Consider the following 46272-nt stretch of genomic DNA (forward strand, 5'->3'; position numbering starts at 1 on the left):
GCCGGCAAGCAAATCGTGTGTGCTGCCATGCGTAAGCTCCTGCACCTCGCCTACGGCGTCCTCAAATCGGGCACCGCGTTCGACCCGAAAAGGGCCCTTGCCTGCTAGGGGGTAAGACGGTATCTACGGGACACTTCCCTTGCTCTCAGCCGCACCCTGTAGCCACGCTCGCGGCAGCGCGGCATGCGCTCTAGATAAAAGCCTGCGCCATGCACTAAGCACGCACGCCGCAGGAAGCGGCCTGTGTCGGCGAGGCCGCCCAGCGGCTCAGTAGCGCTGCTGCAGGAACCAGTTGGCCGCGCCGATCACGCCGAGCTGGCCATGTTCGACCAGTTTCACCGGGATCTGCTCCAGCGCCGGACGCATCGCGCCCTTGTTCAAGTAGCGCTCGACGAAGCTGCTGGCGGACAGGAACGCGCCGATCTGCGGCAGGAAGCCGCCAGCCAGGTAGATGCCGCCCTGCACGCCATACAGCAGCGCCATGTCGCCGACCACGCTGCCAAGCAGGCCGCAGAACGCGGACAGCGCTTCGTGCGCCAGCGGATCGCCACCGGCCAAGGCAGCCGCGGTGACGTCACCCGGCGCGGCATGCGCGGGCGTGGCGCCACGCAGTTCGCACAGCGCGCGATACAGATTGAGCAGGCCCGGACCGGACAGGAAATGTTCGGCCGGCACGTAAGGACGATCGCGCAACAGGCGCTGCGCCAGCATCAGTTCCAGGTCGTTGCCGACCGGCAGCGCGGCATGGCCGGCTTCGGTGGCCAGCACCACGGCGCCGCCATGGGTCGGAATCCACACCGCTGCGCCGAGGCCGGTGCCCGGACCGATCACCAACGCCGGCCCGCGCTGCGCCTTGCGCGGCCCGGTCAGATGCAGCACTTCGCTGGCGTCCATCGACGCCGCCGCATACGCCACCGCCTCGAAATCGTTGACCAGATGCAGCGCCTTCAGGCCCAGACGTTCGCGAATCTCCGGCGGCGACAGCGTCCACGGCAGATTGGTGGTGATGACGCGTCCATCTTCGAGCGCGTAACCGGCGCTGGCGATCACCCCGCGGGTCGGCTTCGGCCCCTGCACCTGGCCCAGGAACTCGCCGATGATCTCGGCCAGGCCGGGATAGTCGGCGCAGCGGTACTTGCGATAGTCGAGTACATCGACAGACGGCGCCGGGCCGGCACCGGCAGCAGGCGCGACCAGGCCGATCCGGACATGGGTTCCGCCGACATCGGCAGCAATGAAGGGCTCGGCGCGCGGCACGGCCGCTGCCACGGATGAACTGCTTGCGGACACGTCTTCTCCCGTTGCGCCAGAGCAGGCGCACGCCGATTCGGCAGATTGATCGATCGAGTGTCCGACCACCTTGACAACGTTGTCAAGATGAATTTCACCAGCGGGTCGTTTTGTCTTCATCGCGTCGACTTGATGGGATGGATCGACTTGGCATGCGGGAGGCCGCCGTCGCTGCGCGTTGCATGGGTGAACATCCGTCGCAAAATTTCGCCGCATCGCACAAATTTTTGCCGCGCAGCCTGCAAGCCGGCAGGCCTTGCTGCAGCTGGGGCGACTGGTCGATACACCCCTGTCGCCACCATCGTCGGCCATGTTTTCTTTTGTAGACAAGGACCTAGGCCGGGCCGCGGACGCCTTGCCAAAGCCGCAGGAAAGATGCCGCGGCAAGCCTTGCTTGCAATCGTCAAAACCGCGTGAAACGGGTGTTGACAACGCTGTCAGCGCTACGACAGACTCGGCTCACACAAGTTTTACAACTTCAAGACATGCCACGTTCAGGGGATTCAGAAACAGCGACGCATCGCCGCTCCTCCCGCGCCAAGTGGCAGGACCCGCGCTGACGCTGCGACCGGCATCCCCCGAACCGACGAAACCACGCCCGATGCCGGGCACGGACGCAGCGCGCCCGGACCAGGCAGCAGGTGCACTGCTTTATTGCTGGACTTGGTTGTTACCTGCAGGAACACAGGAAGAACCGGCGCCCTCGATGCCGCCGGTTGGCTACTTCCGCGTCAGCGACCGGACGACGCGCATCGAGATGCGATCCGCGCAGCGCCACCAGGCGCGGCGCCATCCACAAGGCCGGGCAGCGGCCAGCACGCCGGAACATCGGTTGGCACCTCATGCCCAAGTACTCACCCAGAGGTTTAGCCAATGAATAGCCGCACCACTACCTTAGCCCTCAGCATCATGGCCGCGCTGTACCTGTCCGGTAACGCCGCCGCGCAGGAAGCGCCCGCTTCCGCCAACGCGGATTCCAAGAACGTCCAGCAGCTGGATGCCATCACTGTCACCGGCTACCGCGCCTCGCTGGAGAAGAGCCAGTCGGTGAAGCGCTCGGCCAACTCCATCGTCGACGCGATCAGCGCCGAGGACATCGGCAAGTTCCCGGACACCAATGCCGCCGAGTCGCTGGCGCACCTGCCGGGCATCAGCGTGGACCGCCAGTTCGGCGAGGGCGAGAAGGTCAGCATCAACGGCACCGATCCGGCGCTGAACCGCGTGCTGCTCAATGGCCAGACCATCGCCTCGGGCGACTGGGGCGGCAACCCGACCGACACCAGCGGCCGCACCTTCAACTACACCCTGCTGTCGCCGGAAATCATCGGCCTGATGGAGGTCTACAAGACCCCGGAAGCCCGCATCGACGAAGGCTCGATCGGCGGCACCGTGATCGTGCACACCCGCAAGCCGCTGGACCTGCCGAAGAACACCATCCGCGGCTCGGTCGGCTACAACTACAACGACCGTTCGGAAGAAGGCAATCCGCGCGGCTCGGCGCTGTGGAGCTGGAAGAACGACGACGAGACCTTTGGTGCGTTGATCTCGGCCACCCACGACAAGCAGGACCTGTCGCGCGCCGGCATCGAGTTCTTCGGCTACAACACCGGCGCCGGCATCCCGCCGACCGCGCGCATCTCCGGCGACGGTGGTAACGTCGCGACCGCCAAGATCCCGGTGGGCATCAACAGCGCCTTCTTCCAGCAGACCCGCGAGCGCAACGGCCTGCAGGGCGCGCTGCAGTGGAAGCCGAACGATCAGAACGAGTTCAACCTGACCGGCATCTACATCAAGGGCAAGTACAACAACTTCAGCGAATCGCGCTACGTCTGCCCGGGCTGCGGCGACCAGGACAAGATCACCAGCGCGACCGTGCAGAACGGCTACGTCACCCAGGCCACGGTCACCGATGGCGCCGGCAACGGCAAGCAGCCGTACGCGCAGTTGGACACCAACTACCGCGAAAGCACCGTCACCACCAAGAGCCTGAACCTGCGCCACGACTTCTACGGCGACAAGTGGGTGTTCACCTCGCAGGTCGGCACCACCGAGGCCACCGGCGGCAAGAACCCCGAGTACCTGATGAAGTTCCTGCTGAAGGACGGCGGCTACAACTTCGGTTACGACGGCAGCCACACCGACGTCAACTACGACAACGCCAGCGCCGCCAACTGGGGGCTGGTCGGCTCGCCGGCCGGTCTGCCCGCCGGCTCCACCGCCGCCTCGGCGATGCAGGCCGGCGGCATCTACTACGCCAAGAGCACGGACAAGGAGAAGTACTTCCAGTTCGATGCCGCCCGCGATCTGGATTGGGGCCCGCTGAACAAGCTGCAGCTCGGCTACAAGTACATCAACCACGACAATGGCGTCGATGCCCGCGGCAACCGCATCAACACCACCAATGCGATTTCGCTGACCGACTTCAGCCCCGGCACCACCCCGAGCGGCCTGTACGACGGCCTGGGCGCCAGCGGCGACCTGACCAACTGGCCGACCGCCAACCTCAACTCGGTGATCAACTACCTGCGCGGCCAGCCGCAGGGTCCGTACAACCGGGACTACGGCTCTTCGTTCGACGTCAAGGAAATCACCAGCGACCTCTACGCGCAGCTGAACTTCGAGTCCGGCGCGTGGCGCGGCAACCTCGGCGTGCGCTACGTGGACACCAAGGACAAGTCGCTGTACTGGCAGAGCGCCGATGGCGGCGCCACCTACAACCAGACGCAGGTGAGCAAGCAGTACTACAAGCCGCTGCCGAGCTTCAACCTGGCCTACGATCTGGACACCGACAAGGTGCTGCGCTTCTCCGTGGCCAAGGTGATGGCACGTCCCCGCTACGGCGACCTGGCCGGCTCGTTCACCATCAACAGCAGCAACGGCAATTTGACCGCCAGCGGCGGCAACCCGGACCTGAAGCCCTACGAGTCGACCAACTACGATCTGGCCGCCGAGTGGTACTTCGCCCCGTCCAGCATGCTGTCGGCGGAACTGTTCTATCGCGACATCAGCTCGTACATCGTCACCACCACCTCGCAGCAGCAGCTGACCGATGCGGTGAGCGGCGTAAGCGGCCTGTTCACGGTGACTTCGCCGATCAACGCTTCCGACGCCAAGGTCAAGGGCGCCTCGCTGAACTACCAGCAGGCGTTCGGCTACGGCTTCGGTCTGCAGGCGAACTACACCTACGCCACCGCCGACGCCAGCACCGGCCTGAACCTGCCGTACCTGTCGAAGAACACCTACAACGTGATCCCCTACTGGGAAAACGGTCCGTGGATGGTGCGCCTGAACTACAGCTACCGCTCCAAGTACTTCACCCAGGTCGGCCGCCTGAACTCGCAGGTGTTCACCGACGAGTACAAGCAGCTGGATCTGACCGCCTCGTACGAGATCAACGACTGGATGAGCGTGAGCTTCAGCGCGACCAACCTGCTCGACTCGACGTACTACTGGTACAACGAGGTCAAGTACGCGCCGATCGGCATGTACAAGAACGGCCGCGGCTACCAGGCGCAGCTGAACTTCAAGTTCTGATGTAGCACCGGCGCGCCACCGTCCCTCCACGGTGGCGCGCTTTTTCGTGTCCGGCGCGGCGGCGCCGGCATCGTTCCCTGCAACAAAGGAGTGCCGCTCCATGACGACCGAGACCCGCCCCCGTGCGGACCGATCCCGCCACGCCGGAGCCGCACGCCAGACCCTGGCCAGCGCGCTGGCCCTCATTCTTGCGCTGACGGCGCTGCCCGCCGGCGCCGCGGACGCGCCGTCGCCGACGGCGCCCACCGCCACCACCCTCAGTCCGGAACAGATCGACCAGCAGTGGCTGCAGGCCACCGCCAAGTACGCGCCCGAACGCGCGCGCCTGGTGCGCGAGGCCAACGCTGGCGCGCGCGGCGGACCGTTCCGGCCCGACTGGACCTCGCTCAAGCAGTACCGCTCGCCGTCCTGGTACGACAACGCCAAGTTCGGCATCTTCATCCACTGGGGCGTGTTCTCGGTGCCGGCCTTCGGCAACGAGTGGTACTCGCGCAACATGTATCAGCAGGGCAGCAAGGACTACCTGCACCATCGCGAGACCTACGGTCCGCAGTCGCGCTTCGGCTACAAGGACCTGATCCCGCTGTTCACCGCGCCCAAGTTCGATCCGCAGGCCTGGGCCACGCTGTTCCGCGACGCCGGCGCCCGCTACGTGGTGCCGGTGGCCGAACACCACGACGGCTTCGCGATGTACGACTCGCAGCTGTCGGACTGGACCGCGGTGAAGATGGGCCCCAAGCGCGACGTGATCGGCGAGCTGTCCAAGGCGATCCGCGCGCAGGGCCTGCATTTCGGCCTGTCCTCGCACCGCGCCGAGCACGACTGGTTCTTCGACGGCGGCCGCCAGTTCGACTCCGACGTCAACGACCCGCGCTACGCCGGCCTGTACGGCCCGGCGCAGGTCCGCCTGCCGGGCAAGGACGACGCCGACGTCACCAACGACTGGACCCCGGTGTCGCAGGCCTGGCTGGACGACTGGCTGGCCCGCACCACCGAGCTGATCGATCGCTACGATCCGGATCTGATCTATTTCGACTGGTGGATCGCGCACCCGACCTTCCGCGGCACGCTGCCGACCATGCTGTCGTACTACTACAACCACGGCGCGGCCAAGGGCGGGGTGGTGGTGAACTACAAGCTCGGCGCCTTCCCCGAAGGCGCCGGCACCCTGGACATCGAGCGCGGCCAGCTCACCGGCATCCATCCCACGCACTGGCAGACCGACACCTCGGTCAGCAACGCCTCGTGGGGCTATGTCGAGAACGACACCTACAAGACGCCGACCTTCATCATCCACATGCTGGTTGACGTGGTCAGCAAGAACGGCAACCTGATGCTCAACATCGGCCCGCGCGCCGACGGCTCGATCCCGGAGACCGAGCGCGCGATCCTGCTGTCGATCGGCAAGTGGCTGAAGACCAACGGCGAGGCGATCTACGACAGCACGCCGTGGCGCACCTACGGCGAAGGCCCGACCGAGGTGGTCGGCGGCACCTTCCAGGACACCAAGACCAAGCCATACACGCCCGAGGATTTCCGCTTCACCACCGGCCACGGCGCGCTGTACGCGATCGAGCTGGGCTGGCCGGCCGACGGCAAGGCCGTGATCCGCTCGCTGACGCCGGCCGACGGCGTGCGCGGCGTCACCCTGCTCGCCAGCGGCAAGCCGGTGCCGTTCGAGCAGCGCGCCGACGGCCTGCACCTGCGCCTGCCGGCCAAGCCGGTGGGCGAACACGCCTACGTGTTCCGCATCGACCTGACCTCCCCCACCCCGCCAACGGATCCCTCCCGATGATGAAGCGTTTCGCAGGGCTGCTGTTCGCCCTCGCCCTGGTCTGCGCCCCAGCCATGGCCAAGAACCCGACCGCGCTGTTCTATCTGATGAACACGCAGAAATCGACCAATTCGTTCCTGGCGCACCTCGACAAGATCGACGTGGTGGTGCCGACCTGGTACGGCGTGGACCAGAGCGGCCTGGTCAACGGCACCCCGAACCTGTACCTGTACGAGATCGCCAAGCAGCACAAGCTGCGGGTGATGCCGATCCTGTCGATGACCGCCGGACGCGACGGCTTCCACAAGCTGCTGCACGACGAGGACGCCAAGCAGCGCATGATCGCGGCGCTGTTGATCCACGGCCGCAAGCACGGCTACTACGGCTTCCAGTTCGATTTCGAGAGCATCGCCTGGACCGACCGCGACGCCTACTCGCTGATGGTCAAGCAGACCGCCGAGGCGCTGCACAAGGCCGGCTTCAAGCTGTCGGTGGCGGTGGTGCCGAACGCGCCCGGCTATGCCGAAGGCGGCGCGTTCGCCAAGTGGATGTGGGAGTACTGGCGCGGCGCCTACGACCTCAAGGCGCTGAGCGCCTCGGCCGACCTGATCAGCCTGATGACCTACGACCAGCACACCCGCTGGACCACGCCCGGCCCGGTGGACGGCATGGTGTGGATGAAGAAGCACCTGGACTATGCACTGACCCAGGTGCCGAAGGACAAGCTGTCGCTGGGCATCGCCACCTACGGCTACCGCTGGTACACCGGCAACCCGGTCAAGCCCGACGGCACCGAGGCCTCGAACATCACCGCCGACTACATCGACGCCGACGAGTCGTTCCCGCTGGCGGAAGAGCAGCACGCCACCGTGCAATGGGACCCCGTGGAGCAGGAGTCGTGGTTCTATTTCTACCGCGACGACATGCGCGAGTGGGTGTTCCGCCCGGACGCGCGCAGCTTCCGCGCGCGCTATGAATTGACCAAGCAATACGGCCTGGAAGGCTTCAGCTGCTGGGTGCTGGGCGCCGAAGACCCCAAGGTCTGGGACGAACTGCCGACCGCAACGCGCTGAGCGGCCGCCACGATCGACATGCGACGGGATGCACGCGGCGCGCAGCGAACGCGCCGCGCTCACCCCAGGCTACCCCACAGCCTCTACGATACGCATCTCGATCGCTTGAGGTAGACCGATGACTGCAGTGGGTGCACACCCCCGATTGCCGCACCGCCCGATGCCCGCCGCCGCGCGCATCGCGGCGGCCTCCCGCAACGCCTGGCTGGGGTTGTCCCTGCTCGCCTGTGGCAGCCTGCTCGGCGGCTGCGACCGCGCTCCGCCGCCGGCACCGACACCGGCGGCCAAGCCCGCCGCGGCGCCGCCGCCGGCCCCGAAACACGATGACGACGACGACAAGACCCCGCTGCCGCTGATCCCGGCGCCGGCCAAGGCCGAGCGCGACGGCGGCACCCTGACCATCGGCACCGGCGCCGTGCTGTCGGTACCTCTCGACGACCCCGGCGCACAGCGCGTGGCCGAGCAACTGTCGCAGTTGCTGGAAAAGACCCGCGGCCTGGCGCTGCAGGTGCGTGCGGAGACCATCCCCGCCGACGGCAGCATCCGCCTGCAGCTCAATCCCAATACCGAGGTCGCGCAGGCCGAGGGCTACACGCTGGACGTGGACCCGCGCACCATGCTGATCCAGGCGCGCGAGGAACGCGGCCTGTTCTACGGCGCGATCAGCGCCTGGCAGCTGATGACGCCCGACGCCGGCAAGGGCGAGGTGGACGTGCCGCAGGTGCACATCCGCGACTGGCCGCGCTTCGGCTGGCGCGGCGTGCTGCTCGACGTGGCGCGGCACTTCCACGGCCCGGATACGGTCAAGCGCCTGCTCGACGCGATGGCCCAGCACAAGCTCAACGTGCTGCACCTGCATCTGACCGACGACCAGGGCTGGCGCATCGAGATCAAGCGCTATCCCAAGCTCACCGAGATCGGCGCCTGGCGCACCCCGCCCGGCGCCGGAACCCACGGCCTGCCCGATCGCTACGGCGGCTTCTACACCCAGGACCAGATCCGCGACCTGGTGGCCTACGCCGCCGAACGCCACATCACCATCGTGCCGGAGCTGGACATGCCCGGCCATGCCCAGTCGGCGGTGGCGTCCTACCCGGAACTGGTCGGGGTGACCCGGCAACGGCCCAAGGTGTCGGTGGACTGGGGCGTCAATCCGTACCTGTTCAACACCAACGACAAGAGCATGACCTTCATCCGGGGCGTGCTCGACGAAGTGCTGCAACTGTTCCCCTCGCCGTACATCCACATCGGCGGCGACGAGGCGGTCAAGGATCAGTGGGAACGCTCGCCGGCGGTGCGCGCGCAGATGCGCAAGCTCGGCATCAAGGATGCGCATGCGCTGCAGGGCTGGTTCAACCAGCAGCTGGCCGACTACCTGACCCAGCACCAGCGGCGCCTGATCGGCTGGGACGAGATCCTGGAAGGCGGGCTGCCGGCCAGCGCGTCGGTGATGTCCTGGCGCGGCGTCGACGGCGCGGTCGCCGCCGCCAAGCAGGGCCACGACGTGGTGCTGGCGCCGGCCGGCTGGATGTACCTGGACAACCTGCAGAGCGCGCGCAACGACGAACCCAATGGCCGCCTGGCGACGCTGCCGCTGCAGAAGGTCTATGGCTTCGACCCGGTGCCGGCCGCGCTCAGCGCCGAGGAGAGCAAGCACGTGCTCGGCGTGCAGGCGGCGCTGTGGAGCGAATACATCCCCTCCGCCTGGCATATCGACCATGCGCTGTTCCCGCGGCTGAGCGCGGTGGCCGAGGCCGGCTGGTCGCCGATGGCCGCGCGCGACTGGAACGGCTTCCTGCAGCGCCTGCCGGCGCAGCTGGATCGCTACCGCAGCCAGGGCATCGCCTACGGCGACGGCGCCTTCGCCGCGGACATCGCCATACAGGGCGGCGACAATGCCGCGCTGGACAGCGGCCAGGCCACCGTGGTGCTGGGCAACCAGGCCACCTTCGGCAGCTTCCGCTACACCACCGACGGCAGCGAACCCAAGGCCGACTCGCCGCGCTACACGGCGCCGTTCGCGGTGACCCTGCCGGTCACCGTGCGCGCGGCCACCTTCGCCGACGAAGGCCGCCTGCTGGCCGCCCCGCGCAGCCGCATCCTCGACCGCGCCAACCTGCTCAGCCGCGACACCCAGGGCCTGGCCTCGTGCGAAGGCGGCGAGTTGGGCCTGCGTGTGCCGCTGCTGCCGGACCTGGCCGACCAGGACACCCCGGTGTTCAACATCGACCTGTTCACCAGTTGCTGGCGCTACGCCGACGCGCGCCTGGACGGCATCGACCGCATCCGCATCGACGCCGCACGCCTGGCGCGCAACTACGGGCTGGCGCACGACCAGGCCAAGGTCAAGCGCTACCCGGCGCACAGCCCGCGTGGCGAGTTCGAAGTGCGGCTGGGCGATTGCAAGGGCAAGCTGCTGGCGCGGCTGCCGCTGCCGGCCGGCAAGACCCTGGGCGACCAGTTCGCACTGGAAGCGCGGCTACCCAAGCAGCGCGGCGTGCACGACCTGTGCCTGCGCTCCACCGCGCCCATCGCCGGCCCGTACTACGCCATCGGCGCCGTCCATCTGATCGACACCGCGGCGCAGGCGCCCCCCGCCGCCGCGCACTGACCACGGAGACCCTCGCATGATCCAGCCGCCCCGCCGCCCCCGTTCCGCGTCGCACACGCGCCTTCCTGCCCGCCTCGGGCTGCTGCTGGCGCTGGCCTTGCCGGCGTTGGGACAGGCGGCGGCGCCGGCGACGCTGTCGCTGCAACAGGGCTGGCAGGTGCGGCTGGCGCCGGGCGATGCCAACGCCAAGGCGCATCCGAAGGCGGCGCAGTGGCTGCCGGCGCAGGTGCCGGGCACGGTGCAGACCGACCTGATCGCCGCAGGCGTGGTGCCGGATCCGTTCTATCGCGACAACGAAGCGCAGATCCAGTGGGCCGGGCTCAGCGACTGGCAGTACCAGACCCATTTCCAGGTCGACGCGGCCTTGCTGGCGCGCCCGCACCTGGAACTGGTGTTCGACGGCCTGGACACCTTTGCCGAGGTCTACCTCAACGGCAAGAAACTGCTGGCCGCCGACAACATGTTCCGGCAGTGGCGCATCGACGCCAAACCGCTGCTCAAGCGCGGCGACAACCTGCTGGAAGTACGCATCGCCTCGCCGATCAAGAAGATCCAGCCGTGGCTGTCCAAGCAGCCGTATGCCCTGCCCGGCGCCTACGATTCGGCATTCGGCGACGAGCCGGTGGCGCGGCACAGTTCCACCTATGTGCGCAAGGCGCCGTACAACTTCGGCTGGGACTGGGGCCCGCGCATCGTCACCGCCGGCATCTGGCAGGGCGTGCGCCTGGAAGCCTGGGACGCGCTGCGCGTGGACGGCCTGCGCATCGCCCAGCAGCGCGTCGACGCCGACGCAGCGCAACTGCTGGCGCAACTGCAGGTGCAGGCCGGCCGCAGCGGCGAAGTGCAGTTGGATCTGGAGGTGCTCGGCCCCGACGGCCAACGCGTCGGCCAGTTCAGCCAGCGCGCGGTGGTCGATCCGGGCGCCAACACCCTGACCGTGCCGGTGCGCATCGCCAAGCCGCAGCGCTGGTTCCCGGCCGGCTACGGCCGCCAGGACCTGTACACGTTCAAGGCGCAACTGCGCGATGCGGCGGGCGAACGGTTGGACGTGCAGCGCGTCACCGGCCTGCGCAGCGTCGAACTGCGCCGCGAGAAGGACCAGTGGGGCAAGAGCTTCGCCCTGGTGGTCAACGGCATCCCGGTGTTCGCCAAGGGCGCCAACCTGATCCCGTTCGACAGCTTCCCCACCCGCGTCGACGCCGCGCGCATGCGCGGCTTCCTGCAGTCCGCGCGCGACGCCAACATGAACATGCTGCGCATGTGGGGCGGCGGTCATTACCAGCCGGACAGCTTCTACGAGGACGCCGACCGCCTGGGCATCATGATCTGGCAGGACTTCATGTTCGGCGGCGCCATCCCGCCGTACGACGTCGCGTTCCGCGAGAACACCCGTGCCGAGGCCGAGGAGCAGGTCCGGCGCCTGGGCGATCACCCCAGCATCGTCATCTGGTGCGGCAACAACGAAGTGCAGACCGGATGGGAGAACTGGGGCGACCGGGTCAAGTTCAAGCAGTCGATCGACCCGGAAGAGCGCGAGCGCATCGTCCGCGGCATGACCACGCTGTTCGGCACGGTGCTGCGCGAAGCGGTGCAGAAGTACGACAGCGACACCCCGTACTGGGCGACCTCGCCGGGCACCGATTTCGACGGCGCCGCCGACCAGCCCGACGACGGCGACATGCACTACTGGAAGGTCTGGGGCGGCCCGGCGCTGCCGGTCACCGAGTACCTCAACGTGACCCCGCGCTTCATGTCCGAATACGGGCTGCAGTCGTTCCCGGAGATGCGCACCATCCGCGCCTTCGCCGAACCCGGCGACCTGCAGCCGGAATCGGCGGTGATGCGCGCGCACCAGAAGTTCGACAAGGGCAACGGCAACCAGCGCCTGCTGCTGTACATCCGCCGTGCGTTCGGCGAGCCCAAGGATTTCGCCAGCTTCGTCTACCTGAGCCAGATCATGCAGGCCGAGGGCATCACCCTGGCCGCCGAGCACCTGCGCGCCTCGCGGCCGCAATCGATGGGCTCGCTGTACTGGCAGCTCAACGACGTGTGGCCCGGCGCGTCGTGGTCGAGCCTGGACTACTTCGGCCGCTGGAAGGCGCTGCAGTACCACGCGCGCCGCTTCTACGCGCCGGAACTGATCGCCGCACTGCGCAACGACAAGGGCCAGACCGAGGTGTCGCTGGTCTCCGACCGCACTACCCCGCTGGCCGCGCGCTGGCGCATGCGGGTCATGGACCTGTCCGGCAAGGTGCTGAGCAAGACCGAGAAGCCGGTGACGCTGGCGCCGCTGTCCAGCGTGCGCGTGGGCAGCTTCAGCGATGCGCAGCTGCTGCGCCGCGCCGATCCGCGCCGTAGCGTGGCGGTGTTCGAGCTGCTCGACGGCGAGCGCGTGCTGTCGCGCAACCTGGTGTACTTCGACGCGGCCAAGCGCCTGCAGTGGCCGCAGGCCGACATCCGCAGCGAGCTGCACGCAGACGGCGACGGCTACGCGCTGACCCTGAGCAGCGCCACCCTCGCCGCGCAGGTGTGGCTGAGCTTCGGCGACCTCGACGTGACCCTGTCCGACAACGCCTTCGACCTGCTGCCGGGCGAGCCGCTGACCGTGCGCGTGCACAGCAGCGCCACCCTGGAGCAGCTGCGCGCGGCGCTGCAGGTGCGTGACCTCGGCGGGACCATGGCGGGCGCCCCGGCCGAGCCGGCGGAGGTGAAGTGATGCGCGGGGAGATGTGCGATTCGAAGGGAACAGTGTGGGAGGGACTTCAGTCCCGACGTGGCGTTACCGGTAAAGCGTCGGGACTGAAGTCCCTCCCACAAAGGCGCATCTCCCTGGCGCTGTGCGCACTCGGCCTGCTCGCCGCCCCGCTCGCCCACGCCGACGAGGCCGAGGACCGCGCCGCCGCGCTGGTGGCGAAGATGACCCGCGCCGAGAAGATCGCGCAGGCGATGAACGCTGCGCCGGCGATCCCGCGCCTGGGCGTGCCGGCCTACGAGTGGTGGAGCGAGGGCCTGCACGGCATCGCCCGCAACGGCGAGGCCACGGTATTCCCGCAGGCGATCGGCCTGGCCGCGACCTGGAATCCCGACCTGCTGCACGACGTCGGCACCGTCACCTCCACCGAGGCGCGGGCCAAGTTCAACCTCGCCGGCGGCCCCGGCAAGGACCATCCGCGCTACGCCGGGCTGACCATCTGGTCGCCCAACATCAACATCTTCCGCGACCCGCGCTGGGGCCGCGGCATGGAGACCTACGGCGAGGATCCCTACCTCACCGGGCGGCTCGCGGTCGGCTTCATCCACGGCCTGCAGGGCGACGATCCGGCGCACCCGCGCACCATCGCCACGCCCAAGCACCTGGCCGTGCACAGCGGGCCGGAACCGGGCCGCCACGGCTTCGACGTGGACGTGTCGCCGCACGATTTCGAGGCCACCTACTCGCCGGCGTTCCGCGCCGCCATCGTCGACGGCCAGGCCGGCTCGGTGATGTGCGCGTACAACTCCCTGCACGGCACGCCCGCCTGCGCCGCCGACTGGCTGATCGACGGCCGCGTGCGCGGCGACTGGGGCTTCAAGGGCTTCGTCGTGTCCGATTGCGATGCGATCGACGACATGACCCAGTTCCACTACTACCGCGCCGACAATGCAGGCTCTTCCGCCGCGGCGCTCAAGGCCGGGCACGACCTGAATTGCGGCTACGCCTACCGCGACCTCGGCATCGCCTTCGACCGTGGCGAGGCAGACGAGGCGCTGCTCGACCGCTCGCTGGTGCGCCTGTTCGCCGCGCGCTACCGGCTTGGCGAGCTGCAGCCGTCGCGCCGCGATCCGTATGCACGGCTGGGCACCAAGGACATCGACAGTGCCGCGCACCGCGCGCTGGCGCTGCAGGCCGCACAGCAATCGCTGGTGCTGCTGAAGAACGCCAACGCCACCCTGCCGCTGCGCCCGGGCCTGCGCCTGGCCGTGCTCGGCCCCAATGCCGATGCGCTGGCCGCGCTGGAAGCCAACTACCAGGGCACTTCGGTGCAGCCGGTGACGCCGCTGCAAGGGCTGCGCACGCGCTTCGGCGCCACCCAGATCACCTATGCACAGGGCGCGCCGCTGGCCGCCGGCGTGCCCGGCATGATCCCCGAGACCGCGCTGCGCAGCGACGGCAAGCCCGGGCTGCGCGGCGAGTACTTCGACAACCTGGACCTGGCCGGTACGCCGCGCGCGCAGCGCCAGGACCGCGTGGTCGGCTTCAACTGGGACCACGTGGCCCCGGCCAAGGGCGTGGACAAGGACCGCTATTCGGTGCGCTGGAGCGGCGAACTGCTGCCGCCCGGCCCCGGCGACTACACCCTGGCGGTGCGGGTGGCGCGCTGCTTCGATTGCGCCGGCCACGACCCGGTGCGCCTGTACATCGACGACCAGTTGGTGATCGCCGGCAACGCCGAGGACAAGCACCTGCCGGCCGGCATGCACAACGCCGACGGCCGCAACGTCGAGGCAGTGCTGCATTTCGACGACGCGACACCGCGGCGCATCCGCCTGGAGCTGGAACACCGCGGCCAGGACCAGGGCCTGCGCCTGGAGTGGCTGGCGCCGCCGGCGCTGCAACTGGCCGAGGCCGAACGCGCAGTGGCGCAGGCCGACGCGGTGGTGGCCTTCGTCGGCCTGTCGCCGGACGTGGAAGGCGAGGAACTGCGCATCGACGTGCCGGGCTTCGACGGCGGCGACCGCAACGACCTGGCCCTGCCGGCGGCGCAGCAGGCGCTGCTGGAACGGGCCAAGGCCAGCGGCAAACCACTGGTCGTGGTGCTGATGAGCGGCAGCGCGGTGGCGTTGAACTGGGCCAAGCAACACGCCGACGCGATCATCGCCGCGTGGTATCCGGGCCAGTCCGGCGGCACCGCCATCGCCCAGGCACTGGCCGGCGACATCAACCCCGGCGGCCGCCTGCCGGTGACCTTCTACCGCTCGACCAAGGACCTGCCGCCCTACGTCAGCTACGACATGAAGGGCCGCACCTACCGCTACTTCAAGGGCGAGCCGCTGTTCCCGTTCGGCTACGGCCTCAGCTACACCCAATTCGCCTATGACGCACCGCAGCTGTCGGCCGCGACCCTGCAGGACGGCCAGCCGCTGCAGGTGAGCACCACGGTGCGCAACACCGGCGCACGCGCCGGCGACGAGGTGGTGCAGGTGTACCTGCAATACCCGCAGCGCGCGCAGTCGCCGCTGCGCAGCCTGGTCGGCTTCCAGCGCGTGCACCTGCAACCGGGCGAGGCGCGCACGCTGCGCTTCGCGCTGGATGCGCGCCAGCTCAGCGACGTCGATCGTAGCGGCCAGCGCGCGGTGGAGGCCGGCGACTATCGCGTGTTCGTCGGCGGCGGCCAGCCCGGCACCGGCGCGCCCGGCGAGGACGCGGCGTTCTCGATCAGTGGCCGGGTGGCCCTGCCGAAGTGAGCGAGGGGCCGCCGACGGCCCCTGTCTACGAAATGCGCCAGCGCATGCGGCGGTGCAGCGTAACTGTCCGCCGCGCTCCCGCCGCCGGGCGCCATCACCCCATGTTTCAGCGTCCTGCTAATTTATTTTTCACGACCTATTGACAGTTCTCCGGGACAGAGGTATCGATAACACGTCGGTGCCACGCGCCGACGATGCCAGACGCGCCGAACGCCGCAGCACCTGCGGCGTTTTCCAGGGCAGTTCCAGGGGTGATGTGCCATGTCATGCAGTCGTCGCAGCCAGGATCGATGCCTCGCCGGAGTTCCGGCGCCCTGCCTGTCGTCCGCGCCCCGCGCGGGCGCGCACGGGAGCCGCTGCGCATGACCCGTCGCTACAAGCTGAGCGCGCTGCGTTCGCGCTCCAAGTGCATCGCCGGCTACTCGCCGCCACGCCACTGATCGCCGTTTAACGGTCCGCCCAGCCGGCAGACGCCTCGCGTCGGTCGCCGTTCGCTTTGTCCTGCTTGCACGCCGCCCGGCGTGCGGTCCGAGCGCGCGCGCCTTCCGCCCACCGTGTCTGCCATCCAGGAACGCAGCGGCGCGTCGCCTTCGGCGCGTGCCCGCACCGATCACGATCAGCGAGGTGTCACGTGGCAACCCATCCCTATTGCAAGCGCAAGGCGCTGTGCGCCGCCATTCTGGCCATCACCGGCCTCGCCGCCACCGCACCCGCGCTGGCCGGCACCGTACAGGGCGAACTCAAGGAGCGCAGCAGCGGCAAGCCCGCCGCGCACGCCAAGGTCGCCATCGCCGGCACCGCGCTCAGCGCCGCCACCGACGCACAAGGCCGCTTCGCCATCGCCGACGTGCCGGCCGGGCAGTACGCGCTGCAACTGGACTACCCCGGCTTCAGCGCGCCGGAAACCACCGTGCAGGTCGCCGACAGCGGCGCCGCCACGGTGTCCATCGCGCTGGACGAGGCCAAGCAGTTGCAGACCATCAGCGTGGCGGCCAATCGCTACGACGCCAGCACGCTGAAGATGAATTCCTCGAACACGGTGGACGTACTCTCGGCCAACGATCTTGAGCACACCGCCGTGCACAACGTCGCCGAGGCGCTGGGCCTGATCGCCGGCATCAACATCACCTACAGCGGCTCGGGCTACTTCGGCGGCGTCGACGGCGCCGCGCGCGGCGAAGGCATGTTCGCCTCGGTGCGCGGCCTGCCCTCCGAATACAACGTCAACCTGATCGACGGCGTCACCGTCGCCCAGGGCATGCCGTACAGCCGCAGCGTGCAGTTGAGCCTGCTGCCGCCCTCGGGCCTGCAGACCATCGTCGCCAACAAGACCTCCACCGCCGACATGGACGGCGATGCGATCGGCGGCACCCTGGATTTCCGCACACCCACCGCCTACGACTACAAGGACGCCACCAGCGGCAGCGTCACCGTCAGCGGCCGCGTGGAGAGCCGCGCGCGCGACTACGGCGGCGACGGCCTCGGCGGCGGCCTGGCCGGCGAGTTCCAGCACAAGTTTGGCGACGAGCAGCAGTTCGGCTTCTACGCCAGTGCCTACTACGACTACCGCACCTCCACCAACAGCGAGGTGGCTGCGGCCACCAGCGCGCTCAACGACGGTTCCTGGAAATTCCTGCACGCCAACGCCGACGGCAGCAACGCCGCCGGCTACGCGCCGCAGGACAACCTGACCAGCACCGGCATGAACGTCGGCGTGGTCGCCGGCTGGGAGCGCCGCTACGGCGGCAACGCGGCCTTCGACTGGAACGTGGACGAGACCCTGTCGGTGTACGCGCGCGCCACCTACGCCTACGCCAAGACCGACCAAGGCACCACCTTCGTGCAGTTGCTGCCGCAGGACGTCAGCTTCGTGCCGACCGCCACGCCCGGTGTGTATTCGCCCAACATCAACCGCATCGCCGCGCGCTTCTGGTACGAGACCAACCCGGAAATCGCCGACCTGGCCACGTTCCAGGTGGGCGCGCGCAAGACCGCCGGCAACTGGACGCTGTCGCCGAACCTGTTCTACAGCTTCGGCGACAACGACCGCCCCGACCACATCGAGATCGACGGGCGCGAGGACAAGTTCAGCCAGGCCAACTTCGCCTACTCCGGCAGCAGCCTGATGCGCTACGGCAGCGGCGCGTTCCCCTACCCGCAGCTGACCCCGGCGCTGCTGGCGCAGGTCAACAACATCCCCTCGCTGTACGCCAGCAGCTACGGCGAATCGACCAAGATCTACTCCGGGCAGAAGAAGGGCGGCGCCAAGTTCGACGCGCGCTACGACTTCAGCGACGGCGCGCTGACCGCGTTGCAGTTCGGCGTGAAGTACAGCAAGAGCAGCCGCCACTACAGCAACCGGGACTGGTGGACCGGCCCGGTGCCCGATGCCAGCACGCTGGGCGATCTGGGCATCTTCAACGGCGGCTACGCGGCGATTTTCCCCGGCAAGTACCACTGGGCCACGCCGCGGGTCAGCGAAGGCGCGGTGGCGCAGGTCATCGCCAACCACCTCACCGACGACGACCTGGACACCTGCGGCAGCGCGTTCTACGTCAACAACTACAACTGCAACACGATGCGCGGCACCGAGGCGGTCAGCGCCGCCTACGCGATGGCCACCTTCAACGTCGGCAGCCTGGAAGTGGTGCCCGGCGTGCGCTTCGAGCACACCAGCATCCACAACACCTTCTGGACCACGCCCACCGACAACAACGGCAACCAGCAGGTCGGCTACTTCGCCGCCAACAGCACGCACTACGACCAGCCGCTGCCGAGCGTGTTCCTGACCTGGCGTCCGGATAGCGCCAGCACCTACCGCGCGGCACTGTGGACCAGCTATACGCGGCCGGCGTTCGTGCAATTGGGCGGCGGCACCCAGATCAACATCTCCAACGGCATCACCACCATCACCCAGGGCAACCCGGACCTGAAGGCGATCACCTCGACCAACCTGGACCTGTCCGGCGAATGGGCGACCGACCATGGCGGATTCTTCTCGGTGGCCGGCTTCTACAAGCGCCTGCACCACTACATCTACGACGCCGGTTCCGGCCAGGCCAACTCGGGCACCAGCGGCAGCGGCACGGTGTTCTACCAGATGCCGACCAACGGCGGCGACGGCCGCGTGTACGGTGTGGAGGTCAGCGCGCGGCAGCGCTTCCAGGACCTGCCGGCGCCGTTCGACGGGCTGGGCGTCAGCGCCAATGCCACGCGCCAGCATGCGCATGCCGATCTGGGCATGGCCGGTTTCGAAGACGAGCAGATGCAGTCGGCGCCGAATGCGATGGCCAACCTGGAGCTGTTCTACGAGCGCTCGAAGTTCTCGGTGAACCTGAGCTACCACTTCAGCAGTTCCTATCTGCTGAACTACGACTTCCTGCACCAGAACGCGCCGTGGGACGACCTGTGGGCGCGGCCGACGCGGCGGGTGGATCTACATGCGGGGTATCGGTTCGACAATGGAGTGAATGTGGATCTGTCGATCTCCAATCTCACCAAGGAATACAGTTACTGGGGCCATGTGGGCCGGCACAATCTGGCGGTGTCGGACATCGTGGATGCCGGCATGATGACGCTGTTGACCGTCAAGTACGCGTTCTAGGGCGCGGCGTGCGCACGGGGATGCCATCGCGGAGCGTTGCCACGCTTCTTGTGGGAGGGACATCAGTCCCGACGGGCGTTGCCGATGCGGCCTGGATCAGGTTGCATCGGGAGCCCACTCAAGCAGCGCGCGCCTGGGTTGTCGTGGCACACGCCGTCACTCTTGTAGGAGCGGCTTCAGCCGCGACAGGCCTTACCGACTTCGCCTGGATCAGGCCTTTTGTGGGAGGGACTTCAGTCCCGACGGGCTTTCCCGGTCCGGCCCGGATCAGGCTGCATCAGCAGCTCGCTCGAGCAGCACGCGCCTCGGCTGTCGTAGGAGCGGCTTCAGCCGCGACAGGCTCTACCGACTCGACTGGAACAACGCCTTTTGTGGGAGGGACTTCAGTCCCGACGGGCTTTACTGAGGATGCTGGAAAGCGAAGGCAAAAGCTTTCGCCTGACGGCGAGTCACTTTTCTTTGCTTGTGCAAAGAAAAGTAACCAAAAGAAAGCACACCCCGCCTTCGCGCCCGCTACGCGGGTTCGCTCCGCCGACGGGATTTTCGGACGGGGCATCCTGCCCCGACCGAAAACGGCGCACATCCCTGTGCGCCGCCCCCCTGCGGGGGGTTTTGCCCGCCAGCTCCGCCGCTGCGGAGGGGACCCGGGAAGAGCAAAAGCTGAAGAGCAACAGCAACAGCGGCAGCGGCAGCGGCAGCGGCAATACGAAGTTACTTCGTGGATCGACACCATCGATGCAGTTGGTGCCACTACGCCCCGCCTTGTTTCCTGCATCCAATACCCCTCCCCTTCTTTCGGGATTTCGGCCACAGCTGAGGTGCGCCGATCTTCCTGGAGCCTGCAATGAAACGCCGCGCCTTCTGCCGATTTGGGTTGCTGGCGCCGTTGGGATTGGCGGCGATGCCGATGCTGCGCGCGGCGGTGCCGGCATCAGCGCCGGTGCCGGACGGACGGCCACACACGTTTGGCTTCGCGCAAGGAAGCTTCACCTTGGACGGGCAGCCGTGGCAGATCCGCAGTGGCGAACTGCATCCGCTGCGGATCGCGAAGGCGGATTGGTTGCATCGGATTCGCATGGCCAAGGCGATGGGGTTGAACACCATCGCGCTGTACCTGATGTGGAATGCGCTGGAAACGGCGCCTGGGCAGTTCGATCTGGACAGCGGCGAGCGCGACTTCGTCGGGTTCATCCGCCTGTGCCAGCAGGAGGGGCTGTGGGTGTACCTGCGACCGGGGCCGTATGTCTGCGCGGAGTGGACGCTGGGCGGGTTGCCACCGTATCTGCTGCGCGACGCGAACATCCGCCTGCGCGATCGCCACGATGCGCGCTACATGGCGGCGGTGGAACGCTACATCGGGGCGATCGCGCCGCGCATCGCGCCGTTGATGGCCAGTGCCGGCGGGCCGGTGCTGATGCTGCAGATCGAGAACGAGTATTCAATGCACGGCAGCGACGTCGGCTACCTGCAGGCGCTGGCCGCACTGTGGCGTGCGCATGGCGTCGAGGGGCCGTTCTCGCTGGCCGAAGGGCTCAAGGATCTGCGTCGGCGCCAGGCCATGCTGCCCGGTGCCGCGCTGGGACTGGATGGTCCCGACCTGCACGATCTGCGGGCGGCCACGGCCTTCGCCGGGCAGGCGCCGGTGTGGGTGTCCGAGGGCTACCCCGGCTGGCTCACGCACTGGGGCGAGCCGCAGTTCGCGCGCCGCGACTATGCGCCGCTGCTGCGCCGCATCGCCGCCGCCGGCTATTCGTTCAATCTGTACGTGGTGCACGGTGGCACCAACTTCGGCCTCAGCGCCGGAGCCAATGCCGAGGACGACGGCTCGCAGTTCCAGCCGGCGCTCACCAGCTACGACTACGGCGCGCCGATCGACGAAGCCGGCCGCGCCACGCCGGCGTACTTTGCGTTACGCCAGATCATCACTGCGCAGGCCGACACGCCGGCGCCGCCGGTACCGGCCGCACCGCGCCGCGCGCACTTCGAAGCGGTGCAGGCCACGCCCGTGGCCGCGCTATGGGACAACCTCGGCCCCGCGCTGCAGACCGACACCCCCATCGACAACCAGCGCCTGCTCGGCCAGGACCAGGGGCTGGTGCTGTATCGGCGGCGGATCGGCCCCGGCCAGGCGCTGCACCTGGGACAGGTGCACGACTACGCGGTGGCGCATGTGGACGGGCGCGAGCTGGACCACGTGTCGCGGGTGCGGCATCCGCGCCTGCACAGCGCACTGCAGCTGCGCTTGCCCGATGCAGCAAAGGACACGCGCGATCTGGAGGTGCTGGTCGACAGCTTCGGCCACATCAACTTCGGCCCGGCGCTGGGCGATCGCAAGGGCCTGCTCGGTCCGGTACGGCTCGATGGACAGGAGCTGCATGGTTGGGAGGTACGCGGGCTGGCGCTGGACGCGGACCCGATGCCATCGCTGCGCCCGCTACAGGCGCCGCCGCAGCGCCCAGGCCTGTTCTTCGCCACCGAGTTCACCCTCGACCAGCCGGGCGACGTGCACCTGGACATGCGCGACTGGCGCAAGGGCTATCTGTGGGTCAACGGGCGCCTGCTCGGCCGCTACTGGGACATCGGCCCGCAGCAATGCCTCTATTGCCCCGGTGCCTGGCTGCGCGCCGGCGCCAACCAAGTGTTGATCCTCGATCTGCACCGCCTGCAGCCGGGCCAGGTGCACTGCGCCGATGGCCTGGTGCCCGCGCAGCCAACGCAGGCCATCGCTCCCCTCTCCTCCCCGCAGGATCGCGCATGCACATGACGTCGCTCGCCGCCCCCGTCGCGTCCTCCGCCGAGGATCAGGGCGCGCCACCACGCACACTGGGATTCTGGAGCGCGCTGTCGGCCAACCTGCTCAACATGATCGGGATCGGCCCGTTCATCACCATTCCGCTGGCGCTGTCGGCGCTGGCCGGGCCGGCAGTCTTGCTGGGCTGGGTGGTCGGCGCGCTGCTGTGCCTGTGCGACGGCCTGGTGTGGGCCGAACTGGGCTCGGCGATCCCGCGCTCGGGCGGGCCGTACCACTACCTGCGCGAGGCCTATGGCCGCGACCGCGCCGGGCGCCTGTTCGGTTTCCTGTACCTGTGGCAGACGCTGCTGACCGCGCCGCTGTCGGTGGCCGCGGCCGCGGTCGGCTGCGCACAGTACCTGGCCTACCTGATGCCCGGGCTGAGCCACGCCGCGCTCACCGGCATCGCCATGGCGCTATGCCTGTTCAACACCGCGCTGCTGTACCGGCAGGTGCGCTCGGTGCAGGTGCTGTCGCTGCTGGTCAGCGCGGTAGTGATCGCCGCGTGCGTGTGGATCGTGCTCAGCGGCGCGCTGCATTTCGACATGGCGCTGGCGCGCGAGTTCCTGCAGGCGCGGCCCGCTTCGCCGCACGGCTTCTGGCTGGGCTTCGGCGCGGTGGCGCTGATCGCGGTGTACGACTACGGCGGCTACAACAACGTGTGCATGCTCGGCGGCGAGATCCGCAAGCCGCGCCGCACGATTCCGCGCGCGGTGCTGTGGTCGATCCCGATCGTGGCGGTGCTATACCTGGGCTTGAACGTGACCCTGCTCGGCGTGCTGCCGTGGCAGCAGGCGGCGCAGTCCAAGGCGGTGGTCGCCGATTTCATGCAGGCCATCTATGGCCCGGTGGGCAGCACCGTGGCGGTGGCGCTGATCGTGCTCGCCAGTTGGGGCTCGGCGTTGGTGGTGCTGCTGGGCTATTCGCGGGTGCCGTATGCGGCGGCGGCATCCGGCCAGTTCTTCGGCGTGTTCGCGCGGCTGCATCCGCGCGGGCGCTTTCCCACCGTGTCGCTGCTGTTCGTCGGCATTACATCGGCGCTGGCCTGTCCGCTGTCGCTGGACGACCTGATCGCCACGCTGATGATCATCCAGATCCTGTTCCAGTTCCTGGCGCAATGCCTGGCGGTGGTGCTGCTGCGGCGGCAGCCGCGGCGCCGCGCCCGCTTCGCCATGCCGCTGTATCCGTGGCCGCTGCTGATCAGCGTCTGCGGCTGGCTGGCGCTGCTGGCCACCAGTCCGCTGCCGCGGTTGCTGGCGGCGATGCTGGCGCTGTGCGCGGGCACCGCGCTCTATCTCATCCAGGCCAAACGCGAGGCAGCATGGCCCTTCCAGCAATGAAAACCCACGACGTCGCGGTGGTCGGCGAGGTCTATCTCGACCACATCTTCAGCGGCTTCAGCACCTGGCCCGGGCCGGGCGAGGAAGCGATGGCGCGGCACTACCACCTCGATCTCGGCGGCGGCACCGTCAACACCGCCTGCGGGCTGGCGCGGCTCGGACGCACGGTCACGCTGATCGGCGCGATCGGCGCCGGCGACCGTGACTGGTTCGCGCAGCGCCTGGGCGAATTTGGCGTCGGCACCGAGGGCCTGATCGACCACCCCGCCGGTACCGGCGTCACCGCCAGCGTGTCGCTGCAAGACGATCGTTCGTTCTTCACCTACCCCGGCGCCAATGCCGAGTTGGAACCACTGCTGGGCAGCGCCGCCGCGCTGGAGGCGATGTGCGCCGCGCGCCATGTGCACTTCGCCCTGCCGCTGCCGGCGACGCTGGCGCGCACGCTGCTGCCGGCGTTGCGCGCGGCCGGCTGCAGCACCTCGCTGGACGTGGGCTTCAACCCGGCTTGGCTGGCCGATCCGGACAACCACGCCACCTGCCGCGCGGTCGATCACTTCCTGCCCAACCAGAAGGAGGCGGCACTGGCCGGTTGCGCCGGCGACGACACTGCGTCCTGCGGCGCCTGGGCGCAGGCGCTGGGCCTGGCGCAGGTGACGATCAAGCTCGGCGGTGCCGGCGCCTGCGTGGTCGATGCGGCCGGCGCGCGGCGAGTCGCCGCCCCCGTGGTTGCAGTGCAGGACACCACCGGCGCTGGCGACGCCTTCGATGCCGGCTTCATCGACGCGCTGCTGGACCACCTTTCCCTCGATGCCTGCGCGCAGCGCGGCTGCCTGTGCGGCGCCGCCTGCTGCACCGCGCTCGGCGCGCTCGACGGCCTTCCCGATCCCCCACGTCTCAGGAGTCTCCATGAGCAGTTCCTTTCCCAACCGTAAACTCGCCCTGATCGGCGGCGGTGGCGTGCGTGCGCCGCTGGTGGTGTACGGCGTCAACGATGCCGCCGAAGCGCTCGGTGCGCGCGAGATCGTGCTCTACGATCCGGACCAGGAGCGGCTGGCGCTGATGGTCGCGCTGGGCCGCGCGGTGGTCGCCGAGTTCGGTGGCGAGCTGCAGGTCAACGCGGCCAGTTCGGCGGAAGCGGCGATCGACGGCGCGCACTTCGTGCTCAACAGCATCCGCATCGGCGGCATCCACCAGCGCGCCACCGACGAGCACACCATCATCCGCCATGGCTACGCCGGGCAGGAGACCACCGGCCCCGGCGGCGTCGCCAAGGCGCTGCGCACGGTGCCGGTGGCGATCGAGCAGGCGCGCATGGTGGAGCGGCTCAGCCCCGACGCCTGGCTGGTCAGCTTCACCAACCCGGCCGGGCTGATTACCCAGGCCATCAGCCGCCACACCCGCGCGCGCGTGGTCGGCATCTGCGACACGCCGGTGGAGCTGTTCCACAACATCGCCCGCGCGCTCGGCGAGCCGCCGGCGGACGTGGACTGCGAGTACGTCGGCCTCAACCACCTGGGCTGGATCCGCGCGGTGCGCGTGCGCGGCGAGGATGTGCTCGACCGCATCCTCGCCGACGACGCGATCCTGCGCCAGCTGTACCTGGCACCGTTGTTCGACTTCGACATGCTGCGCACGCTGCGGCTGATCCCCACCGAATACCTGTACTTCTACTACGAGCGCAGCCGCGCCCTGGAGAACCAGCGCGCCAGCGGCGCCAGCCGCGCCAGCGAGATCGAACGGCTCAACCACACCCTGATCGCCGACCTGCGCAGCCGCCTCAACGCCGGCGACGGCAGCGGCGCGGTGCAGACCTACGCCGCCTACCTGCAGCAGCGCTCCGGCTCGTACATGCGGCTGGAGGCCGAGGCCGGCTCGGCCTTCGCCGACGATCTCGCGCCGCAGCCGGATCCGTTCCGCGCCAGTACCGGCTACCACCGCATCGCCGTGGACGTGATGAGCGCACTGACCGGCGCGCTCCCCGGGCGGCACGTGGTCAACGTGCGCAACCAGGGCTGCATGCCGGAACTGGCCGACGACGACATCGTGGAGATCTCCTCCACCATCGAGCGCGACCGCATCACCCCGCTGCCGGCACGGCCGCTACCCGAGGCGATCCAGGGCCTGGTGCGCACGGTCAAGGCCTACGAGCACGCCGCCATCGACGCCGCACTCAGCGGCAGCCACCTGGAAGCGTGCAAGGCGATGCTGATCCACCCGGCCATCGGCGAATGGAGCCCGTCGCGGCGGCTGCTGGAAGCCTTGTTCGGCCATGCCGGCAACGGCGACGACGACGGCGAGTGCGTGTGCTCCGGACCGATGCACTGGCATGGCGCGCATCACCCCCACTGAGCCGGCCGGTTGTGCGGTCGCAGGATGCATCGGACGGCCACACGTTGTAAGGTCGTCGCAAATTGGTCCGTTATAGGTACCATCAACCTGCTCTCCCGGCCGCGGCCGGCGCCTTCCCCCGGTGCCGGCCCGCGCTGGGAGCGTTCGTCGATTCCACGGAGCGTTCCAGGCCATGCCCACCCGCCGCGACATCCTCCACTTCCTCGGCGCCAGCGCCGGCGCCGCGCTGCTGAGCGGGGCGCTGCCGGCCGCCGCCGCGGCATCGGCCTCCGCCGCCCTGCCCAGCAAGCGGCCGCCGCCGGGCAAGCGCCGCTTCGTCAGCGCCGCGGTCGAGCGTCAGTTGCGCACGGTCAAGGCCGGCATCGGCGATCCGCGCCTGGCCTGGCTGTTCGAGAACTGCTACCCCAACACCCTCGACACCACGGTCGAGACCGGTACCCGCAACGGCAAGCCGGACACCTTCGTCATCACCGGCGACATCGAGGCGATGTGGCTGCGCGATTCTTCCGCGCAGGTGCATCCCTACGTGCCGCTGGCCAAGCGCGACCCGGCGCTGCGGCGCATGTTCCATGGGTTGATCCAGCGCCAGGCCGCCTGCATCCGCCTGGATCCCTACGCCAACGCGTTCCTGCCCGACGGCACCAGCCAGCGCCTGAAGTGGTCGGTGGCCGACATCACCGAGATGAAGCCCGGCGTCGGCGAGCGCAAATGGGAAGTGGACTCGCTGTGCTACCCGATCCGCCTGGCGCACGAGTACTGGCGCGCCAGCGGCGATGCCGCGCCGTTCGACGACGACTGGCGCGAGGCGATGCACGTGGTGGTGCGTACCTTCCGCGAACAGCAGCGTCTGCACGGCCGCGGCCCGTACAGTTTCCAGCGGCCCTCGCCGCTGGCCACCGAGACCCTGGTGCTGGACGGCTACGGGCAGCCGACCCGGCCCAACGGCATGATCCACTCGATGTTCCGCCCGTCCGACGACGCCTGCCTGTATCCGCTGTTCGTCCCCGCCAACCTGTTCGCGGTGACCTCGCTGCGGCAACTGGCGGCGATGAGCGAGGCGCTGCACCACGACACCGCCTTCGCCGGCGAGTGCCGCGCCCTGGCCGACGAGGTCGAGACGGCCACCCGAACGTTCGGGCAGATGCGCGACGCCGACGGCCAGCCGTTCTGGGCCTACGAGGTGGACGGCTACGGCAACCAGTTGTTCATCGACGACGCCAACGCCCCCGGCCTGCTGAGCCTGGCCTACCTGGGCTGCTGCGACCGCCGCGATCCGGTGTTCCTGCGCACCCGGCAACTGGCCTGGAGCGAGCGCAACCCGTACTTCTCCCGCGGCCGCGCCGCCGAAGGCGTGGGCAGCCCGCACAGCGGCCTGGGCACGATCTGGCCGATGTCGCTGATGCAGTACGCCCTGGCCAGCGACGACGACGCGCAGATCCGCCAGTGCCTGCAGTGGCTCAAGACCACCGACGCCGGCAGCGGCTTCATGCACGAAGCCTTCGACAAAGACAACCCGAACACCTTCACCCGCGACTGGTTCGCCTGGGCCAACACCCTGTTCGGCGAACTGATCATCGACCTGCACCAGCGCAAGCCGCACCTGCTGAAGGCCTGACGCGATCACTGCATGTGTGGGAGGGACTTCAGTCCCGACGGGCCTTACAGACAAAGCGTCGGGACTGAAGTCCCTCCCGCAACAGCAAACACCCCCACCGCACCGCCGCACACCCCGAGGACAGCACCATGGCCACACGACGCGGTTTCCTGCAGGGCGCCATCGCCCTGGCCCTGTTCGGCAGCAGCGGCATCGCGCGGCTGGCGCAGGCACGCGCCGGCAGCTACGCGCTGCCGGCCGATGCACGCGCCAAGGCCGAGCTCACCCGCAACGTCGACGTGTTCATCGGCACCGGCGGCCACGGCCACACCTTCCCCGGCGCCACGCTGCCGTTCGGCATGGTGCAACTGAGCCCGGACACCTACAACGCCGATTGGGACGCCTGCTCCGGCTACCACGCCGACGACAGCTCGATCATGGGCTTCTCGCACACCCACCTGTCCGGCACCGGCGTCGGCGACATGCTCGATTTCCTGGTGGTGCCGGCCACCGGCCCGGTGAAGCTGCAGCCCGGCACGCGCGAGAACCCCGACGCCGGCTACCGCTCGCGCTACGACCACGCCGACGAAGCCGCCTCGCCCGGCTACTACCGCGTGCGCCTGAAGGACAGCGGCGTGCATGCCGAACTCACCGCCACCGCGCGCGCCGGCCTGCACCGCTACCACTTCCCCAAGGGCAAGCCGGCACACCTGCTGCTGGACCTGTGCCATGGCATGCAGGACAAGCCCGAGATCCCCACCCGCGTCGAGGACGCCAGCCTGCGCCTGGTCGACGCGCAGACCGTCACCGGCGGCCGCCGCGTCTACCAGTGGGCCAAGGGCCGCTACATCTACTTCGCCATGCGCCTGTCGCGGCCGTTCGCCAGCGCGCAACTGTATGCCGACGACCAGCCGCTGGCCGCGACTGCGCGCAGTGCCGACGGCACGCGCCTGAAACTGGCCCTGCACTATCCCGATGCCGCCGAGGCGCCGCTGCTGGTCAAGGTCGGCCTCTCCGCGGTCAGCGCCGACAACGCACTGGCCAACCTCGACGCGGAACTGCCCGACTTCGACTTCGCCCGCGTGCACGCCGCCGCCGTGGCCGAATGGGAGAAGGAACTGGGGCGGGTGCGCATCGACAGCGACGACGAGGCGCAGCGCCGCATCTTCTACACCGCGCTGTACCACAGCCTGATCGCGCCGACCCTGTTCAGCGACACCGACGGCCGCTACCGCGGCATGGACCTGCAGGTGCACCAGGCGCCGGCCGGCTACCACAACTACAGCACCTACTCGCTGTGGGACACCTACCGCGCCCTGCATCCCTTGCTGACCCTGGTGCAGCCCGAGCGCGTGCCCGATCTGGTGCAGTGCCTGGTGCGCGGCGCCCACGAATCGCCGCAGGGCGTCGCCATCTGGCCGCTGCAGGGCGTGGAGACCGACTGCATGATCGGCTACCACTCCGCCGTGGTGCTGGCCGAGGCGCATGCCAAGGGCTTCACCGGCATCGACTGGAAGGCCGCCTACCCGGCCTGGCGCAAGCGCGCGATGGACGACGACGTGCACGGCCTGGCGCTGTACCGGCAGATGGGCTACATCCCCTGCGACAAGGTCGACGAATCGGTCAGCCGCACCCTGGAATTCGCCTACGACGACTGGGCGGTGGCGCACCTGGCGCAGGCGGTCGGCGCCGACGACGACGCCAAGCACCTGCGCGAACGCTCGCGCCAGTACCGCAACGTGTTCAACCGCGAAAGCACCTTCGTGCAGCCGCGCCTGAGCGACGGCCAGTGGGCCACCCCGTTCGATCCGCGCGCGATGGGCCACAGCGCGCAGTGGCGCGACTTCACCGAGTCCAACGCCTGGCAGGCCACCTTCCTCAACCAGCACGACCTGTACGGCTACATGGACCTGTTCGGCGGCCGCGATGCGTTCGTCGCCAAGCTCGACGAACTGTTCACCACCAGCTCCGAGCTGCCGGCGGACGCACCGCCGGACATCGACGGCATGGTTGGCCAGTACGCGCACGGCAACGAACCCAGCCACCACGTCGCCTACCTCTACGCCTACGCCGGGCAGCCGTACAAGACCCAGGCGATGGTGCGGCGGCTGCTGCGCGAGCAGTACCACGACGCGCGCAACGGCCTGTCCGGCAACGAGGACTGCGGGCAGATGAGCGCCTGGTTCGTGCTCAGCGCGCTGGGCCTGTACGCGGTGGACCCGGTCAGCGCCAACTACGTGCTGGGCAGCCCGCTGTTCAAGCGCGCGCAACTGGACGTGGGCAACGGCCGCACCCTGCGCATCGTCGCCCACGGCAACAGCGCGACCAACGTCTATATCCAAGGTGCACGCTGGAACGGCAAGCCCTACACCCGCAGCTGGCTGCGCCATGCCGACCTCGCCGCCGGCGGTACGCTGGAACTGGAGATGGGTCCGAAGCCCAACACCGCGTTCGGTGCGGGCAAGGACGATCTGCCACCGTCCTTTAGCTGATCCTCGCGTCTCGTAGGAGCGGCTTCAGCCGCGACCGGACCTTCCCGGGAACCCGGTCGCGGCTGAAGCCGCTCCTACAGGTAAAGCCCGACCTCGCTACCGGAAGAAACCCCACATGCTGCGTCGCACCCTGTCCGCCCTTGCCCTGTCGCTCCTGCTGTCGCTCCCGGCAGCCGCGCAGCCGACACACACCACCGCCTGGCCCGCCTTCGCCACCCAGGGCGATCACTTCATCCGCGACGGCAAGCCGTACCAGGTCATCTCCGGCGCCATCCACTTCCAGCGCATCCCGCGCGCCTACTGGAAAGACCGCCTGCAGAAGGCGCGCGCGATGGGCCTGAACACGGTGGAGACCTACGTGTTCTGGAACCTGGTGGAACCGCGGCCGGGCCAGTTCGACTTCACCGGCAACAACGACATCGCCGCCTTCGTCGACGAAGCCGCCGCGCAGGGCCTCAACGTGATCCTGCGCCCCGGCCCGTACGTGTGCGCCGAGTGGGAAGCCGGCGGCTATCCCGCGTGGCTGTTCGCCGAACCCGGCATGCGCGTGCGCAGCCAGGACCCGCGCTTCCTCGCCGCCAGCCAGGCCTACCTCGACGCCCTCGCCGCCCAGGTCAAGCCGCGGCTCAACGGCAACGGCGGCCCGATCGTCGCCGTGCAGGTGGAGAACGAATACGGCTCCTACGGCGACGACCACGCCTATATGCGCCGCAACCGCGCCATGTTCGTCCAGGCCGGCTTCGACAAGGCCCTGCTGTTCACCGCCGACGGCCCCGACGTGCTCGCCAACGGCACCCTGCCGGATACGCTGGCCGTGGTGAACTTCGCCCCGGGCGACGCCAAGAACGCCTTCGAGACCCTGGCCAAGTTCCGCCCCGGGCAACCGCAGATGGTCGGCGAATACTGGGCCGGCTGGTTCGACCAATGGGGCGAGAAGCACGCGGCCACCGATGCCGCCAAGCAGGCCAGCGAATTCGAATGGATCCTGCGCCAGGGCCACTCCGCCAACCTCTACATGTTCGTCGGCGGCACCAGCTTCGGCTTCATGAATGGCGCCAACTTCCAGAAGAACCCCAGCGACCACTACGCCCCGCAGACCACCAGCTACGACTACGACGCCGTGCTCGACGAAGCCGGCCGCCCCACCCCCAAGTTCACCCTGTTCCGCGACGCCATCCAGCGCGTCACCGGCATCGCCCCGCCGGCGCTACCCAAGCCGATCCGCTTCGCCGAGTTGCCGGCCACGCCGCTGCGCGAATCCGCCTCGCTCTGGGACAACCTGCCCGCCCCGGCCGCCACCACCGACACCCCGCAGCCGATGGAGCGCTACGGCCAGGCCTACGGCTACATCCTTTACCGCACCACCGTCACCGGCCCGCGCAAGGGCAGCCTGTACCTGGGCGAGGTGCGCGACTACGCCCGCGTCTACGTCGATCGCACCCTGGCCGGCAGCGCGGAGCGCCGCCTGCAGCAAGTGGCGGTGGACGTGGACATCCCCGCCGGCCCCCACACCCTCGACGTGCTGGTGGAGAACACCGGCCGCATCAACTACGGCGCCCACCTGCCCGACGGCCAAGCCGGCCTGGTCGACCCCGTGCTACTCGACGGCAAGCCCCTCACCGGCTGGCAGACCTTCCCCCTGCCGATGGACGACCCGAGCAAGCTCACTGGCTGGACCACCACCAAGGTCGACGGCCCCGCCTTCCACCGCGGCACGTTGAAGATCGGCACGCCTGCCGATACGTTCCTGGACATGCAGGCCTTCGGCAAAGGCTTCGCCTGGGCCAATGGCCATAACCTGGGAAGGCACTGGAATATCGGGCCGCAGCGGGCGTTGTATTTTCCAGCGCCGTGGCAGCGGAAGGGGAGGAATAGCGTGATTGTGTTTGATTTGGATGGTGTGGCGGAGGCGAGTGTGCGTGGGGTTAAGGGGCAGGTTTGGAGTACGCCCAGTAACTGACTTCTCCGCGGAGCGTGCCGCCCGGTAAATCCGGATGGCGCGGGGTCAAACAACTTGTCTACAAATTAAGGCCGCCGGCGGTTTCGCCGAGCGGCCTTTAACTTGTGACGTTCGTCAACAAGTGATAGCGTCGACCTATACGGGAATGCACTGGGGAACGGCGGCGGGGTTGGACGCAGGGTTATGCGACGGCGGGACTGGCTAAAGATAGAATCTCGAACACATGCTGCTCAAAAGGCAGCGATATCAGCGCCCTATGCGACTGAGTTACACGCTACTTTTTGCCGGATGGCAGTTAACTGGAAGAAGAACTAGGTGAACCTCGTGAGAAGAGCATGGGATTGGCTTACGTCCGCTGGCACAGCCAATCGCCCCAAAAAGAATGCGATGCAAAAGCTACAAATGGGTGTGCGCGTGACGGCGAAGTGTCGCTTCAACGCTTCAGAGCGCCTTCAACGTCAAGGACGCTTTGCATTCTTCACAAATACCTTTCTATCGGTCGCCCTCATACTCATCCCGCTACTGCAGAACGCAAACATTGCATTGAGGTTCTCAGGAACAGTGCTAAATATGATGCAGATATTTTTTGCTGTTTGCGTACTGGTATACTCGATAGTCATAGGGACCGCTCGGTACGAACTACGAGGCGAGAATCTTACTGAGTGCGGAGATAAGCTAAAGGAACTATCCCGAGACATAGACAAAGCTCAAATGAACAACCAAGAGATCACTCAGGAGCAGTATGATCGCTTCAATGAGAAGTACTCATTAATAATCTCCGATACGGAAAATCACACCCGAGGAGATTATGAGCTGGCGCGATTAGAGATGAGTAGTGAGTATCATGTCAGCGGCTTCCCTCGATTCATGATTTGGCTAAGAGCTCGATCCGAGCGAATGATGCCATTCGCCATCCCAGTGCTCATGAACATTTTAGTGCTCGTATTTATCACCGATATGTTAGGCATTACTCAAGTCATCAGTCCGCACCTGAAGTCGGCCGCCCTTGCTGCCAGCTAACAGTTAGTTCAGGCCAGCGCGCAACAAGCTAAACCGAAACTGGCGAAATAGAGACCAAGGTGTACTTTATCATCTACCATACTTACCTTGAGCGACCACTCTATTCGCACTACAGAAAATAGGAGTCGGCGCTAAAATAGCGCACAGAGAATAGGAACGGGGTGAGGCAGACTTTCTAATTGAACCTGACCCGCTATACCGTCCAATCTTGAACTAAAGGCTCGCGTCTTCGCGCAAAAACGTGGATACCTCAGCCTCTGACCGCTCGCTGGTTTTGCTTGCTTGCCTTTATCTCGCTCAACTCGAAATCAGGTGAGAAATGAAGATTCGTGACTTTCTTTACGTTGATACAGACAAAGCCATTTCTGTATATAGCCAGCTAACTGGTGGAGTCGTAGATGTCCGAGAGCACACTAGCAGCAGGACCAGCAATTTTGACAACAAGCGTCATTACGATTTCAGGATTTTCAAGCACGACGCAGGCGGGTCGTCTACACGCGGAGACTCACAAAAAGCTATAGTAAAACCGCATCATGCTCTTCTAGCAGAGCTTGAGGACGAGCTAAGAGAAGCGGGCCATCTTCTTGATCTAACAGAGCACAAAACCACCAAGAATTTATCAGATCCCGAGTTCAGGACTCACCTCAAGAATTCTTTTTGCATAAAGGCAACAGGACGCGCAGTCATTGAGGACTACAAGCGCATAAAGAAAATCTCTGAAACCTTCCCTCAAATCACGGCATTCATAAATCGCTGCATAGTAGAAAACTCCGAAATAAACCACATAAAGCAGCAAATCATCGAGTCAGAAAAAAGCATCGCGTTGATTTCAGACAGAAATCTACGCGCAGCAAAAAATGCAGAAATTAGGAACCTTAAAGAGTCATTCAAGAACGCGCTGATAGCAAATCAAGTCGGGAAGGTTGATCAATGGCTTCTAGATGGAGTGAGCACCTGGATTGAAACATATCTTCCAGAAATAATTAACATTAGAATATATCCATCCCTCAATAATACAGCCGAACATGTATTCGGAAGCCTCAAACGACATTGCGTCGAGGTTGGAGATCTTGATTACTTCCACTATGCGTACGGTTCACTGCCAACAGAGCAACTGACGATAATGGGCATTGTAACATCTGTCCCTGACCCCAACGGGGAAACTTTTGACCCATTAGCCGAGTTTGACAAGATTGAACAAAAAGAGTCAGAGGTCTTTGAGGCCGGATTTAGGAGGTTATTCAGAGGCTTTGATGGACTGGAGGCCATGATCCGCACAGCCCATTACCCTAGAATCCTGGTCTACCCTATTGTTGTCTACCGCGAAGTTTCACCTAATAATCAGTTAAAGGAAAAGGGATAGGCAATTAGTGTACGACAGTTCCACGCAGCAGCCTAAAAGCTATGACACCGAAACATAGCAACGTGTCCTTTGTAGCGCACCTGATTCTCAGCAGACCAAAGAGTTCGTCCAAGGCTTCTGGGCCGCGATCGGGTTTCTGGCGTTAGCGTTCTTCAACTTCAACAAGAATGCGCCCCTGAAACGTCGGATCCTCATTGTTGGCAGCATCGCGACGAACGTGATGCTACTGGTCTTCTTCTGGGTGATTGGTGCCCCGCCCCTGTTTCTCGTCGCTGCCGTCGGCGTCATGTGCTACGGACTATGGCAGACCATTCACTTGATGCGCTTCTGCCACGTCTGCAATGCGCTCAACGCGCCACAAGACCATCGACAAGCCCGAACGGAATGCAGGAATTGCGAAGCTGCACTGGCGGAACCTTGATGAGGTAAGGCGCCAATTCAATGACGACCCTGAAAGCCGTCATCTGCTTCGCTCTATCGCCCTGATGGGCCTCTGGCAGGCGCACAAAATCCAAAGCAACTCCTCCAAGAAGGCGAGCGTGGAGATTTTCCCGGCTTTCCTCAGCAAGGTTTCTTACTTAAAACGCCCAGCCCTCAGCTTGAGCACTAGCGCAGAAAATACGGCGCTTTTCATACTCTCTGAATTGCTGTGTTTCCGCTTGGATTTCTCACCGGTGCGGCAGGCGCGATGTGATATATGAAAAACGGCCACCACCTGTTCAGTGGCAGCCGCCGAGTCGAAAACGCCCCAGGTAAATCAACTAATTATTCTTAATGGGAATAGAAGGTCCGACAGTCACGCTACCGCCTCCTCCTACGCTGCCACCGCCTCCGGCGCCACTACCACCCCCGCCTCCAGCGCCACCGCCCTCACCACCACCGGGACTATCTTTTAAACTGCCAGGAATGGGCTGTACACAAGGAGTACCATTTTGGCAAACAATGGTCGCCTTTTCACGAGAACCGTCACTCCAAATTACCGTAACAACGGAGCCATTAGGCAGCGACGTAATGCCTTTGGTCACACGGTACATGCCGACCAACGCCAGCATGCCAGCTTGACGCACTTCCGGAATATCACTTTCACCGACATTTTGGGCGGCTCCCACAGAGTTGTAAGGAGCATTCCTTGAATCGATTGTCACAACTGCAGCAATCGCCACGAAACTCAGCAACAATAGAAGTGCAAGAATCCAACGAGATTTCGAAGTAAGCACACCAAGCTCCTTGTGGTTTCTATTTACGCCCGATCATGGAATTTATATACTCTATTTTTTTATTCAACCTCTCACCTTCTCCTTTTGGCAACAAGTTGTTCCGAACCAATTGCTCGTAATTCGAGGCGCAGGCACCATTCAAGCAGTACCCATCGACCACTGCAGATCCAGCACCGCAATCCGCACCCATCTGACACGCAACGACCCCCCAGGCATACGCGGAGGCTTCATCGCCGGCAACGGCTTCGAACGGGCCAAAATTTGCTTCAGGCGACTGAGTCGCCAGTAAATCCGTAAGTTCAAATATCGCCTCGGGATCTTTCTTATCAACAGCCGCTTTCACCAAATCGGAAACGCTCTCCTTTGCCTCATCTGGATATCTCACTTGAAGCCTGATTTTTGCAGCCAGATTTCCTGAAGCGGCAGATGCTGCCAGCCATTCCTTTTGCGCATCAAGTGGGATCGGAGAACCGCCTTCTACCAAGGCACAGTCATCTGCAATGCGTTTGGCGGTTGCTTTCATGGCCGCCGCTGCCTCACCCGCTTGAGCAGCCATTGCATCAATACTGGATAGATATTTCTCGCGCGAGATGCTGACCGGGAAACAGCGATCATACATTCGCGACAGTTCCAACTGAGCCGCAGGATCTCCCCGCAATGCTTTATTTTTCACACCCTCGAATCTGAGTAGATATTCCGCCGACCGTGATCTAGCAGCGCTAGATTCAGCACCACCACTTCTTGCCCCTCCCTTTAATTCAACACCAGATGAAGCTAACTCCTTTTTCTCAGTCAGATCAATAAATCCCCTGCCTTTCTGGAAGGAACCAGACAACACCAGCCCCGCCATCAGGGCAGCAACGACCACAATTATAAAATAATACTTTTTCACGTTATCCCCAGATGTAGAACAACATGACGAGAGCGGCTTAAATAAAAAAGCCAAAAATAGCACATCTTATAAAGCCCGCCACCTCACGCGAAACACTACAAATACATCGCGCGAATCACAGAATCACCAGCGCAGGACACTAGGCCACAGACTGGATCAATGTCAATGGAAATTTTACAAGTCAGGAAGTAAATGCTCGATGGCCTGCTTTCCAGCTTGAGGAAGAAAGTCCCTGCGACGCCTACGCCTTACGTTTTCAAGTCATTTTGGTGACAGCAGATGCTGCTCTGGGAGAAATTTCCAACGACGCCTTAAAACGCCATTGATAGAACGAAATCCCACGGAAACTCACGCGACACAGCCGCTTTGCATCCCAACCGCAGCGATGCAGCGCATTCATCGCGGGCGGCCAGAATGAGGCCGAGCTTGGTGGCTTGGTCGAAGGCGCGTTGCCCTACGCCGCCCATCAGGGACAGACGCGTATTTCTGCTGCGAGCGGCCCCACCAGGCACCTCGAGATGCACGTTTGTGCCCGCGGTTGAAGGCGAGGTATATGGCTATCTAGGCGCGCTGGTCGCAGGTAGCTTTCCGAACCTCTCCACCTAGGAGCGTTGACACCACTCCATTCAATGCGCCATCGCGCAGGGGGGCGTACCACGCACCGCTGTCTCAGACTGTCGCGTGACGACTGGCGGCAGCGGTACGGAAACTCAGACCACAGGCCAAGTCACCCTAGTCAGCAACCAAGGTGCGCTATCAGACAGCAACCAGGTCCGTGCGACAGCGCTGACTGCTGTCTTCTGTGGCCGCGATTTCAGATCGACAAGCACAGCTTCCCGAAATGCTTCCCCGCCGCCTGATGCGCAAACGCATCGGCGATGTTTTCCAGTGGGAAGGCCTGGTCGACCACCGGCTTGATGCCGGTTGCGTCAAGGGCGCGGACCATGTCGCGCTGGTGGCTGCGGCTGCCGACGATCAGCCCTTGCAGGGTTTGGTGGCGTTGCATCAGCGCCACCGTCGGCACCTGGCCGGCAATGCCGGTCAGCACGCCGATCAAGGCGATGTGGCCGCCGATGCGGCAGGCCTGGATGGATTGCCCCAGGGTGTCGGGGCCGCCCACTTCGATCACGACGTCGACGCCGCGGCCGTTGGTGTAGTCGAGCACCTTGGCTGCCCAGTCGGTGTGGCGGCGGTAGTTGATGGTGAAATCGGCGCCCAACGCCTGCGCACGCGCGAGCTTCTCGTCGGAGGACGAGGTGGCGATCACGCTGGCGCCCATGTGCTTGGCGAACTGCAGGGCGAAGATCGACACGCCGCCGGTGCCGAGCACCAGCACGGTGTCGCCGGCCTTTAGCCGCGCGTCCACCACCAGCGCCCGCCATGCGGTGAGCCCAGCCGTCGTCAGCGTCGCCGCTTCAGCGTGGCTGTAGCCGCGCGGTGCATGCGTGAACCAATGCGCGGGGCGCACCACGGTCTCGCGTGCGTAGCCGTCGACGCCGTCGCCGGGGACGGTGGCGAAATCGGCGATGGTCGGGCCGCCATCCAGCCAGGTCGGGAAGAAGGTGGAGACGACCGCATCGCCCACGGCGAACTCGTCCACGCCCTCGCCCACCGCCTCCACCACGCCGGCGCCGTCGGACATCGGGATGCGGCCGTCGGCGCTGGGCATGCGGCCGGTCACCACACCCAGGTCGTGGAAGTTGAGAGAGCTGGCATGCACGCGCACGCGGAGCTCGCCGGCGCCCGGCTGGCCGGGATCGGGCAGATCGACGAGGCGCAGGTTCTCGAGGCCAGCGGGCTGGCGCAAGGTGATGGCTTTCATGGGCACGACATCCTTGGGGGAAAGGTGGCGGAGGGGCAGCGCTACATCGATTGCAGCGCGACCGTGTTGCAGGCATTGTCGGGATGCACTTCCTGCATCGCAAGAACGTACAATTTTCGCAGGTACTATCAATTTTGTAGGTACAAAGACCATGCGTCTGAAACGTCAGGATGGCAAGAGTGGCTGCGCGGTCGAAGTCACGCTTTCGGTGATCGGCGGGGTGTGGAAGCCGGTGATCCTGTTCCACCTGCTCTCCGGCAAGAAGCGCTTCATGGAACTGACGCGCCTGGTTCCCAATGCCACGCAGCGCATGCTGACGTTGCAGTTGCGGGAGCTCGAGGAGGACGGCGTGATCGTGCGGCACGTCTATCCGCAGGTGCCGCCCAAGGTCGAATATGCGCTGACGCCGCTTGGCCACTCCCTCGCGCCGGTGCTGATCAGCCTGCGCGAATGGGGCGAGTCGTATCGCACCAAGGAGATGTCGCGCGCGGCGCACGATGCCCCCGATTTCGTGCGTGGCGAAACAATGGCGACCTGATGGTCGCGCAAGCGCTCCCCCAAGGAAGGGTCGAGCACTCGTGTTTAAGCCTTTTGCATCTCGTGACCGAAAGGCACTGAAGTCGGCCACTCCATACGCGCCTTGCACCCTGCGGCTATCCAGACACTACCTGCGCGGGTCAGGACAGCATTGCGATCCCAGCAATCGCGTGCGGCGGACGATCGGCAGGCGCAAGCACGCGGCACTCCGTGCTCACGCACCTCATTCGGTGCGACGATCCGTCCAAGAGGGGCAGGCAGCACGCGCCAGCGTGCCCTCGCCTGGCGACGCCGACATCGCCGTAGCGCCCTGCAGATTGGCCTTGGCATACAGCGCGCCGAGGTCATGGACGCGCAACAGGTGGCGGCGACGGCTGACCAGGCCACTGCGCACCCAGCGCTGCAGTTGCACATTGAGTTTGGAGCGGCTGGCGTTGAGCATCGCCGCCAGGATGCTCTGGTTCGGCGGGAGCGCGACCGTATCGCCGCCGCCCGCGTGCGGCGCCTGCAGTTCGAGTTGGTGCAGCACGTAGCGCGCCAGGCGCACCTCTAATCGATGCAGGCAGATGCTTTCCAGGCTGTCCAGGGTCTGTCGCAGGCGCAGACGCAACAGCGCATCGATGCGCTGCTGGAACAGCGGCACCGCCATCAGGGCAGCGAAATGGCGGCGCGTGAGTTTCAGCACGCAACTTGGGCCGAAGGCGATGGCGGTGAAGCTGCGCCCATGCTGCTCCAGCAAGGCCTGTTCGTCGACCAGCCCGCCCGGCTCGATGGTGCCGACGATCAACTCCTGCCCATCGGGACCGTACAGCACCTTGTACAGGCGCCCCTGCACCACCACCCCGACGAAGCTGCTGGGATCGTGCTTGAAGAACAGCACGCCTCCGGCGTCCAAGGCGCATTCGCTGGCGTGCGCGAGCAGGTAATCGAGCGCCGATGCCGGCATGTCCTGGAACACGGCCGAGCGCTCCAGCAACGGGCGATGGCTGGCGCCGGCCGCGCACGCGAGCGGGGCGTCGCTGGCGTCGGCCGACGGGATGCGGTCGGCGCGCTCCAAATCGGCGATTGCTGGAAGGTCCATAGTTCCCCTTCCCTGGACGCAGGGGCGTGGCGCCAGGGCCTCGAACGCACCCTGTCGCGGCAGGCAGCCAAGGCGCGTGCCGTTCGAGTGCAGTGGGTCATCAAAGGGCGGCAATGGCCGCGTGGTGATGGCATCGCTCCGGCCCGTGTCGGGACCGGAGCGATGCGTCCAACCGGACGGCGCCACGCAGCCGTGTGCCGTCGTGCCCGGCGGGATCAGCCCTTGCTGTAGGGCGAACCCTGGAACGCCTGCAGCACGGTCAGCAGGCTGGTCAGGTTGTCCGACACGCCGGTCTGGGCGATCTTCTCCGACGCGCCCGCGGCCGCGGTGGTATCCAGGCTGTACACCTGCATGACGCCCTGGTTGTTGGCCGCCTGCGCCAGCGTGTTCTGCTGCTGCTGCGCGGCGACCGCGTTCTCGTACAGGATGCCGCTGGAGTGCGCCAGGCTCTGGTAGATCGAGCCCATCGCGAAGGCCGGCGCTTCGCCGATGACCTTGACGTTGGACTGGGTGACGGCGTCGGTGATCTGGTTGTTGACTGCGGTGGGATAGGCCATGGAACGGTCCTCGTTAGGAAGAAAATTGCATGGCTAGCGCCGCCTCGCGGCGGCGTTAGCGCGCGTGGCTTACGGCTGCTTGAACGCGTTGAGCACGGCCAGCAGGCTGGTGAGGTTGTCGGACACGCCGGTCTGCGCGACCTTCTCGGTGGCGCCGGCGGCGGCGGTGGAGTCGAGGCTGTAGATCTGCATGACGCCCTGGTTGGCCGCGGCCTGCGCCAGGGTGTTCTGCTGCTGCTGCGCGGAGACGGCGTTCTCGAACAGGATGCCGGTCGAGTGCGCCATGCTCTGGTAGATCGACGCCATCGCGAAGGCCGGCGCCTCGCCGATGACCTTCACGTTGGACTGGGTGACCGCATCGGTGATCTGGTCGTTGACCGCGGTGGGAAATGCCATGTGTTCGCTCCTGGTTGGGGTACGGCCCACGCCGTACGATCTCTGAAAACGGGACAGTGCAGAACCTGTGAAACCGTGTGCGGCGTTTGTCTCGCCAGCCTCGCCGCGAGGTGCGCGCGACGAAGCGATATCGACCTCGCTGCGCCGCGACGTCAGCCGATGCGTGTTGCAACCACGACGGCGCAAGCCGCCTCGCGGCCCCCGTTGCCATGCAGTGCGCTCCGCCAGCACGGCACGCGAACACGGGCGATCGCTTGCGACTTGGCACCGGGATGGATCGGTGATGGCGCGCAGCCACTTTCGCTGGATGGACATGGCGCAAGGACTGGGCGCACACCGCAAGGCACACCCAACGCATGCGAAGCGCGCCACGCACGCGAGCGGACGCGGCGACTGCGATGCCATGCCACGCACAAGCGCGTGCACCAACCACGCACACACGGCTGCACGCCTCCGCGTGGACACGCGAAGGCGCGGCCGTGCAGCGGAACGGCTCAGGCAGCGGGAGGCGACGCTGGCGCTTGCGGCTCCGCGGCCGGCGCAGCCGGTGGGGCCGCGATGAGTCCCTGCGCACGCGCCGCCTCGACCACCGCCTGCATCTGTTGAGCCAGGCTGCCGAACTCGCGCTCGAAGCACGCGCGCACTTCGGCCTGCACGAGGTTGGCCAGGCGATCGGCGATCTGCGACATCACCATGTGGTTGCTGCCGCCCTCGCCGTTCTGCGGCGGACGCAACTGGCCCGGCCGCAGCTGATCGAGCGACTTGGCGGACTCGACCGCCTTGAGCACCGCCGCTTCGCTGGCCGCGGTGGCGCCGTTCAGGTCGCCGCGGGTGTTCTGCATCTTCTGCATCATCTGCTGGATCAGGCCCTGCACCCGCTGGCGCTCGGCGTCGATCAGCGACGGCGAGGCCGCGGCCACGTCGACGGTCGGGACTACCGGCGGTGCAGCCGTTTCGGAGGCGAAGCGCTGCAGTTGCTCTTCCTCGGCGCCGACCAGTGGACGGCCCAGCCACTTCTCGGCGAACTGGCGCAGCGTGGCGAAATCGGTTGTTTGCGTGTCTTGCATGGTGCTCCCCTGTGAGCGTGGTGAAATCGGTGGTGCAAACGGCCTACGTGGACGCGGACTTGCGGCCGCGCATCAGGTCCGCGTACTTGGCGATGCTCTGGTCGATCTTGTCGATGGCGAAGCCAGCGGATTCGGCCTCCAGCGCGCCGGCGGCCGCTGCGACCGCCGCGGCGGCACCGACCAGCACGTCGGTGGCCAGCACGCCCAGCGCGTCCTCGGCGGCCTGCTCCAGCTTGTTCTCGGCCAGGTTCTCGGTCATCTGCTTGAGCAGCACGCCCTGGCTGGCCAAGGCCATCTTGCTGACGCCGTCGAAGTACACCGCCGCCGATTGCGCGATCAGGCCCGAGGCCTGGCTGATCAGCATGTTCGAGCCGACCACGATCTGCGACGGCGCATAGGCCATGGTCTCGGCGTTGCTGAGCTGCACGGCCTGCACGATCTTGCTGTTGAGCGCGTCGCTGGCCGGCCGCGCCGCCGAGGCCTGCGCGAGCATGTGCGTGTTGAGCGTCTTCAACATGGACGGCGGTGGTGGAGGCGGCGGCGGCGAGACCGGAGCGGCCGATGCTGCCGCGGGGGGCGATGCGCCATCGCCACCTGTCGCTGGCGAGGCGTCGGCGGCGGGCTCGGCCGCGGCGGGCGCCGCAGTGCCTGAAGCCGCGGCAGGCTCGCTGCTCGCTGGCGCCGCAGCGGCAGCGCTATCCGCTGCCGTCGGTACCGCGGCGGGGGTGTCGTTTGTCGCTGCCGATGGAGGTGCTTCCGTCGTCACGGGTGCCGTTGCCGGCGCCGACGCAGAGGCGCCCGGGGTCTGCGCCGCACCTGCGGTCGATGCCGGCACCGCTGCCGCGCCCGCCGGCGCCGCGGCTGCGGGGGTCTTCTTGCTTGCGAAAGGCCACATGCCACTCTCCTGATGGATGGATCGGTACCCGCCTCCGCCGCCGCGGCGCGGGCACGGCGCTGCATCACTTCTCGCCGATCGCCATGATCAGCGCCACCGCCTTGGACACCACGGCGTTGGAGACCTGGTTCAGCGCCTGCTGGCTGTGCACCGCGTTCTGCAACGCCAGCCCGGTGGAATGGCTGGAGACCTGATACAGCGAGGCGATGGCCTGGGCGGGCGCCTCGGCCACCACCTTGACGTTGGTCTGGGTGACCGCATCGGTGATCTGCGAATTGACGAGCGTGTTGTCTGCCATGAGCCTGATTCCTTGGTAAGTCGCCTGCCGGGGAGGCGCCGCGACGGGGATGGCCTGTGCCGCGCCCCGCTGCGGCGCCCGCGATGCCGCGGCCTACGCGGCCCGGCGTGGAGGGAAAACGCCGCCGTGGGCGGCTTGTGAAACCGCAGCAGCCCGCGCGCTCACTCGGCCACCAGCGCAAGCCGCAGCCGCTTGCGCAGCAACTCCACGCGCTTGCGTGCCAGTGGCTGGTTGATGCGCAGCAGGTTGGCGATGGCCGGATACGGCAACTCCTCGACGAAGCGATAGGCGAACAGGCGGCGCTGCTCCCGACTCAGCGCCGCAACCGCTGTCACCACGCGCTCCATCTGTTCCTCCAGTTCGGCACGTTGCAGGGCACTCATTGCTTGATCGGCCACGGCGTCCACTTCCTTAGCCTCGGCAGCGCGGTCCAGCGGCTCACCACCGCTGCGGCGCCGCCGTACCAGGTCCAGGAACACGTGGCGCAGCACCACGAACAGGAAGCCCTGTGGATCGGTCATCGCCTCCGGCGAGCGGCGCATGAACAGCAGCGCCTTCACTGCGGTATCCGACAGCAGGTCCTCGGCAGCGTCCGCACGCCCGTTGGCCAGCCGCAGTGCGCGCCGGCGCAGATCCGGCAACGTCGCGCGCCAGGCGCGGGTAAACATCTCATCGGCCTCCACGAATCGCGCGGCGGTCACGCCTGCCTTTTCCTTTGCCATCTCCATCGCATGCTCCGAAATCCCGTTGTGCGAGGAGTCTCTGTGGGGGTCGGCGGCAATAGCTGTTCCCTGGGTGACAACCGCGGGCGCGATGCACGCGCAGCCGCACGGCATGTGGCGTGCGCGCGCGCTTTGTCTACGCATGCATACGGCCAAAGCGGCTGCGCTGCGGTTGTGTGGGCCAGTCGCGCAAAAAAACGGGCCCGCTTCACGGACAGCGGGCCCGCATCGTGTCAGGAGATCGGCTCAGGGCAGCAGTTTGCCCAGCGCCTCGGGCGCGTTCTGATCGCGCAAAGCATGCAGCACCTGCCGGATGTCCGGCGTGCCATTCGCCACCGGCGGTACTGGTGTCTGCGCTGGCGCCGGCGGCGCGCTGCGCGCATCCCACGATGGCGCCAGGGCCACCGCAACGCAGGCCAGGGTCACGCAGATACCATGGCGCAGACGCGCCCACCGCCGCAGCCGCCGGCGCCGTTCGAACGACAGCGAGCGGAACCGGGATACACCTGCGCTGTCGGGCATGGCGTTGCTCCACGATGACGGGACCACCCAGGCGACATGGCCGCAGCGCGTCGACGACACGGCGCGCGTCGCGGATGGAGGGCGACGTCCCTCTAAACGTGGCCGCGGCGGCGCCGTGAATGCGGCGAACGCCGCATGCGTTTGCGCACGCCACCCTGGCGTGTTCGCGCTCATGTCGACCAAGCCTCCTCGGGACCGCCGCGCCCGCAACTGCGCCAACGATGGCCGGCGATGCCAGCACGCGACGACGTTGCTCGTCTCCGGACGACAGGGACAGGCGCGTGTCGGACTAGCGCGGCGGGATCTCGGGCGTCGCGCATGGCTGCAGGCAGGCGATACCGCGTTCGGGCCTGGCACGACCCTGCTCCGCATAGCTTGCAGCAGGTGGTCGCGGTCGAGAAGCAAACGCGCGCGAAACGCGGCATGAGCATGCGGTGCGTATGCCTGCCGCGTTCGATAGCGGCATTGAGCGCGCATGGCAGCGCAGGAAGATACGCGAAGCACATCTGCAGGAGCGGCTTCAGCCGCGACGGAGCCAGCGGGATTGCCCGTCGCGGCTCGAGCCGCTCCTACCCGGTCTCCGTCGCGCCATGGCCGGCGCAGCGCTAGCGGTGTGCGTCGGTCGCGGCGACCACGACACCGCATGATCGGGCCGATCCCCACGTGCGCTCTCCCCGCACCATGCAGACGTGGCGCGGCGTCACGGCCAGCTCGGGCGGCGACTGCGAGCCGCGATCAGTCGGCGCCCGTGGGTTTCGGCGGCGGCGTGGGGTCATGCGCAGCGGGAGGCTCAGATGCGGCGGCAACCTCGTCCTTGGCTTGTGCTTGAAGCGCCTGGATCATGGCCTGCAGCTGCTGCGCAAACGTGTCGAAGTGCCGATCGAACGCGTCCTGCCCTTCGCGCCTCACCACTTCGCCCAGGCGGTCGGCGTCCTGGCCTATCGGCGCATTGCGGGATGTGTTGACGCCTGGCAGCACATGCGAGCGCACCGCCTCCTGCTGCGCGGCGGCCGCCATCGCATCGCGTATCGCCTGGTCGCCCTGCTGCATGGCGTCCTCGGCGCTGCGCCTGGCCGCATCGATCCGCTGGCGCGTGCGCTCGATCTCGGCGGCGTGCGTCGGCGCTGCCGGATGGGGTGCCGGGTCTGCCGTCTGTTGCGCCCCCTCCGCCGCCGCGGCGACTGCGCGCAGTTGCGCACGCTCGGCCTCGGACAAGTCGCGTCCAAGCCACTGGCGGGTCATGTCGTACAAAGCCTGCGTCTTCGGATCCGGCGTCTCGGTCCTGCGTTGCTCTCCGCGAATGGTGGCGTGATGACTGCCGTCAGGCGGCAACGGGCGGCTGTTTGCGCAGCGTGCGCTCGGCGGCTACGTCGCATCGGCGTGATCGGGCAAGTCGCCGGCGTTGCCCGGCTGCTCGGCTCCCGCGCCCGGTGCAGCCATTGCCACGGCAACGACGGCATCGGCCGGCGGGTCGATCCGCTGAAGTTGCGAAGCGTCCTCGGCTGGCGGCGCCTGCATCTGCTTGAGCACGACGGCCTGTGCCGCCAAGGCGGCCTTGCTGTCCTCGCCGTAATACCTGGCCGCTGCCGTCATGACCAAGCCCGATGCCTGTCTGATGCGCGTCTCGGCGCGCGCCCCAACCGGCACCGACGCACTGGCTGTGACTGCGGCGGGCGCGGGCTCGGATGCTGCGCTGGGCGTGGCCTGTAATGCGCGGATCTCTGCGACGTGATCGTCGCGATGGTCGCTCGGCCCGGTAGCTACAGGGGCTTGCGAGGTGGCATGCACTGCCTCGCCCGGCGTGGTCTCGTCGTTTGTAGTCGGCAGCATCGTGTTGTCCTCGCATGGGCTTGGCAGGGCGATGTGGGTCGCCTCGACGCGTGCGTCGCAGCGCAGGCGAGACGCGGATGTGAGGTTGAGCGTACCGCGTCGCACGACTGCGCCATTGATCTTCGATCACGAATCGTGTGGAGCGCTGCGCTTGTGCCCTTCCGTCACCATCACCCCGCCCCCTCACCCCTGTCTC

Annotated in this window: 32 protein-coding genes and 1 pseudogene; 19 read left to right on the forward strand and 14 right to left on the reverse strand. The window is 66.6% G+C overall.

What is annotated here, in order from left to right; translation table 11 throughout:
• A pseudogene (locus ACP93_RS22360) lies at positions 1-108 on the forward strand (IS110 family transposase); the annotation flags it as partial.
• A gap of 159 nt (positions 109-267) precedes the next feature.
• Here ACP93_RS22360 and ACP93_RS17980 read toward each other — a convergent pair.
• Positions 268-1290 carry a glucokinase family protein gene (locus ACP93_RS17980; RefSeq protein ID WP_048492031.1) on the reverse strand — a complete coding sequence of 341 codons (1023 nt, stop codon included), beginning with the start codon at positions 1288-1290 and terminating at the stop codon, positions 268-270.
• Positions 1291-2163: 873 nt separating this feature from the next.
• Here ACP93_RS17980 and ACP93_RS17985 point away from each other — a divergent pair.
• The 17 genes from ACP93_RS17985 to ACP93_RS21910 all read left to right on the forward strand — a co-directional run bounded on the left by ACP93_RS17985 (position 2164) and on the right by ACP93_RS21910 (position 34941).
• Complete coding sequence (locus ACP93_RS17985) at positions 2164-4824, forward strand: TonB-dependent receptor (protein ID WP_048492032.1); 2661 nt, start codon at positions 2164-2166, stop codon at positions 4822-4824.
• A 100-nt stretch (positions 4825-4924) separates the two neighbouring features.
• Positions 4925-6619 (forward strand): alpha-L-fucosidase, encoded by a 1695-nt coding sequence (locus tag ACP93_RS17990; RefSeq protein WP_048492033.1) that lies wholly within the window; start codon positions 4925-4927, stop codon positions 6617-6619.
• Positions 6616-7671 (forward strand): glycosyl hydrolase family 18 protein, encoded by a 1056-nt coding sequence (locus ACP93_RS17995; protein ID WP_048492034.1) that lies wholly within the window; start codon positions 6616-6618, stop codon positions 7669-7671. Before ACP93_RS17990 ends, ACP93_RS17995 begins: the two co-directional genes overlap by 4 nt.
• 118 nt (positions 7672-7789) lie before the next feature.
• On the forward strand, positions 7790-10282 hold the full coding sequence (locus ACP93_RS18000) for a beta-N-acetylhexosaminidase (RefSeq protein WP_048492035.1): 2493 nt from the start codon (positions 7790-7792) through the stop codon (positions 10280-10282).
• Between the two features lie 16 nt (positions 10283-10298).
• Positions 10299-12998, forward strand: a complete 2700-nt coding sequence (locus ACP93_RS18005) for a beta-mannosidase (RefSeq protein WP_048492036.1) — start codon at positions 10299-10301, stop codon at positions 12996-12998.
• Positions 12998-15727 (forward strand): glycoside hydrolase family 3 C-terminal domain-containing protein, encoded by a 2730-nt coding sequence (locus ACP93_RS18010; RefSeq protein WP_228136084.1) that lies wholly within the window; start codon positions 12998-13000, stop codon positions 15725-15727. Before ACP93_RS18005 ends, ACP93_RS18010 begins: the two co-directional genes overlap by 1 nt.
• A gap of 631 nt (positions 15728-16358) precedes the next feature.
• Complete coding sequence (locus ACP93_RS18015) at positions 16359-19331, forward strand: TonB-dependent receptor (RefSeq protein ID WP_048492037.1); 2973 nt, start codon at positions 16359-16361, stop codon at positions 19329-19331.
• A gap of 844 nt (positions 19332-20175) precedes the next feature.
• Positions 20176-22095: a beta-galactosidase gene (locus ACP93_RS18020; protein WP_048492038.1), complete on the forward strand. Its 1920-nt coding sequence runs from the start codon at positions 20176-20178 to the stop codon at positions 22093-22095.
• The gene (locus tag ACP93_RS18025; RefSeq protein WP_048492039.1) at positions 22092-23462 is read left to right on the forward strand and encodes an APC family permease; all 1371 of its coding nucleotides are present in this window, start codon (positions 22092-22094) and stop codon (positions 23460-23462) included. Before ACP93_RS18020 ends, ACP93_RS18025 begins: the two co-directional genes overlap by 4 nt.
• Positions 23459-24394, forward strand: a complete 936-nt coding sequence (locus ACP93_RS18030; protein ID WP_048492040.1) for a carbohydrate kinase family protein — start codon at positions 23459-23461, stop codon at positions 24392-24394. Before ACP93_RS18025 ends, ACP93_RS18030 begins: the two co-directional genes overlap by 4 nt.
• Entirely contained in the window at positions 24369-25811 is a 1443-nt protein-coding gene (locus ACP93_RS18035) for a 6-phospho-beta-glucosidase (protein WP_048492041.1), read from the forward strand. The genes ACP93_RS18030 and ACP93_RS18035 overlap by 26 nt, the downstream gene beginning before the upstream one ends.
• Positions 25812-25983: 172 nt before the next feature.
• Positions 25984-27426, forward strand: coding sequence for a glycoside hydrolase family 125 protein (locus ACP93_RS18040; protein WP_048492042.1), 1443 nt, complete (start codon positions 25984-25986; stop codon positions 27424-27426).
• A gap of 128 nt (positions 27427-27554) precedes the next feature.
• On the forward strand, positions 27555-29897 hold the full coding sequence (locus tag ACP93_RS18045; RefSeq protein ID WP_048492043.1) for a GH92 family glycosyl hydrolase: 2343 nt from the start codon (positions 27555-27557) through the stop codon (positions 29895-29897).
• 115 nt (positions 29898-30012) lie between these two features.
• Positions 30013-31857, forward strand: a complete 1845-nt coding sequence (locus ACP93_RS18050; protein WP_048492044.1) for a glycoside hydrolase family 35 protein — start codon at positions 30013-30015, stop codon at positions 31855-31857.
• Between the two features lie 315 nt (positions 31858-32172).
• The gene (locus ACP93_RS18055; protein WP_048492045.1) at positions 32173-32877 is read left to right on the forward strand and encodes an SLATT domain-containing protein; all 705 of its coding nucleotides are present in this window, start codon (positions 32173-32175) and stop codon (positions 32875-32877) included.
• A 319-nt stretch (positions 32878-33196) separates the two neighbouring features.
• Positions 33197-34240, forward strand: coding sequence for a DUF6414 family protein (locus tag ACP93_RS21905; RefSeq protein ID WP_048492046.1), 1044 nt, complete (start codon positions 33197-33199; stop codon positions 34238-34240).
• A 341-nt stretch (positions 34241-34581) separates the two neighbouring features.
• Positions 34582-34941 carry a hypothetical protein gene (locus tag ACP93_RS21910; RefSeq protein WP_131721669.1) on the forward strand — a complete coding sequence of 120 codons (360 nt, stop codon included), beginning with the start codon at positions 34582-34584 and terminating at the stop codon, positions 34939-34941.
• A 60-nt stretch (positions 34942-35001) separates the two neighbouring features.
• On the opposite strand, the gene ACP93_RS21915 is transcribed toward ACP93_RS21910, so the two are convergent.
• The 3 genes from ACP93_RS21915 to ACP93_RS18070 form a co-directional block, all read right to left on the reverse strand.
• A complete protein-coding gene (locus ACP93_RS21915; RefSeq protein ID WP_131721670.1) occupies positions 35002-35457 on the reverse strand; it encodes a hypothetical protein in 456 nt (151 codons plus the stop codon).
• Positions 35458-35476: 19 nt separating this feature from the next.
• Complete coding sequence (locus ACP93_RS21920) at positions 35477-36349, reverse strand: hypothetical protein (protein ID WP_131721671.1); 873 nt, start codon at positions 36347-36349, stop codon at positions 35477-35479.
• A gap of 814 nt (positions 36350-37163) precedes the next feature.
• Positions 37164-38171 carry a zinc-dependent alcohol dehydrogenase family protein gene (locus tag ACP93_RS18070; protein ID WP_048492048.1) on the reverse strand — a complete coding sequence of 336 codons (1008 nt, stop codon included), beginning with the start codon at positions 38169-38171 and terminating at the stop codon, positions 37164-37166.
• A gap of 151 nt (positions 38172-38322) precedes the next feature.
• Here ACP93_RS18070 and ACP93_RS18075 point away from each other — a divergent pair, with 151 nt between their 5' ends.
• The gene (locus ACP93_RS18075) at positions 38323-38709 is read left to right on the forward strand and encodes a winged helix-turn-helix transcriptional regulator (protein WP_048492049.1); all 387 of its coding nucleotides are present in this window, start codon (positions 38323-38325) and stop codon (positions 38707-38709) included.
• Between the two features lie 222 nt (positions 38710-38931).
• On the opposite strand, the gene ACP93_RS18080 is transcribed toward ACP93_RS18075, so the two are convergent.
• The 10 genes from ACP93_RS18080 to ACP93_RS18125 form a co-directional block, all read right to left on the reverse strand.
• Entirely contained in the window at positions 38932-39789 is an 858-nt protein-coding gene (locus tag ACP93_RS18080) for a Crp/Fnr family transcriptional regulator (protein ID WP_082143528.1), read from the reverse strand.
• Between the two features lie 215 nt (positions 39790-40004).
• Positions 40005-40346, reverse strand: coding sequence for a RebB family R body protein (locus ACP93_RS18085; protein ID WP_010343221.1), 342 nt, complete (start codon positions 40344-40346; stop codon positions 40005-40007).
• 69 nt (positions 40347-40415) lie between these two features.
• On the reverse strand, positions 40416-40742 hold the full coding sequence (locus tag ACP93_RS18090) for a RebB family R body protein (RefSeq protein ID WP_048492050.1): 327 nt from the start codon (positions 40740-40742) through the stop codon (positions 40416-40418).
• A gap of 494 nt (positions 40743-41236) precedes the next feature.
• On the reverse strand, positions 41237-41809 hold the full coding sequence (locus tag ACP93_RS18095) for a hypothetical protein (RefSeq protein WP_048492051.1): 573 nt from the start codon (positions 41807-41809) through the stop codon (positions 41237-41239).
• A 43-nt stretch (positions 41810-41852) separates the two neighbouring features.
• Positions 41853-42326 (reverse strand): hypothetical protein, encoded by a 474-nt coding sequence (locus ACP93_RS18100; protein ID WP_048492052.1) that lies wholly within the window; start codon positions 42324-42326, stop codon positions 41853-41855.
• 442 nt (positions 42327-42768) lie between these two features.
• Positions 42769-43002 (reverse strand): RebB family R body protein, encoded by a 234-nt coding sequence (locus ACP93_RS18105; RefSeq protein WP_010343225.1) that lies wholly within the window; start codon positions 43000-43002, stop codon positions 42769-42771.
• A gap of 161 nt (positions 43003-43163) precedes the next feature.
• Positions 43164-43868 carry an RNA polymerase sigma factor gene (locus tag ACP93_RS18110; protein WP_204243717.1) on the reverse strand — a complete coding sequence of 235 codons (705 nt, stop codon included), beginning with the start codon at positions 43866-43868 and terminating at the stop codon, positions 43164-43166.
• A gap of 102 nt (positions 43869-43970) precedes the next feature.
• Entirely contained in the window at positions 43971-44420 is a 450-nt protein-coding gene (locus ACP93_RS21925) for a hypothetical protein (protein WP_131721672.1), read from the reverse strand.
• A 561-nt stretch (positions 44421-44981) separates the two neighbouring features.
• Positions 44982-45488 carry a hypothetical protein gene (locus ACP93_RS18120; RefSeq protein WP_131721673.1) on the reverse strand — a complete coding sequence of 169 codons (507 nt, stop codon included), beginning with the start codon at positions 45486-45488 and terminating at the stop codon, positions 44982-44984.
• A gap of 123 nt (positions 45489-45611) precedes the next feature.
• On the reverse strand, positions 45612-46076 hold the full coding sequence (locus ACP93_RS18125; RefSeq protein WP_048492055.1) for a hypothetical protein: 465 nt from the start codon (positions 46074-46076) through the stop codon (positions 45612-45614).
• Between the last annotated feature and the right edge of the window lie 196 nt (positions 46077-46272).

This window comes from Xanthomonas sp. NCPPB 1128 (assembly GCF_001043115.1).
In the GTDB taxonomy this organism is placed as follows: Bacteria; Pseudomonadota; Gammaproteobacteria; order Xanthomonadales; family Xanthomonadaceae; genus Xanthomonas_A.

Bases quoted from the DNA above. Each gene is read 5' to 3' on its own strand.
- ACP93_RS17985 (WP_048492032.1), top strand. From the start codon at position 2,164: ATGAATAGCCGCACCACTACCTTAGCCCTCAGCATCATGGCCGCGCTG.
- ACP93_RS17990 (WP_048492033.1), top strand. From the start codon at position 4,925: ATGACGACCGAGACCCGCCCCCGTGCGGACCGATCCCGCCACGCCGGA.
- ACP93_RS17995 (WP_048492034.1), top strand. From the start codon at position 6,616: ATGATGAAGCGTTTCGCAGGGCTGCTGTTCGCCCTCGCCCTGGTCTGC.
- ACP93_RS18000 (WP_048492035.1), top strand. From the start codon at position 7,790: ATGACTGCAGTGGGTGCACACCCCCGATTGCCGCACCGCCCGATGCCC.
- ACP93_RS18005 (WP_048492036.1), top strand. From the start codon at position 10,299: ATGATCCAGCCGCCCCGCCGCCCCCGTTCCGCGTCGCACACGCGCCTT.
- ACP93_RS18010 (WP_228136084.1), top strand. From the start codon at position 12,998: ATGCGCGGGGAGATGTGCGATTCGAAGGGAACAGTGTGGGAGGGACTT.
- ACP93_RS18020 (WP_048492038.1), top strand. From the start codon at position 20,176: ATGAAACGCCGCGCCTTCTGCCGATTTGGGTTGCTGGCGCCGTTGGGA.
- ACP93_RS18025 (WP_048492039.1), top strand. From the start codon at position 22,092: ATGACGTCGCTCGCCGCCCCCGTCGCGTCCTCCGCCGAGGATCAGGGC.
- ACP93_RS18030 (WP_048492040.1), top strand. From the start codon at position 23,459: ATGAAAACCCACGACGTCGCGGTGGTCGGCGAGGTCTATCTCGACCAC.
- ACP93_RS18035 (WP_048492041.1), top strand. From the start codon at position 24,369: ATGAGCAGTTCCTTTCCCAACCGTAAACTCGCCCTGATCGGCGGCGGT.
- ACP93_RS18040 (WP_048492042.1), top strand. From the start codon at position 25,984: ATGCCCACCCGCCGCGACATCCTCCACTTCCTCGGCGCCAGCGCCGGC.
- ACP93_RS18045 (WP_048492043.1), top strand. From the start codon at position 27,555: ATGGCCACACGACGCGGTTTCCTGCAGGGCGCCATCGCCCTGGCCCTG.
- ACP93_RS18050 (WP_048492044.1), top strand. From the start codon at position 30,013: ATGCTGCGTCGCACCCTGTCCGCCCTTGCCCTGTCGCTCCTGCTGTCG.
- ACP93_RS21905 (WP_048492046.1), top strand. From the start codon at position 33,197: ATGAAGATTCGTGACTTTCTTTACGTTGATACAGACAAAGCCATTTCT.
- ACP93_RS21910 (WP_131721669.1), top strand. From the start codon at position 34,582: ATGCGCTCAACGCGCCACAAGACCATCGACAAGCCCGAACGGAATGCA.
- ACP93_RS18070 (WP_048492048.1), bottom strand. From the start codon at position 38,171: ATGAAAGCCATCACCTTGCGCCAGCCCGCTGGCCTCGAGAACCTGCGC.
- ACP93_RS18075 (WP_048492049.1), top strand. From the start codon at position 38,323: ATGCGTCTGAAACGTCAGGATGGCAAGAGTGGCTGCGCGGTCGAAGTC.
- ACP93_RS18080 (WP_082143528.1), bottom strand. From the start codon at position 39,789: ATGGACCTTCCAGCAATCGCCGATTTGGAGCGCGCCGACCGCATCCCG.
- ACP93_RS18085 (WP_010343221.1), bottom strand. From the start codon at position 40,346: ATGGCCTATCCCACCGCAGTCAACAACCAGATCACCGACGCCGTCACC.
- ACP93_RS18090 (WP_048492050.1), bottom strand. From the start codon at position 40,742: ATGGCATTTCCCACCGCGGTCAACGACCAGATCACCGATGCGGTCACC.
- ACP93_RS18095 (WP_048492051.1), bottom strand. From the start codon at position 41,809: ATGCAAGACACGCAAACAACCGATTTCGCCACGCTGCGCCAGTTCGCC.
- ACP93_RS18100 (WP_048492052.1), bottom strand. From the start codon at position 42,326: ATGTTGAAGACGCTCAACACGCACATGCTCGCGCAGGCCTCGGCGGCG.
- ACP93_RS18105 (WP_010343225.1), bottom strand. From the start codon at position 43,002: ATGGCAGACAACACGCTCGTCAATTCGCAGATCACCGATGCGGTCACC.
- ACP93_RS18110 (WP_204243717.1), bottom strand. From the start codon at position 43,868: ATGCGTAGACAAAGCGCGCGCGCACGCCACATGCCGTGCGGCTGCGCG.
- ACP93_RS21925 (WP_131721672.1), bottom strand. From the start codon at position 44,420: ATGAGCGCGAACACGCCAGGGTGGCGTGCGCAAACGCATGCGGCGTTC.
- ACP93_RS18120 (WP_131721673.1), bottom strand. From the start codon at position 45,488: ATGACCCGCCAGTGGCTTGGACGCGACTTGTCCGAGGCCGAGCGTGCG.
- ACP93_RS18125 (WP_048492055.1), bottom strand. From the start codon at position 46,076: ATGCTGCCGACTACAAACGACGAGACCACGCCGGGCGAGGCAGTGCAT.